Origin of the sequence: Listeria farberi (assembly GCF_014229245.1) — a bacterium.
Classification (GTDB): Bacteria; Bacillota; Bacilli; order Lactobacillales; family Listeriaceae; genus Listeria; species Listeria farberi.
The window spans coordinates 57,672-115,342 of the sequence record NZ_JAARZJ010000001.1 but is presented as its reverse complement, the minus strand read 5'-3'; the positions used below and the strand labels follow the sequence as shown (position 1 = coordinate 115,342).

The 57,671-nt window shown below is 37.3% G+C and carries 59 protein-coding genes, 1 pseudogene and 1 other annotated feature (2 of these 61 cut by a window edge); of the genes and pseudogenes, 14 read left to right on the top strand and 46 right to left on the bottom strand.

Annotated elements, in window-relative coordinates; genetic code table 11:
* The 6 genes from HCB45_RS00585 to HCB45_RS00560 all read right to left on the bottom strand — a co-directional run.
* Positions 1 to 19, bottom strand: the 5' end (the start) of a protein-coding gene (locus HCB45_RS00585) for a phosphatase PAP2 family protein (RefSeq protein WP_185319205.1). The gene continues 677 nt to the left of window position 1, outside the view; the window shows 19 of its 696 coding nt (coding positions 1–19); the start codon lies at positions 17 to 19; the stop codon falls past the left edge of the window.
* Positions 20 to 32: 13 nt separating this feature from the next.
* Positions 33 to 1,022: a diaminopimelate epimerase gene (dapF, locus tag HCB45_RS00580; protein ID WP_185618291.1), complete on the bottom strand. Its 990-nt coding sequence runs from the start codon at positions 1,020 to 1,022 to the stop codon at positions 33 to 35.
* Positions 1,023 to 1,133: 111 nt separating this feature from the next.
* Positions 1,134 to 3,899, bottom strand: a complete 2,766-nt coding sequence (gene ileS, locus HCB45_RS00575) for an isoleucine--tRNA ligase (protein ID WP_185618289.1) — start codon at positions 3,897 to 3,899, stop codon at positions 1,134 to 1,136.
* A 52-nt stretch (positions 3,900 to 3,951) separates the two neighbouring features.
* Positions 3,952 to 4,185, bottom strand: a binding site (T-box leader).
* Entirely contained in the window at positions 4,182 to 4,709 is a 528-nt protein-coding gene (gene divIVA / locus HCB45_RS00570; protein ID WP_003725769.1) for a septum site-determining protein DivIVA, read from the bottom strand. Its footprint overlaps the feature before it by 4 nt.
* A gap of 95 nt (positions 4,710 to 4,804) precedes the next feature.
* Positions 4,805 to 5,326, bottom strand: a complete 522-nt coding sequence (locus HCB45_RS00565) for a transcription repressor NadR (protein WP_185319208.1) — start codon at positions 5,324 to 5,326, stop codon at positions 4,805 to 4,807.
* Between the two features lie 4 nt (positions 5,327 to 5,330).
* A complete protein-coding gene (locus HCB45_RS00560; protein WP_185618287.1) occupies positions 5,331 to 6,437 on the bottom strand; it encodes an IscS subfamily cysteine desulfurase in 1,107 nt (368 codons plus the stop codon).
* 131 nt (positions 6,438 to 6,568) lie between these two features.
* Here HCB45_RS00560 and nadB point away from each other — a divergent pair, with 131 nt between their 5' ends.
* From nadB to nadA, 3 genes are read left to right on the top strand one after another with little or no spacing between them, the layout of a single operon-like run.
* Positions 6,569 to 8,023 carry an L-aspartate oxidase gene (gene nadB / locus HCB45_RS00555; protein ID WP_185618285.1) on the top strand — a complete coding sequence of 485 codons (1,455 nt, stop codon included), beginning with the start codon at positions 6,569 to 6,571 and terminating at the stop codon, positions 8,021 to 8,023.
* Positions 8,020 to 8,865, top strand: a complete 846-nt coding sequence (gene nadC / locus HCB45_RS00550) for a carboxylating nicotinate-nucleotide diphosphorylase (protein ID WP_185618283.1) — start codon at positions 8,020 to 8,022, stop codon at positions 8,863 to 8,865. The genes nadB and nadC overlap by 4 nt, the downstream gene beginning before the upstream one ends.
* Positions 8,862 to 9,962, top strand: coding sequence for a quinolinate synthase NadA (gene nadA / locus HCB45_RS00545; protein ID WP_185319212.1), 1,101 nt, complete (start codon positions 8,862 to 8,864; stop codon positions 9,960 to 9,962). The genes nadC and nadA overlap by 4 nt, the downstream gene beginning before the upstream one ends.
* A gap of 33 nt (positions 9,963 to 9,995) precedes the next feature.
* On the opposite strand, the gene HCB45_RS00540 is transcribed toward nadA, so the two are convergent.
* The 16 genes from HCB45_RS00540 to HCB45_RS00465 form a co-directional block, all read right to left on the bottom strand.
* Positions 9,996 to 10,772, bottom strand: a complete 777-nt coding sequence (locus tag HCB45_RS00540) for a YlmH family RNA-binding protein (RefSeq protein WP_185618280.1) — start codon at positions 10,770 to 10,772, stop codon at positions 9,996 to 9,998.
* A gap of 123 nt (positions 10,773 to 10,895) precedes the next feature.
* Complete coding sequence (locus tag HCB45_RS00535; protein ID WP_003728826.1) at positions 10,896 to 11,186, bottom strand: YggT family protein; 291 nt, start codon at positions 11,184 to 11,186, stop codon at positions 10,896 to 10,898.
* A gap of 22 nt (positions 11,187 to 11,208) precedes the next feature.
* The gene (locus tag HCB45_RS00530; RefSeq protein WP_185319214.1) at positions 11,209 to 11,667 is read right to left on the bottom strand and encodes a cell division protein SepF; all 459 of its coding nucleotides are present in this window, start codon (positions 11,665 to 11,667) and stop codon (positions 11,209 to 11,211) included.
* Positions 11,668 to 11,670: 3 nt separating this feature from the next.
* Complete coding sequence (locus HCB45_RS00525) at positions 11,671 to 12,360, bottom strand: YggS family pyridoxal phosphate-dependent enzyme (RefSeq protein ID WP_185319215.1); 690 nt, start codon at positions 12,358 to 12,360, stop codon at positions 11,671 to 11,673.
* 120 nt (positions 12,361 to 12,480) lie between these two features.
* Positions 12,481 to 13,656, bottom strand: a complete 1,176-nt coding sequence (gene ftsZ, locus HCB45_RS00520) for a cell division protein FtsZ (protein WP_185618278.1) — start codon at positions 13,654 to 13,656, stop codon at positions 12,481 to 12,483.
* Between the two features lie 66 nt (positions 13,657 to 13,722).
* Positions 13,723 to 15,003 (bottom strand): cell division protein FtsA, encoded by a 1,281-nt coding sequence (gene ftsA, locus HCB45_RS00515; RefSeq protein WP_185319216.1) that lies wholly within the window; start codon positions 15,001 to 15,003, stop codon positions 13,723 to 13,725.
* A 363-nt stretch (positions 15,004 to 15,366) separates the two neighbouring features.
* A complete protein-coding gene (locus tag HCB45_RS00510; RefSeq protein ID WP_185618276.1) occupies positions 15,367 to 16,179 on the bottom strand; it encodes a cell division protein FtsQ/DivIB in 813 nt (270 codons plus the stop codon).
* A gap of 22 nt (positions 16,180 to 16,201) precedes the next feature.
* Entirely contained in the window at positions 16,202 to 17,293 is a 1,092-nt protein-coding gene (gene murG, locus HCB45_RS00505; protein ID WP_185319218.1) for an undecaprenyldiphospho-muramoylpentapeptide beta-N-acetylglucosaminyltransferase, read from the bottom strand.
* The gene (gene murD, locus HCB45_RS00500; RefSeq protein ID WP_185319219.1) at positions 17,290 to 18,657 is read right to left on the bottom strand and encodes a UDP-N-acetylmuramoyl-L-alanine--D-glutamate ligase; all 1,368 of its coding nucleotides are present in this window, start codon (positions 18,655 to 18,657) and stop codon (positions 17,290 to 17,292) included. The genes murG and murD overlap by 4 nt, the downstream gene beginning before the upstream one ends.
* A 140-nt stretch (positions 18,658 to 18,797) precedes the next feature.
* Complete coding sequence (gene mraY / locus HCB45_RS00495; protein ID WP_185618274.1) at positions 18,798 to 19,772, bottom strand: phospho-N-acetylmuramoyl-pentapeptide-transferase; 975 nt, start codon at positions 19,770 to 19,772, stop codon at positions 18,798 to 18,800.
* A 46-nt stretch (positions 19,773 to 19,818) separates the two neighbouring features.
* On the bottom strand, positions 19,819 to 21,294 hold the full coding sequence (locus tag HCB45_RS00490; protein ID WP_185319221.1) for a UDP-N-acetylmuramoyl-L-alanyl-D-glutamate--2,6-diaminopimelate ligase: 1,476 nt from the start codon (positions 21,292 to 21,294) through the stop codon (positions 19,819 to 19,821).
* Positions 21,295 to 21,465: 171 nt separating this feature from the next.
* Entirely contained in the window at positions 21,466 to 23,724 is a 2,259-nt protein-coding gene (locus tag HCB45_RS00485) for a penicillin-binding protein (RefSeq protein WP_185618272.1), read from the bottom strand.
* A complete protein-coding gene (gene ftsL, locus HCB45_RS00480) occupies positions 23,721 to 24,083 on the bottom strand; it encodes a cell division protein FtsL (protein ID WP_185319223.1) in 363 nt (120 codons plus the stop codon). The genes HCB45_RS00485 and ftsL overlap by 4 nt, the downstream gene beginning before the upstream one ends.
* Before the next feature lie 16 nt (positions 24,084 to 24,099).
* Positions 24,100 to 25,038 (bottom strand): 16S rRNA (cytosine(1402)-N(4))-methyltransferase RsmH, encoded by a 939-nt coding sequence (gene rsmH / locus HCB45_RS00475; protein ID WP_185319224.1) that lies wholly within the window; start codon positions 25,036 to 25,038, stop codon positions 24,100 to 24,102.
* 12 nt (positions 25,039 to 25,050) lie between these two features.
* A complete protein-coding gene (gene mraZ, locus HCB45_RS00470; RefSeq protein WP_003763280.1) occupies positions 25,051 to 25,482 on the bottom strand; it encodes a division/cell wall cluster transcriptional repressor MraZ in 432 nt (143 codons plus the stop codon).
* A 203-nt stretch (positions 25,483 to 25,685) separates the two neighbouring features.
* Entirely contained in the window at positions 25,686 to 26,933 is a 1,248-nt protein-coding gene (locus tag HCB45_RS00465; protein WP_185319225.1) for an MDR family MFS transporter, read from the bottom strand.
* Between the two features lie 114 nt (positions 26,934 to 27,047).
* On the opposite strand from HCB45_RS00465, the gene HCB45_RS00460 reads away from it, so the two are divergent.
* Positions 27,048 to 28,796, top strand: a complete 1,749-nt coding sequence (locus HCB45_RS00460) for an SgrR family transcriptional regulator (RefSeq protein ID WP_185607859.1) — start codon at positions 27,048 to 27,050, stop codon at positions 28,794 to 28,796.
* Here HCB45_RS00460 and HCB45_RS00455 read toward each other — a convergent pair.
* The 4 genes from HCB45_RS00455 to HCB45_RS00440 all read right to left on the bottom strand — a co-directional run bounded on the left by HCB45_RS00455 (position 28,793) and on the right by HCB45_RS00440 (position 31,019).
* On the bottom strand, positions 28,793 to 29,179 hold the full coding sequence (locus tag HCB45_RS00455) for a DUF3397 domain-containing protein (protein ID WP_185319227.1): 387 nt from the start codon (positions 29,177 to 29,179) through the stop codon (positions 28,793 to 28,795). The two genes, HCB45_RS00460 and HCB45_RS00455, sit on opposite strands and share 4 nt — an antisense overlap.
* Positions 29,172 to 30,077, bottom strand: coding sequence for a 2-dehydropantoate 2-reductase (locus HCB45_RS00450; protein WP_185607858.1), 906 nt, complete (start codon positions 30,075 to 30,077; stop codon positions 29,172 to 29,174). The genes HCB45_RS00455 and HCB45_RS00450 overlap by 8 nt, the downstream gene beginning before the upstream one ends.
* A gap of 149 nt (positions 30,078 to 30,226) precedes the next feature.
* A complete protein-coding gene (rpmF, locus tag HCB45_RS00445; protein ID WP_003726143.1) occupies positions 30,227 to 30,400 on the bottom strand; it encodes a 50S ribosomal protein L32 in 174 nt (57 codons plus the stop codon).
* 82 nt (positions 30,401 to 30,482) lie between these two features.
* The gene (locus HCB45_RS00440; RefSeq protein WP_185607857.1) at positions 30,483 to 31,019 is read right to left on the bottom strand and encodes a YceD family protein; all 537 of its coding nucleotides are present in this window, start codon (positions 31,017 to 31,019) and stop codon (positions 30,483 to 30,485) included.
* A 129-nt stretch (positions 31,020 to 31,148) separates the two neighbouring features.
* Between HCB45_RS00440 and HCB45_RS00435 the strand changes: the two genes are divergently transcribed.
* Both HCB45_RS00435 and HCB45_RS00430 read left to right on the top strand, forming a co-directional pair.
* Positions 31,149 to 32,324, top strand: a complete 1,176-nt coding sequence (locus HCB45_RS00435) for a nucleotidyltransferase (RefSeq protein ID WP_185618270.1) — start codon at positions 31,149 to 31,151, stop codon at positions 32,322 to 32,324.
* Positions 32,325 to 32,407: 83 nt separating this feature from the next.
* The gene (locus tag HCB45_RS00430; RefSeq protein WP_185618268.1) at positions 32,408 to 34,648 is read left to right on the top strand and encodes an ATP-binding cassette domain-containing protein; all 2,241 of its coding nucleotides are present in this window, start codon (positions 32,408 to 32,410) and stop codon (positions 34,646 to 34,648) included.
* Positions 34,649 to 34,689: 41 nt separating this feature from the next.
* Here HCB45_RS00430 and HCB45_RS00425 read toward each other — a convergent pair whose 3' ends face one another.
* The 7 genes from HCB45_RS00425 to cyoE all read right to left on the bottom strand — a co-directional run bounded on the left by HCB45_RS00425 (position 34,690) and on the right by cyoE (position 39,806).
* Complete coding sequence (locus HCB45_RS00425) at positions 34,690 to 35,730, bottom strand: SepM family pheromone-processing serine protease (protein ID WP_185618266.1); 1,041 nt, start codon at positions 35,728 to 35,730, stop codon at positions 34,690 to 34,692.
* A 19-nt stretch (positions 35,731 to 35,749) separates the two neighbouring features.
* Complete coding sequence (coaD, locus tag HCB45_RS00420; protein ID WP_185618264.1) at positions 35,750 to 36,232, bottom strand: pantetheine-phosphate adenylyltransferase; 483 nt, start codon at positions 36,230 to 36,232, stop codon at positions 35,750 to 35,752.
* Between the two features lie 2 nt (positions 36,233 to 36,234).
* Positions 36,235 to 36,792 carry a 16S rRNA (guanine(966)-N(2))-methyltransferase RsmD gene (rsmD, locus tag HCB45_RS00415; RefSeq protein ID WP_185319234.1) on the bottom strand — a complete coding sequence of 186 codons (558 nt, stop codon included), beginning with the start codon at positions 36,790 to 36,792 and terminating at the stop codon, positions 36,235 to 36,237.
* A 97-nt stretch (positions 36,793 to 36,889) separates the two neighbouring features.
* On the bottom strand, positions 36,890 to 37,171 hold the full coding sequence (locus HCB45_RS00410; RefSeq protein WP_003726138.1) for a YlbG family protein: 282 nt from the start codon (positions 37,169 to 37,171) through the stop codon (positions 36,890 to 36,892).
* A gap of 30 nt (positions 37,172 to 37,201) precedes the next feature.
* Positions 37,202 to 37,651 carry a YlbF/YmcA family competence regulator gene (locus HCB45_RS00405; protein ID WP_185618262.1) on the bottom strand — a complete coding sequence of 150 codons (450 nt, stop codon included), beginning with the start codon at positions 37,649 to 37,651 and terminating at the stop codon, positions 37,202 to 37,204.
* Positions 37,652 to 37,698: 47 nt separating this feature from the next.
* A complete protein-coding gene (locus HCB45_RS00400; protein WP_185319236.1) occupies positions 37,699 to 38,754 on the bottom strand; it encodes a CAP domain-containing protein in 1,056 nt (351 codons plus the stop codon).
* 146 nt (positions 38,755 to 38,900) lie between these two features.
* Positions 38,901 to 39,806 (bottom strand): heme o synthase, encoded by a 906-nt coding sequence (gene cyoE / locus HCB45_RS00395; protein WP_185319237.1) that lies wholly within the window; start codon positions 39,804 to 39,806, stop codon positions 38,901 to 38,903.
* A 235-nt stretch (positions 39,807 to 40,041) separates the two neighbouring features.
* On the opposite strand from cyoE, the gene HCB45_RS00390 reads away from it, so the two are divergent.
* Complete coding sequence (locus HCB45_RS00390) at positions 40,042 to 40,959, top strand: COX15/CtaA family protein (RefSeq protein ID WP_003723941.1); 918 nt, start codon at positions 40,042 to 40,044, stop codon at positions 40,957 to 40,959.
* 108 nt (positions 40,960 to 41,067) lie between these two features.
* Positions 41,068 to 41,811 carry a potassium channel family protein gene (locus HCB45_RS00385; protein ID WP_185618259.1) on the top strand — a complete coding sequence of 248 codons (744 nt, stop codon included), beginning with the start codon at positions 41,068 to 41,070 and terminating at the stop codon, positions 41,809 to 41,811.
* 5 nt (positions 41,812 to 41,816) lie between these two features.
* Here the strand turns inward: HCB45_RS00385 and HCB45_RS00380 are convergent, their stop codons facing one another.
* From HCB45_RS00380 to HCB45_RS00370, 3 genes are read right to left on the bottom strand one after another with little or no spacing between them, the layout of a single operon-like run.
* Positions 41,817 to 42,458, bottom strand: coding sequence for an MOSC domain-containing protein (locus tag HCB45_RS00380; protein ID WP_185607851.1), 642 nt, complete (start codon positions 42,456 to 42,458; stop codon positions 41,817 to 41,819).
* A gap of 18 nt (positions 42,459 to 42,476) precedes the next feature.
* Complete coding sequence (locus HCB45_RS00375; RefSeq protein WP_185319240.1) at positions 42,477 to 43,094, bottom strand: YcnI family copper-binding membrane protein; 618 nt, start codon at positions 43,092 to 43,094, stop codon at positions 42,477 to 42,479.
* Between the two features lie 12 nt (positions 43,095 to 43,106).
* Positions 43,107 to 44,732 carry a copper resistance CopC/CopD family protein gene (locus HCB45_RS00370; protein WP_185618257.1) on the bottom strand — a complete coding sequence of 542 codons (1,626 nt, stop codon included), beginning with the start codon at positions 44,730 to 44,732 and terminating at the stop codon, positions 43,107 to 43,109.
* A 147-nt stretch (positions 44,733 to 44,879) separates the two neighbouring features.
* On the opposite strand from HCB45_RS00370, the gene HCB45_RS00365 reads away from it, so the two are divergent.
* Positions 44,880 to 45,071, top strand: a complete 192-nt coding sequence (locus tag HCB45_RS00365; protein WP_185607850.1) for a hypothetical protein — start codon at positions 44,880 to 44,882, stop codon at positions 45,069 to 45,071.
* Between the two features lie 60 nt (positions 45,072 to 45,131).
* Positions 45,132 to 45,524, top strand: a complete 393-nt coding sequence (gene mscL, locus HCB45_RS00360; protein ID WP_185319243.1) for a large conductance mechanosensitive channel protein MscL — start codon at positions 45,132 to 45,134, stop codon at positions 45,522 to 45,524.
* A gap of 53 nt (positions 45,525 to 45,577) precedes the next feature.
* On the opposite strand, the gene HCB45_RS00355 is transcribed toward mscL, so the two are convergent.
* The 4 genes from HCB45_RS00355 to groES all read right to left on the bottom strand — a co-directional run bounded on the left by HCB45_RS00355 (position 45,578) and on the right by groES (position 48,844).
* Positions 45,578 to 45,970, bottom strand: coding sequence for a hypothetical protein (locus HCB45_RS00355; protein WP_185319244.1), 393 nt, complete (start codon positions 45,968 to 45,970; stop codon positions 45,578 to 45,580).
* 44 nt (positions 45,971 to 46,014) lie between these two features.
* Positions 46,015 to 46,224: a hypothetical protein gene (locus HCB45_RS00350; RefSeq protein ID WP_003763314.1), complete on the bottom strand. Its 210-nt coding sequence runs from the start codon at positions 46,222 to 46,224 to the stop codon at positions 46,015 to 46,017.
* Between the two features lie 672 nt (positions 46,225 to 46,896).
* Positions 46,897 to 48,525, bottom strand: coding sequence for a chaperonin GroEL (gene groL, locus HCB45_RS00345; RefSeq protein WP_185319245.1), 1,629 nt, complete (start codon positions 48,523 to 48,525; stop codon positions 46,897 to 46,899).
* Positions 48,526 to 48,559: 34 nt separating this feature from the next.
* Positions 48,560 to 48,844, bottom strand: a complete 285-nt coding sequence (gene groES, locus HCB45_RS00340) for a co-chaperone GroES (RefSeq protein WP_185319246.1) — start codon at positions 48,842 to 48,844, stop codon at positions 48,560 to 48,562.
* 234 nt (positions 48,845 to 49,078) lie between these two features.
* Between groES and HCB45_RS00335 the strand changes: the two genes are divergently transcribed.
* Entirely contained in the window at positions 49,079 to 49,765 is a 687-nt protein-coding gene (locus HCB45_RS00335) for a CPBP family intramembrane glutamic endopeptidase (RefSeq protein WP_185319247.1), read from the top strand.
* A 1-nt stretch (position 49,766) separates the two neighbouring features.
* Positions 49,767 to 49,971, top strand: a pseudogene (locus HCB45_RS00330) (DUF4305 domain-containing protein).
* Positions 49,972 to 49,997: 26 nt separating this feature from the next.
* Here the strand turns inward: HCB45_RS00330 and HCB45_RS00325 are convergent.
* Complete coding sequence (locus HCB45_RS00325) at positions 49,998 to 50,645, bottom strand: redox-sensing transcriptional repressor Rex (protein WP_003722329.1); 648 nt, start codon at positions 50,643 to 50,645, stop codon at positions 49,998 to 50,000.
* 310 nt (positions 50,646 to 50,955) lie between these two features.
* Between HCB45_RS00325 and HCB45_RS00320 the strand changes: the two genes are divergently transcribed.
* Both HCB45_RS00320 and HCB45_RS00315 read left to right on the top strand, forming a co-directional pair.
* Positions 50,956 to 52,908, top strand: a complete 1,953-nt coding sequence (locus HCB45_RS00320; protein ID WP_185618255.1) for an ABC-F family ATP-binding cassette domain-containing protein — start codon at positions 50,956 to 50,958, stop codon at positions 52,906 to 52,908.
* A gap of 23 nt (positions 52,909 to 52,931) precedes the next feature.
* The gene (locus HCB45_RS00315; protein ID WP_185618253.1) at positions 52,932 to 53,891 is read left to right on the top strand and encodes an alpha/beta hydrolase; all 960 of its coding nucleotides are present in this window, start codon (positions 52,932 to 52,934) and stop codon (positions 53,889 to 53,891) included.
* A 73-nt stretch (positions 53,892 to 53,964) separates the two neighbouring features.
* Here HCB45_RS00315 and tsaD read toward each other — a convergent pair whose 3' ends face one another.
* The 5 genes from tsaD to HCB45_RS00290 all read right to left on the bottom strand — a co-directional run.
* Complete coding sequence (gene tsaD, locus HCB45_RS00310; RefSeq protein ID WP_185319250.1) at positions 53,965 to 54,987, bottom strand: tRNA (adenosine(37)-N6)-threonylcarbamoyltransferase complex transferase subunit TsaD; 1,023 nt, start codon at positions 54,985 to 54,987, stop codon at positions 53,965 to 53,967.
* A complete protein-coding gene (rimI, locus tag HCB45_RS00305; RefSeq protein ID WP_185319251.1) occupies positions 54,984 to 55,439 on the bottom strand; it encodes a ribosomal protein S18-alanine N-acetyltransferase in 456 nt (151 codons plus the stop codon). The genes tsaD and rimI overlap by 4 nt, the downstream gene beginning before the upstream one ends.
* On the bottom strand, positions 55,436 to 56,128 hold the full coding sequence (tsaB, locus tag HCB45_RS00300; RefSeq protein ID WP_185618251.1) for a tRNA (adenosine(37)-N6)-threonylcarbamoyltransferase complex dimerization subunit type 1 TsaB: 693 nt from the start codon (positions 56,126 to 56,128) through the stop codon (positions 55,436 to 55,438). The genes rimI and tsaB overlap by 4 nt, the downstream gene beginning before the upstream one ends.
* Positions 56,125 to 56,586 carry a tRNA (adenosine(37)-N6)-threonylcarbamoyltransferase complex ATPase subunit type 1 TsaE gene (gene tsaE, locus HCB45_RS00295; RefSeq protein ID WP_185618249.1) on the bottom strand — a complete coding sequence of 154 codons (462 nt, stop codon included), beginning with the start codon at positions 56,584 to 56,586 and terminating at the stop codon, positions 56,125 to 56,127. Before tsaE ends, tsaB begins: the two co-directional genes overlap by 4 nt.
* A 106-nt stretch (positions 56,587 to 56,692) precedes the next feature.
* On the bottom strand, positions 56,693 to 57,671 hold the 3' portion of the coding sequence (locus tag HCB45_RS00290) for an Lmo2079 family surface lipoprotein (RefSeq protein ID WP_185319254.1). 164 nt of this gene lie beyond the right edge of the window; only the last 979 of its 1,143 coding nucleotides appear in the window; its start codon lies beyond the right edge, outside the window; it ends in the stop codon at positions 56,693 to 56,695.

The following is a 57,671-nucleotide window of genomic DNA, read 5'->3' as shown; positions in this document are numbered from 1 at the left end:
TTTTTCGATTTGTATTCATGGTTAACTCCTTTTCATTCGGTTGTTTTTAAAAATTGCTTTACTTCTTTTACAAGTTCTTGATACTGCGCTTGTTCCGGTGTCGCTTCATTTGTAAGTTCAGTTACAGTGTCTCTTTCGTAGCTAACTGATCCCGTACTAACAAATGTTGCATTACCAATTAATTGTAGCGAAATTTCACCAGCTTCGTCTTTTTTGGCAGTCACTTGCACCCGCCCACCATCATTATAAACATTAAGTGGCGTTTCAAAAGTATCCTGGTCTAATATTTTTTTAATTAAACTACAAGCCGACATCGCTGTTCCGCAAGCATTCGTAAAACCAACGCCGCGTTCAAATGTCCGCACATAAATTGCATCATCGCTTAAACGTTTCACAAAACTAACATTGACGCCATCAGGAAAATAAGGATTTTCGCTGTTTAAATAACTCGCTAATGTTGCTTGTTTATCCGAGTCTAACACAGTTTGGTCCACAAAGGTAATCAAGTGTGGATTTGGCACCGACACAGCAGAAAAAGCTAATTCCGAATCTAGTTCAGGAACGACTTGATTAAATAATTTTTCCATACCGACATTCATTGGTAAACTTTCTGCATTAAATTTAACTGGAGAAATTTCGACTTGATACGTTGGTATATCAAAACCAAGTGAAGTTGCTTTTTTGACATCCAGTATCGCTTTCATTGTTTCGACTTTTGCTTCTGTTAATGCGTGCTTTTCAAGTAAATAGCGAGCTACTGTTCTTAAGCCATTGCCGCACATTGAAGCAATCGATCCATCCGAGTTAACGACACGCATTTGGCCAATTGGTCCAGCTTCATTACTTTTTGTGACATATAAAATACCATCTGCCCCACCAAGCGAATGCGCTCTATCACAAAGCTTTATTGCAAAATCAGCACGTTTCGTATCCGACCAATCCATAATTTGATTTTCTTCTTCATCAACTAAGAAAAAATCGTTTTGCGAACCATGTACTTTTGTAAAGTGAATTGTTGCCATTCCTTCAAGCAACCTCCTTTATTTGGAATTACGTCTATAATACCACATCTTAAATTAAAAAAGCTTGGGGAACCTCCTTTTTAAACTACTAGGATTTTCCCCAAGCGAGCATTAAGCTTCGTAGTGTTTTACAACAATATCAGCACAGCGGCCACAAAGTGTTGGATGTTTTGGATTTACGCCTACATCTTTTTTCACTACACGGCAACGTTCACAAGTTTCGCCTTCTGCTACAGTAATTTGAACAGCTACTTGATTTGATTTAAATGCAGATTCTGGCGCATTTTCTAAACCTTCCACTAGTTCAAAATCAGAAACGATGAATAGTTGTGCAAAATCGCCTTCTAAAGAATCAAATAGTGTTTTCGCTTCGCCGTCTAAATATAAAGTTACTTTAGCAAGCATTGATTTACCGATTAATTTTTCGTTACGAGCGAATTCTAAAGCTTTTTGAACGTTATCTCGGATTTGCATGAACGCGTCCCATTTCGCAGTAATTTCTTCACTATCAGCTAATACTTTTACATCTGGTAAGTCTTGTAAATGAATACTTTCCGCGCCCTCACCAATCAAGCTATTCCAAACTTCTTCTGTCGTATGCGGTAAAATTGGAGCAAGTAGTTTGGTTAAAGTAACAACTGCTTCATAAAAGACTGTTTGCATAGCACGACGATCATGACTATCCGCTGCTTCAATGTAAACAACATCTTTGGCAAAGTCCATATAAAATTGGCTTAATTCTACTGTACAGAAATTATTGATTTGGTGGTAAATAGTAGAGAATTCAAACGCTTCATAGCTATCCTTCACATTTTTCACTAAATCATTTAATTTAATCAGCATGTATTTATCTACTTCACGTAAGTTTTCATAAGAAACACTGTTAGTAGTTGGATTAAAGTCATTGATATTTCCTAGTAAGAAACGCATTGTGTTACGGATTTTACGGTACACTTCGGATACTTGTTTTAAGATTTCATCACTAACACGAACATCAGCTTGATAATCCACAGAAGCCACCCAAAGGCGAACAATATCCGCACCAAGTTGTTTAATTACTTTGCCTGGAAGAAGAGTATTTCCAAGTGATTTACTCATTTTACGGCCTTCCCCATCAAGTGCAAAACCATGACTCAGCACGTTACGGTAAGGCGCTTCGCCAGTAATTGCTACAGCTGTTGTTAGGGATGAGTTAAACCAACCACGATATTGGTCAGAGCCTTCCATATATAAATCAGCTGGACGACTTAATTCTGGACGAGCGTTTAATACGGCTTGATGACTTGAACCAGAATCAAACCAAACATCCATAATATCCGTTTCTTTTGTAAATTCTCCATTTGGGCTACCTGGATGCGTAAACCCAGCTGGTAATAAATCTTTCACATCGCGTTCAAACCAAACGTTCGAACCATGCTCACGGAATAGTTCTGAAATATGGTTGATTGTTTCGTCAGTGATAATCGCTTCCCCGTTTTCCGCATAGAAAATAGGTAGCGGAACGCCCCACGCCCGTTGACGAGAAATAACCCAGTCGCCGCGGTCGCGAACCATATTGAATAGACGTGTTTCGCCCCAAGCAGGAGTCCAGTTGACACCTTTAACAGCTGCGAGTAAATCATCACGGAATGCATCAATCGAAGCAAACCACTGCGCTGTAGCACGGAAAATAACTGGTTTTTTTGTACGCCAATCATGTGGATAAGAGTGAGTGATAAATTCCATTTTTAGTAATGCGCCCACTTCTTCTAGTTTTTCTGTCACCATTTTATTCGCTGTATCGTAAAATACGCCTTCAAATCCTGGAGCTTCTTCTGTAAATACGCCACGATCATCTAGTGGAGCAAGAATTTCCAAATCGTATTTTTTCCCGATTAAAAAGTCATCTTCCCCGTGTCCAGGAGCCGTATGAACCGCACCCGTTCCGGCTTCAGCAGTGGCATGTTCGCCGTTCATTACTAAGGAATCACGGTCATAGAATGGGTGTTTAGTTACAACGCGGTCAAGCTCAGAACCACGAACTGTTTTAACAACTGTCGCATCTTCAAAGCCTAGTTTTTCACGTAAACTTGGTAAAAGTGCTTCTGCTACAACATATTTTTCACCCGCAGATTCAATTACTACATAGTCCAAATCAGGGTTAACAGTAATACCCATGTTTGCAGGGATTGTCCAAGGAGTTGTTGTCCAGATAACGATATTCGTTCCTTCATCTAGTACACCTTTTCCGTCTGTTACTTTGAAAGCCACGAAAATCGAAGCAGATTTTTTATCTTGATATTCGATTTCTGCTTCTGCAAGTGCAGATTCACTAGAAGGAGACCAATAAACAGGTTTTTTACCTTTATAAATGTAACCTTTTTTCGCCATTTCACCGAAGACTTTGATTTGCTCTGCTTCGTATTCTGGTAAAAGTGTAATGTAAGGATTTTCCCAGTCGCCGTTAATTCCAAGACGTTTGAATCCTGTACGTTGACCGTCTACTTGCGTCATTGCATATTCAGCACATAGTTTACGGAATTCAGCGATAGACATTTCTTTCCGTTTAACACCTTTTTTGGCGATAGCTGTTTCGATTGGCAGTCCATGTGTGTCCCAACCAGGAACATACGGAGAGCTGAAGCCAGCCATTGATTTATAACGAACAATAATATCTTTGATTGTTTTGTTTAGAGCATGACCCATATGAAGCTCACCGTTTGCATAAGGAGGCCCATCATGCAAAATATACGCCTTGCGTCCAGCATTTTTTTCTTGGATTTTCTCATATAGTTTTTCTTCTTCCCATTTTGCTTGCCATTCAGGTTCTTTGTTTGGCAAATTTCCACGCATTGGAAAATCTGTTTTTGGCATTAATAACGTATCTTTATATTCCATGTTTTATTCTCCTTTAAATCTTTATTTTTAAACACAAAAAAATCTCTCCCAAAAAAGGGACGAGATTCGCGGTACCACCCTTGTTGACATGCATGTTAATTGCTTGCCCACTTCATTAAAGCCATAACGCCGGCTCGCGCTAACACTTACTCAAGCAGTTGCTTTTTCGGGTTAGAACTAAAGAGTGATTTCGATTTTTTAGAGGATAGCTGGTCTCGCACCTTGCACCAACTCGCTTTGTATCCTATATCTAAAAAATTTACTTGTCTCTTATAATCGTTTTTAACGTTCTTCTGATTCAGCAGCTTCGACTTCTTTAATAGACGCTAGTTCTGTTGCATCTACATCATAAGCCATCATTTGCTGCCAATCTTCACTTTTAATTAAATCCATTTGCGCTTCTACTAACATACGCAGACGCTCACGGAATACTTTAGATTGGCGTTTTAGGTCTTCAATTTCAATCGCGATTTTGCGCGCTTTAGAAAGTGAGTCGCTTAAAATTCGATCTGCATTTTTTTCAGCTTCACGGATAATAAGTTTTGCTTCTTTTTCAGCGGAAGCTTTCACTTCTTCGGCAGCTGTTTGTGCCACGATTAATGATTTGTTTAATGTTTCTTCAATGTTTGTAAAATGACCTAAACGTTCTTCACTATTATTTAAAGTGTCCTCAATACGCTTTTTCTCTTTAATAACTTGTTCATAATCTTTAATGATTTGATCGAGGAAGTCATTTACTTCGTCTTCGTCATAACCTCTAAAACCACGGGTAAACTCTTTGTTATGTATATCCAGCGGCGATAATGGCATATCTAGCACCTCCATACGACTATTTGTTTATAAATACCTAACATACATTCTATCATAGTTACTAGCTTTTTCCTAGAATTTATATTGAAAAATGGTTAGATTAAAAATCCTGCTTTATCTAGCGCTTTAATCGCTTGCTCTAATTGTTCTTTCGTATCTGCTTCAATCGTATGTAAATGTGTTCCATCCGTTAAACCAGAAAGCATGACCGCTCCTGTTGTTTGCAATTTCCGCACAAATTTTTCTACATCAAAACGGCTTTTTAAATGCAGTGAAGCAGTGATTTCGCCGTATATTGGATGGTCCACAATCACATCAATAATGGAAACACCGTGATCCACCAAAATATTTAGTTCCTCGGCAGCTTGCTCTTTCGTGTGTTTTACAGCAATAACGCGCCTTTCACCTGTATAACTCGTCTCGTTCGCATAAATATAACCTTGTGGAGTAGCCATAATTGGTTCATTGCCAGCTTTTAACAAAGAAATATCTTGAACAATCACTTGGCGGCTAACATTTGTTTTCTGCGCTAATTGATTTCCAGAAATTGGTACCTCGGCTTCTTTCAGCCATTTTAAAATCATTTGCCTACGCGTATCACCTAATATTTTTTTCATCTTATCACCTTTTTCGTAGTAATTTATCGATTTCTTCCTTAAAAATAGCACTATCGTTTAATTCATTTTCTTTTCCAAAAGATAGCCGGATAAAACGGTTTGCTTCTTCTGTTGTTTTTCCAGTAGCAATTAATGTTCTGGACGGAGCTAAATCACGTAAACTACATGCACTCGTCGTCGAGATTTGAATATCTGCTTCGTTTAAAGCAAGTAACGCTTCCTGACCTTGCATATTTGGCAAAGTAAGTCCTAAAATATACGGCGATGTATTGGGTCCACCTTCCACTTCTACTCGCGCTTCTAATGTGTCGCAAATCGCAGCTTTTAGTTTCATAGCTCTAATCGCTTCTTGTTCTCTATTTTCTATTATATCATAGGCGGCAGTTGTAAAGGCAGCAATAGCTGGAACATTTACCGTCCCCGGTCTAAAGCCAAATTCATGATGTACATCTGGCAAAACTACCTGCAAGGGAGAATCTGGTTTCATAAAAAGGATTCCAGCCCCTTTTGGTCCATAAATTTTATGCGATGAAATACTAAAACTAGTGACATCGCTTAATTCTAAATCAAGTTTTCCAAAGGATTGAACAATGTCGGTATGAAAAAAGACACCTGCTTTTTTAGCAATGTGAGCTAGTTCCGCGATTGGTTGGATGGTTCCGATTTCCGAATTAACATGTTGAATAATAATAAGCCCAGTCTCAGCAGAAATCATTTTTTCTAAAGTAGCTGGATTTACTTGCCCAAACGAATCAACTGGTAATGCTTTAATGCGACACTTTCCCGCTTGTTCGAGTGCCATTAGTTGCTGCCAAACAGAAGCGTGTTCCAGCGGACTTACAAGCACTTCTTTCTTATCAGTTGTATGGATTAGCGTTTGGATGGCGATTTGGTTACTTTCTGTTCCACCACTCGTAAATAAAATCCCGCGGTTTGGAACTTGTAATAACTCAGCAAAATTTTCCCGGCATTTTTCTAAAAGGGCTGCCGATTTCGTCCCAGCATCATGTAAACTCTCCGAATTAGCAAAGAATTCTCGCGAGGCATCCATAAAAACTTGTAAGGAAGCTTCACTCATTTTCGTAGTTGCTGCATGGTCAAAGTAAATCATCTCTTTATCTCTCCCTTAAAATTTTATACTTGAATTTAGTTTGATTTTATGTGATTATAGATGACAAGACAACTGTATATTCACTAAGAAGTATACAATTAATCGACCCTACTATGCAAGAGGTGGAAACAATGACAAAAGAACGAGTGATTATCATTGGGAGCGGTATCGCAGGTTGCACTGCTGCCCTCAGATTAATGCAGGACTATGATGTGACAATAATCACAAAAGGTCATAAAGAAGAAAGTAACTCTATGCTCGCTCAAGGTGGTGTCGCCGCGGCTATATCAAAAAGCGATACACCAAAAAAACATTTTAGCGATACCTTTCAAGCTGGCTGTTTTCATAATAAAGTTCGCGCTGTAAACCAACTTGTGACTTGTGGACCGATTGTGATCCAAAAATTAATAAAAGAAGGAATGACTTTTGACGAAAAAGATGGCGAACTTTCACTTGGATTAGAAGGCGCGCACCAACTGCCTCGTATTTTGCATTCTGGAGGGGATCAAACCGGCAAATTTCTTACTACATTTTTACAAGAAAAATTGACAAAGGTTAACTGGCAAGAGCAAAAAATGGCTATAGAGATTATTAAACATGACGGTAAAGCGATTGGTGTTCATTGTTTAGATAAAGAAAACCAACTACATACTTATTACGGCGAACATATTATTTTAGCGAGTGGCGGACTCGGACAACTTTTTCCTGTAACCACTAATGCTGCAACTATTTCTGGAGACGGCTTGGCTCTTGCTTACCGAGCTGGTGCGACACTATCCGACATGGAATTTATTCAGTTTCATCCAACCTTGCTTTTTCTAAACGGACGTTGTCATGGTTTAATTTCTGAGGCAGTTCGTGGCGAAGGAGCTACACTTATTCGCGCAGATGGTTCGGCTATTATGGAAACCGTGCATCCACTAGCAGATCTTGCTCCACGTGATATCGTTGCAGCCACACTTTTTGAAGAAATTGAACGGGGTGACCAAGTGTTTCTTGATATAACCAAAGTGGCTCATTTTGAAAAGCGATTTCCTGCAATTACAACCAGTTTAGACGAACACCAAGTGCCATTTCGCGAAACTAAACGAATTCCCGTTCATCCAGGTGCGCATTTTTTAATGGGTGGTGTTCGAACTGATTTGAACGGCAAGACGAATATCCCTCATCTTTATGCCATTGGAGAAGTGGCAAATGCAGGTGTACACGGCGCCAATCGTCTCGCCAGCAACTCCCTTCTTGAAACACTTGTTTTTGGTGAAAAAGTTGCTGAATATATTCGCACGCAAAAAACCAACCGAATAATAGTTCCAGAGAATCCCCCCACTTATCAAACAACAACGCCCCATTTACCTGAAAAACAACAACTCCAAGAAAAAATCTGGGAAACATTAGGAATTACACGAAAACCTGAGAAAATCACGGAATTTCTCCATTGGTTAGAAACATTTGATTACGCTAACCATACGAGAGAAACAGCTGAAATAAGTCATATGATTATTACCTCAAAATTAATTGCCGAAAGCGCCCTAAAACGAACTGAAAGCCTTGGCGCACATAGAATTTTAAAAGGAGTAACGAAATGAACTCAATACTTATGAATCAAGCAATTCAAGCATTTTTATTAGAAGATATTGGTCAGCATGATTTAAGTTCAGATAGTATTTTCTCCAGTGAAACGATGGGAGAAGGTGTTTTTATAGCGAAGGAAACAGGTATTCTTTGTGGCATCGCTATCCCGCCATTAGTATATGAAATTCTTGGTGGAAACGTGCATTTTGAAGCTGTAAAAAAAGATGGTGACACAATTAAAAAAGGAGACATTATCGCGACTGTCTCGGCCCCAGTTCGCACTTTACTTTCCGGCGAGCGTGTTATTTTAAATTTAATGCAGCGAATGAGCGGTATTGCCACCCAAACCCATATTGCCATAAAACAGTTAGACGATTCGACGATCCGAATTTGCGATACAAGAAAAACAGCACCCGGTCTCCGTACCTTCGATAAATACGCCGTACAGAGCGGTGGTGGCTTTAACCATCGAAATGGTCTGTACGACGGGGTCATGCTAAAAGATAACCATATCGCCTTCTCTGGTGGTATAACCGAAGCTGTTTCTATCGCTCGTGAAAAACTGGGACATATGGTAAAAATCGAAGTCGAAACAGAAACTGCCTCACAAGTAAAAGAAGCCGTTCAAGCTGGTGCAGACATCATTATGTTTGATAACCGCACACCAGAAGAAATCAAACAACTTGTTAAACTAGTGCCAGACCACATTACTACGGAGATTTCCGGTAATATCACTTTAGATAATATTAATCATTATAAAGGTTCTGGTGCGAATTATATTTCTTTAGGGTCATTAACACATTCTGTTTCTGCCCTTGATATTAGTTTTAATAGCAAAGGAGGTATAAAAGCATGAATTTACTAGAGACTGTAGAACAAGATACGATGCCGGCTCGTTATAAACATATGACCCCACAAGAAATGATAACTCGTGTCACAGAAATCAAAGCGCAACTTGGCGAAGACCTTTTTATTCCTTGCCACCATTATCAAAAAGATGAAGTCGTTCCTTTTGCAGATGCAATTGGTGACTCTTTACAGTTAGCACAAATAGCTGCAAATAATAAAAAAGCAAAACATATCGTTTTTTGTGGCGTTCATTTTATGGCTGAAACAGCAGATATGCTCACGACAAATGAGCAGATTGTGACGTTACCGGATATGCGAGCTGGTTGTTCGATGGCGGATATGGCAGATATTCACCAATTAACCAACGCTTGGCCCAAACTACAACATCTGTTTGGTGATACTATTTTGCCAGTCACTTATATTAATTCCACGGCTGCAATTAAATCCTTCGTTGGCGAGCATGGTGGTACAACAGTTACATCCAGTAATGCAACTAAGATTGTCTCATGGGCGCTTCAGCAAAAAGAGCGGATTTTCTTTCTTCCAGACCAGCATCTAGGTCGGAATACAGCTTTTGAACTAGGCATTCCGTTAGAACATATGGCCATTTGGAATCCGATAAAAAACGAACTGGAATATGACGGTAATCTAGCTGATTGTAAAGTAATTTTATGGAAAGGCTACTGCTCCGTCCACCAACATTTTACAGTTAAAAATATCGAAAACATTCGTAAAAATCATCCTAACATGCGAATTATTGTTCATCCTGAATGTACCCATGAAGTCGTTTCACTAGCAGATGACGCTGGTTCAACGAAAAAAATTGTAACAGAAATAAGCAATGCAGCACCTGGCACCGAATGGGCTGTCGGCACAGAAGCCAATCTGGTCGGTCGCATTATTCAAGAAAATCCAGATAAAAAAATCGTCTCGCTCAACCCTTTTATGTGTCCGTGTATGACAATGAATCGAATCGACTTACCTCATTTACTTTGGACACTCGAAGCTATTCAAAACGGCGAACAAAGAAATCAAATCAAAGTGGATGAACATACAACCAAATTTGCGTTAAAAGCCTTAGAAAGAATGCTCCAATTAAGCTAGCCAAAAAAACGAAAGCAGCAACTGCTTTCGTTTTTATTTTAAATACCCAATTTCTATCCGAATTTTATCTTTTTTCGTTCTACCGCCAGTTGATAATACTTTCACTCGTCCATATCCACGAGCCGATAATACGTCTTCTTCCTCACATTCGAAATCAGGATTTTCTACTGTTTTCCAGTTCACTTTAACAAGTCCCGCGGTGACTAGTTGTTTCGCCTTCTGCCTAGAGATATGATGCGCACTACTAATAATCACATCAAGTCGCATACTAGAAACGGTTAGGCCCATTTCTTCCCAAACAACTGGCGCATACACAGCATTCGCCAAATCAGTTTCTTCTAACATCACATTTACTTTACCGATTTTTTCAAGTTGTAATGTTAAATAATCCTTCATCGTACTTTCTACTAACAGCTGCCATTCAGTGCCATTATTTAAAATATCTCCAAAAATATCGCGTTTCATTCCAAGCGACATCAATGTTCCGAGGATTTTTTGATGTGTGAGCGTCGTAAATTTCACCGGATAGCGAATATGGAATAAAGCAATCTCAAAGTCAGCTTCTGTTGGTGTATAATAATCTGGATAAATCAGTGCACGGCGGCGTTCCGCGTGCGGCACCCCACCAAAAAACTGGACGCCAATATGCTCATAACCTCCAATAACTGTCTCGGTAATATAACGTTGCCTCGGGTCCAAAAAATCCGTTAGTTGCGGTGTATATTCATTTTCAACTTGCATCGTAACTCCTAAAATTTTATCAATAAATGCGTATTCTTCCGCGCGAAAATGCTGATAAATTCCATCCATTATAATTTCTCCCTTTCAATCCGTTCCGATTCTTTAGCCCAATTATACCATGAAACCAGCTGCTACTAAGCTAATCTTGCTTCTTGATAAAAAAAGCCACCCATATCAAAACGGGTGCGCTTTTTAAAATAACATTGGAATGACATACACTTGAATTAAACCTGTTAAAACTCTCATCGCATATTGGAAAATGAAATAAGCCACAAGGGACGAAATATCAAACATACCAATCGGCGGAATAATTCTTCTAAAAGGCTCTAAAATCGGTTCAAAAATACGAGCTAAAAATTGGCCGATTTTTGACTCTCTTGCACCTGGAAACCAGCTCATCAAGAAATAAATAAACATTAGTGTTGGCAACCATCTAATAATAAATAAAATGACTTCCACCACTTGATATAAAATACTTTGCAATCTAGTTTACACCTCTAATTCATCACATAAAGTTTTGTTCATCAAGCATTTCGGAAATCGAGCCATTTACCTCCACATTATCTGGAGTACATAAGAAAATATTATTTCCAACACGTTGAATATCTCCACCCAATGCATAAACTGTACCGCTTAAGAAATCAACAATACGTGTTGCTTGGTCGTGGCTAATGCGTTGTAAGTTTACAACTACTGTTTTATAATCTTTTAAATAGTCCGCAAGTTCTTGGGCTTCTGCATATACTCGCGGTTCTGCGAGTACCATACGACTAGAATACTGAGCTCCCTGCATACTGACCACCTTCGCATCTTCTTCTTCAACCGCATAAAAACGATTTTTATTTGGTTTTTCTTTCTTCGTTTTCTTTTGCATAGGTTCAGGTTCCCTCGCTACTTCCTCTTCATAATATTCCTCTTCTTCATCTAAGAAAAAGAATGACTTAAATTTATTCGATAGTCCCATTTGTTACACCTCCATATTATCGTCACTCACCAAAGCTCTTCCTACTCGTATAAATGTTGCACCTTCTGTAATCGCAATCCCATAGTCGTTCGTCATCCCCATAGACAACTCAGTGCACGGAATGTTTTTTAACTGAAGCGCATGAATTTCTTGCTGCAATTGCTTTAACTCATGAAATACGTGATGCAGCTCTATGTCACTATTTGTAATAGGTGCCATTGTCATTAATCCAACAACTTCAATAAAGTTGAAATCTGATTCTTGTAAAAAAGCTAGCGCCTCTTTTTTAGAAAAGCCATGTTTGCTCTCCTCACCAGAAATATTCACTTGAAGAAAACATTTCACTGGTTTATTAGCACGCTTTTCAATTTCTTTTGCAAGTGATGCTCTGTCAAGCGAATGCAAATAATCAATTTTTGGTAAAACATCTTTGACTTTACGCGTTTGTAAAGATCCAATGTAATGCCAACTAATGTCACCTTTATCTGCAAGTTCTACTGTTTTTTCTAGGAAAACATCTGCACGATTTTCACCAAAATGGCGGATACCTAAATCATACAGTTCTGTAATTCCAGTTACATCAATTGTTTTTGTAACAGCTACTAATGTTACGTCTTCCGGGGCACGATTACTTTCTTCACAGACACGCTCAATTTGTGCGGTTACTTTTTCTAAATTAGCTTGTTTTGTCATTTATTTAATCACCTTATATAATTCCCGAAGCGCTTAAATTAAAACGCTTCTTGTTATAATCAGATACCCGGTCACTTGGCAATGCTTCCAAAGTGGCCGGGTGAAATTATGTTATAAGTATTATCCGCGACGGTTACGGTTACGGATAAATGCAGGTACATCAACGTCTGAACTATTTTGTTGTGGTTCAGCTTGTTGTTCATGAACTGGTGCATTTGCTTGCTGTGGTGCATTTTGCGCGTAATCATTTTGTGGTTCATCTTGCACAGCATAGCTTGGACGATTTACTTGAATAGATTGATTTGGACGGCGATTTGCTTGCGCTTGTTGTTGCGCTTGCTTTTCTTCATCAAAACCTGTTGCAATAACAGTTACAATCAGTTCATCTTTTAATTCGTCGTTAATAACAGAACCGAAAATCATGTTTACATCTTCATCTGATGCACTTGATACGATTTCTGCTGCTTCTTGTACTTCATAAAGACTAAGGTTAGATCCACCAGTAATATTCATTAGGACGCCTTTAGCTCCATCAACAGAAGTTTCAAGAAGTGGCGAAGAAATAGCTTTTTTGGCAGCTTCAGCGGCACGGTTTTCACCAGTTGCAATCCCGATACCCATAAGTGCAGAACCACGGTTAGTCATAATTGTTTTTACATCGGCAAAGTCTAAGTTAATTAAACCAGGAACGGCAATCAAATCAGAAATACCTTGTACACCTTGACGTAAAACATTATCTGCTTCACGGAAAGCTTCCAGCATTGGCGTATTTTTATCCACAATTTGAAGTAAACGGTCGTTGGGGATAACAATTAAAGTATCCACCGCTTCTTTCATTGCTTCTGTTCCAGTTAGGGCTTGTTTCGTACGTTTCGGTCCTTCAAAACCAAATGGTCGTGTAACAACACCTACAGTTAGAGCGCCCATTTCTTTAGCGATTTGAGCGATAACAGGTGCAGCACCAGTTCCAGTTCCGCCGCCCATTCCAGCAGTTACGAATACCATATCAGAGCCTTTTAATGCTTCTTCAATTTGTTCGCGACTCTCTTCTGCTGCTTTTTTACCAATTTCAGGTACAGCTCCCGCGCCTAAACCACGCGTTAATTTTGTACCGATTTGTAATTTTGTTTCTGCTTTTGCTAAATTAAGTGCTTGAGCGTCTGTATTAACGGAGATAAATTCTACTCCTTGAACACCATGCTCAATCATACGGTTTACAGCGTTGTTACCGCCGCCGCCAACACCGATTACTTTAATTGTTGCCAAACTTTCTGAACTAGTGTCAAATTCTAACATATTATTGCCTCCTATTTGCCGATTTATACGATTCGTTTTTCTTGCTGACTTACCAGCTATTCGCTTTTATTCAAAAAATGCGCCGAAAAAATTCTTCATTTTCGTTGATACTTTTTCGTCATCTGATTTTTTTGGTTTTTGTTTAGGTTGTTTTGGTTTTGGTGCTTCGTCATCATAACGCGGCTCACTAGCAGTACTACTTACATCACGACCTTCTAATTCAGCCATTTGATAAGCATATTTAATTAAGCCTACTGCAGTTGTGAAGGATGGTTCGCGAACACCGATATAATCAGGAATCGCCAGTCTAACATGTGCTGCCAACGTTTTTCCAGCTAAATCAATAGCTCCTGGAATCGCCATTGAGCCACCAGTTAATACATAGCCTCCTGGAAGATGCGTTTTACCTACTCGATTCAGTTCTTCCACAACTAATTGGAAAATTTCTTCCATACGCGCTTCAATAATATCTGCTACTTCTACTTGTGTGAAATGTTGTTTTTGGTCACTACCGATAACATCAATTGCAAAAACTTCATCAGGAGAAGCATCATCATAAAATGCATAACCGTGTTCTAATTTAACACGATCTGCATTGGCAGTAGATGTGTTTAGTCCGAGAGATAAGTCTTTTGTGATATTATCTCCACCTACTGGAATAACACCAGTGTATGTTAACCTACCTTGCTCAAACACACTAATAGTTGTCGTTCCTGCACCAATATTCACAAGAGCAGTACCAAATTCTTTATCATCTTCTGATAAAGAAATAGAAGCCTCAGCAAGCGGTTGTAAAGCAATATCAGAAATCTCGAGACCAGCACGTTCTACACAACGTAACGTATTATGTAAAATTGTTTTTGAACCTGTAATTAGTGTGCCTTCCATTTCTAGACGAACACCAATCATTCCACGTGGATCTGTAATTCCTGTTAAACCATCCACAACAAATTGATCTGGAATAGTATTAATAATTTCTCGTTCAGGAGATAGAGGAACGACTTGAGCAGCATCCATCACATTCCAGACATCATCATCTGTGATTTCACGATTTTCGCTACCTACTGCCACAATTCCTCTGCAAGCTTCTAAATGCACTTGACTCGATACTACCCCAACAATCACTTGAGAAATTTCAACGCCAACCATTCTCTCTGCTTGTTCAATTGCCTTTTTAATGGATTCTACAGTCTTGTCTATGTCGATAATAATCCCTTTTTTTATTCCGGATGACTCGACATTCCCAACACCGATAATATTGAGTCTATCGTCAGCCATTTCCGCGATGATTACTTTTACAGAAGCTGTTCCAATGTCTAAACTTACATAAATTTCGCTATCACCCATTTATCGGCACCTCCTTTTATTCTAGTCATTTAAAGTATCATATTTCATTTTTATACCGAGCAAAGCCGGTTTTTTAACTTGCTTAAAAAAACCATGTTACTTCTTTATTTATATGGTGTTAGTGTAGAATGATTCCCCATTCTGCCTAACATACAAAATCACTTATTTACAGTCTACACTAAGAAAGAAGGTAATAAAAGCACAAAGAACAATTTTTGGCAAATTCTTAAGATATTTTTTTCATTTTATTCAAAAAGCGAACAAGTGTTGGCGTCACACGCTTGTAGGTTATCATTTTGTCATCTTTTTGACATATCTGTTAATCTATTGTTTCCTCAAAATACGAGAGAAGAAACAAAGAGTTTATTCGTTTTCTTTTTTCTTCTCTGCATCTTTTTCTTCGGTAGCTTTTTTTTCGGCATTTTGTTGATAGTAACTTTGGAAATATGAACCTACTTCAATATCAATTACGCCTTTTTGTCCCTTCGCTAGTTGAGCGACAATTGCTGGATAATGCTGCATCTTTTCTGCAAAACTACTTATATCTGCTGAGACTTGATTTCCATCATTCATATATAATTTAATATGACTTTTATCCGTTTTTGTCGGACTATAAATCACTTCGGAAATGGAATTTACTACATCTTTTGGAAGTTTATTAATTTGTTCTACCATTTTTCCGAGTGTTTTTCCATTTTTAAAATTTTGGAACAGTAAATCGTTTCCTATTGGAAATTGTCTCGGTTGGTCTTTTAGCATAATACCATTTTCAAGCACATCATAGTATTTACCATTATTTTGTTGGTAGCCAATAGTTTTATATTCTGTAATATTAATTTTCACATCATTTAAGCCCACTTTGGAAACTGTTGCATTTTTAATTAATGTATTTTTTTCGAGCGTTTCTTCTGTTTTTCCATTTCTTATTCCAAGGATAAATTCACCGATAGTAAGCCCACTTTCTTTACGCACTTCATTTTCAGTTAATTGTTTATTCCCACTTACTGCAATTTTATCTAGCTTGCTCAGTGGGGAAAGGAAATAAAGTGTAATTAAGATTAAAATCGCAAAAATTCCGATTAAAATGGCTAAATGTCTTATTAACTTTTTTTTGCGGTATTTTTTTAATTCAGGTATACGGTTTTCGATGGAAATTACTCGTTTGTTTTCAGCCATTTTATTCGCTCCTTTCTGCAATTTATTTCATAATACTTAGGACTGCTTCTACCAGTTTTATAGCTGCATCTGGGCGTCCCATTTGTTTAGCACTTAATTTCATACTATTTAGTTTTGCTTCGTCTGTTAAAATAGAATCTACTGTCGCCATTAAATCCGTATCTTTTAACTCAGGTTCGGTAATAACTACAGCCGCATTATTTTTTTCTAATGCACGTGCATTATATTCTTGATGATTCGCTGTTACATAAGGGCTCGGTATTAAAATACTAGGTACCCCAAGCGCTGTAAGTTCAGCTAATGTGGTCGCTCCTGCTCTAGAAATAACAAGAGTCACGGCATTTAAAATCTTAGGCATATCATAAATAAATGGTTGAACACTAATATGACTTCCTAAGTTCATTTCCGCTAAAGCACCTTTCATTTTTTCGAAATGGACATCTCCCGTCACATACAATAACTGAAAATCTCGTTTGTTCCATTCCGGCAAGATCGCTTCCACTGCCTCGTTCACACCTCGAGCACCTCTGCTACCTCCAAAAACAAGTACAGTAGGCTTCCCAGAAACAAGCCCGTATGCTTCTAGCGCGCCAAGACCATCCACGCCGACTACTTCCGAAGCACGAGGATTTCCAGTGAAAACAATTTTCTCAGAAGCAAACGAATCACTTACCTCTTCAAAACAAATGGCAACTTTATCTGTATAGCGGCTTAAAAATTTATTGGTTAAACCAGCGACACTATTTTGTTCGTGTATTAAAGTGGGAATTTTTAATTTTGCTGCTGCATAAACCACAGGACCGCAAACATATCCTCCTGTTCCAATTACAACATCAGGTTTAAATTCACGTAAAATTTGCTTGCTTTTTTTAGCGCCACTTAGAAAGCGCATGACAGTTTTGATATTTTCAAGCGATAATGAACGCTTAAATCCAGTAATTTCTATTGATTCAAAAGGAATACCCTCTCGTTTTACGATTCCTGCTTCTAAACCTTTTTCTGTTCCAATATATAAAAATTCAGCTTCTGGATGTATTTTTTTTAATTCTCTGATGAAAGCAAGTGCTGGATAAACGTGCCCTCCAGTGCCACCACCGCTTATTGCTACTTTCATTTTTCCACCTCTTCTATTAGTTCACTGATTGCGTTCATGTAGGCATTCCCGCGAACTTCAAATGTCCGGTATTGATCCCAACTTGCACAAGCCGGTGAAAGTAAGATTATATCTCCTGGTGCTGACTCGCGATATGCAACCGGAACAGCAGCTTCTACATTATCTACATAATGCACTTCAATTCCTGCAATTTTTCCAACACGTCCAATCTTGTCTGCCGTTTCACCAAAAACAATAAGTGATTTTACATTTTTGAAAAACGGTAGTAGTTCGTCAAAAGAGTTTCCACGATCTAATCCGCCAGCAAGTAATACAACTGGATTTTTAAATCCTTTTAACGCACTTTGAGTTGCAAGAATATTAGTTGCTTTAGAATCGTTGTAAAATTTACGATCTTGCCATTCCACTACAAACTGAGTCCGGTGCTCTACACCTTTAAATGTTTCTAAAACACGCATAATTTCCTCATTAGTTACACCTAAAGTTTTAGCTACCGCAACAGATGCTAGAACATTTTCTAAATTATGCTCTCCAGGAAGTAAAATGCTATCGCGTGAACCGATTACTTCATCATCAAACATAATATTGCCATTTTGGACATAACTTCCTTCCCCTAAGCGTTGCGTTGTTGAAAAAGGAATAACTTGTGCTTTTGTTTGTTTGGTTAAATTTTTCAATTCTTCTTGGTCCCAATTAATTACTAAGAAATCATCTGCTGTTTGTTTTTGTTGAATGTGCCACTTTGCTTGTACGTATTCACTTCGATCTGTATGGTAATCTAAATGCGCTTCATAGATATTTGTAATGACAGAAATATGCGGTTTAAATGTTTCAACCCCCATTAATTGGAAAGAAGATAATTCCATCGAAATGTATTGATCGCTTGTTGCGTTTTCTGCAACAGCCGATGCCGGAAAACCAATGTTTCCTGCAAGTAAAGAGCTATTTTCTTTATGCGCATTTAACATATGGTGAATAATCGTTGTTGTCGTTGTTTTCCCGTTAGTTCCAGTAATACCAACTATCGGCGCTTCAGAAATTTGGTAAGCTAATTCTACTTCAGTAATAACTGGAATTTTAAGTTTTAACGCTTTTTCAATCATAGGGTTGTTGTACGGAATCCCCGGGTTTTTAATTACGAGTTCGAATCCTTCATCAAGCAGCTCAATAGGATGCGATCCACAAATAACTTTAATCCCTTGCTCAAGTAGGCCTTGTGCTTCCGGATTTTCACTAAACGGCTTTTGATCATTTACTGTGACAAACGCTCCTAATTTATGCATAATTGTTGCCGCGCTAACACCACTTCTCGCAAGACCTAAAACAAGCACTTTTTTGTGATGGTACATTTCAATTTTTTTCATTTCCTTTGGTTCCCCCATTTATATCAAAATTGGCGATCGATTCTATGAAAATCATAAAAACGACGGAAAGCGCCAACCAGATTCTGTAAAAAAAACAGCCAACTAGAGACGCTTTTGCCGCAAAAATTACGGCGCTTTATTTAAAAAATAACGATACAGACTGAAATAATTGCGCCAATTAATCCGATTCCCCAGAACGTTAAAACAACACGCCACTCGGACCAACCACCAAGCTCAAAATGATGATGAATTGGCGTCATACGGAAAATTCGTTTTCCTCCTGTTGCCTTAAAGTAAAAAACTTGTAAAATAACAGACGCAGTTTCGATTACGAAAATAATTCCGATTAAAAGTAATAGCCATTCTTGATGTACTAAGATGGAAACTGCTGCAATACTTCCACCAAGCGCAAGTGATCCAGTATCTCCCATAAAAATCTTCGCTGGATTTTTATTAAATAGGAGAAACGCAAGCATTCCGCCTACAATCGCGAAACAGAAAATCGCTACATCCATCTGCTCTTGGTAAAAAGCAATCACACCAAAAGCAGAGAACGCAATCACAGATAAACCAGAAACAAGTCCGTCTAAACCGTCTGTTAAATTAACTGCATTGGAGAAACCAACTAACCAGAACAAAATAAAGATAACAAAGAACCACCCAAGATTCACTTCTATATTCGTAAATGGAATATTAAGTGTTTCGGCAAAATCACTAAAATGATACACCAGATAAAATAAAATCGAAATCGCAACTTGACCTAAGAATTTTTGTTTCGAAGTGAGGCCTAGATTCCGTTTTTGAACTACTTTGATATAGTCGTCCAGAAAACCTAATGCGCCAAATAATGCCAGCGCGATAAATAGCAGCCAAGTAGCCGCACTAGCTTCACCACTGATGAATGAAAAAATCAAAAAGCTAATGAGCATAGCAGTAATAAAAACAACTGCACCCATAGTTGGCGTTCCTGATTTCTTTTCGTGCATCTTCGGTCCTTCATCCCTGATACTTTGACCGAATTTCAATTTCACTAAAAATGGTATAAATAGTGGGACACCTATCACCGTGATGATAAAAGCCACTGCAAAAGTTGATACTAACATGTATAAAGACACAATAAATTCTCCCCAATCTGTTTGTCAAAGCACTTCACTTCATATTTTATGCGAGTCCGAGTTTTTTTTCAATAGCTATTCGAGCTTCTACGCGATCATCGAAATCAATAACCTCGTCACCAATTACTTGATAATCTTCATGCCCTTTACCAGCAATCAGAATAACATCCCCTGCTTCTGCCATATTTACAGCATAACGAATGGCATCGCGACGATTCTCATGAACAACATATGAATCGCTATCCAGAACACCTTGAATCATATCTTCAATAATCGCATGTGGGTCTTCACTACGCGGATTATCTGATGTGAAGACTGGATTTGTCGCATAGTCAACAGCAATTTTTGCCATTTGTGGTCGTTTTCCTTTATCACGGTCACCACCACATCCTACAACAACAAAAACACGTTTTTGGGCAAATTCAGCAATCGTTTGTAGAACATTTAACAAGCTGTCAGGCGTATGAGAATAATCCACTATTACTGGAAAATCTTGCCCTGCATTCACCAGTTCAAAACGTCCTTTCACGCCTGGAATACGTTCAACAGTGGCAATTGCTTTTTCTACAGGAATCTGAAGCGCAAAGCTTGTTGCAATTGCTGCTAATACATTATATATGCTGAAATTCCCAATCATTTTTATTTTTAATGAGAAATTTCCCACAGGTGTTTTTAAATCAAAAGTGGATCCGTGGCTTGTAATTTGGATGTTGGATGCGGCAAAGTCAGCTGGTTCTTTTATTCCAAAAGTAATAATATGTGCGGCAGTCGCTGTTTGCATCCGCACGCTTTCCGCATCGTCTGCATTTAAAACAGCGATTTTAGGCTTACTCGTGTTATAACTGTTACCGAGCTGCGCGAACAATAAGCTTTTAGCGTAAGCATATTCTTCCATTGTATGATGATAATCTAAATGATCTTGAGATAGATTCATAAATACTGCTACGTCATAATCCGAACCATATACTCTACCCTGAACTAAGGCGTGAGAGGAGACTTCCATTACAGCTGTACTAACACCACTTAAAAGCATATCTCGAAAAGTTTCTTGCAATGTTAAGCTGTCTGGCGTCGTATTTTTTGTTTCTAAAATTTCATCGCCAATTTTACGATACATCGTACCAATTAAGCCAGTTTGCTCGCCGTTTTCGCGAACAATTTGTTCCACTAAATGGCTAACCGTTGTTTTACCATTTGTCCCTGTAATCCCAACAAGTTTTAATGCCTGGGTTGGAGAACCGTAAAAATAATCTGCTAGCATTGCCATTGCTCGTTTAGAATCTCTAACATAAAGAACTGGCACGGAAACATCTAGTTGTTTTTCAGCGATAATCGCTACTGCGCCGAGCTCTACAGCACGTTGAGCAAACTGATGTCCATCTACTATTTCACCATCTATACAAATAAATAAGCTACCTGATTGTACTTTACGACTATCTTGTGCAATGTGGCTAACTTCAATTGCTGCACTTGCGTTTCCAGTAAAAACCGGGATAGCTTGCATTAGTTCATTTAACTTCATTCTTGCCATCTCCTCAAACTTATTCTTTCTGTTAATTTTGCTAAAATCAAAAAGAATTCTTTTCTATCTTAGCAAAAACAACAAAGTATATCTACCACGACTAAAGACACAGTTTGCTTTTAAAGTTAGAAGTATGCCACTTTACTCAGCTGACATACTTCTATCTTCCTATTATTCATTCAGTAAATCACCAATTCCTGCATTTTCTCGGATGTCTGTCGCTTTTTTATTTTCATTCGCGGTATCTTGATCATGATTTTGATTAAATTCGCTAATTTGTTCTGGTAAGGCGAGCGTTATTTTCATTTTCGTTTCACTATTAATTACACTACCTGCTGAAACACTTTGACTCTTCACATAGCCACTTCCACTAAACTCAAATGGGATACCAGTGATTTCTGATACTTTTAGCGCGTCATCTTTTGACCAAGTCACCATATTTGGAGCAGTCATATCTCCGTCAGTCATTAGTATTACTTTTTGCCCTTGCATTATTTCACTGTTCGCCAGCGGAAGTTGTTGAACAATTTTTTTACCATTACCAACAATTACTGGTTCCAGCCCTTTTGCCTGTACAGCTTTTTTTGCTTCATCTACTGTTTTTTCAGCTACTACAGGAACTTTTTCGCTCGCTAGTTTTTCAACATCACCTGGTTTAATGTTCATATATTGCAAACTGTTTTTCATTACTGGATTAAATACTTCTGAAACTGCTTCTCCACCTGTTTGACTACCAGATAATTGCGGTTGTTGCATTGTCACATATATCACTAGCTCAGGGTTATCTGCTGGGGCCATTCCTAAGAAAGAAAAAATATAATTTTCTGCCCCAGTCATATATTTACCTGTTTTTGAATCTGGAATTTGTGACGTTCCTGTCTTACCAGCAACATCATAACCAGGAATCGCATATAGTTTACCTGTTCCATTTCGTCCGCTAATAACATTTTTTAATTCATTTCGAGTCTTCTTAGCTGTTTCGGCACTAATCGGTTTTCCAGCGATTTTGGTTTTTGTTTCTGTCTCTTCTCCAGTATTAGTATCTTTGACGCTCGAAACTACATATGGCTCTTTCATTGTACCATCGCTTGCAATTGCTGATGCAGCTTGGATCATTTGCATCATTGAAACTGTTGTTCCCTGACCGAAGACAGTCGTTACTTTTTCAATCGGGTAGTTATAAAGAATCTTTCCTTTAGTTTCATTTGGCAAAGCAATACCTGTTTTCTTACCAAAACCAAATTTATCTAAATAGGTTTTAAATGTATCAGTACCCATTTTGTTTAAAAGTTTAGCGAATGCAACGTTACTGGAACGTTCTACGCCTTCGCGGTATGGGATTGAACCCCAACCATTCCCATTATTATGGTCATGAATTGCTATATCCCCAACTTTGTAAGATCCTGATTGGTAATATTCGTTTGGATTATATACGTTTGTATCAATGGCAGATGCTAAGGAGATGATTTTCATTACTGAACCTGGTTCATAAGCATATTCTACTGGTAAATCTTGCCAAATACTCGAACTATTCCCAGTAATTGTCGACCTATCAGCTGGATTAAATGAAGGACGTTGACTAATGGCCAAAATTTCTCCTGTTTTCGGATCTGCAACTACGGCCATCATATTTTTCGGTTTATATTTTGCATCGACAGTTGTCATTGTATCTTCTAAGAAGGTTTGGATTTTTTTGTCCAATGTTAATGTAATATCCTTACCGTCTTTTGCTTCTGTTACTTTGTTTTTTGAATTAGGCAAAATATAGCCCATTCGGTCGGTACTATAATCGATTTCCCCATTTTTACCTGTTAGTATATCGTTATAGCTGGATTCGATGCCCATTTTACCTTCTAATTTAGTAGTGTTTTTTTCTTCTTCTTGTTGCGCAAAGCCGATTAATTGCGTTGCGAAAGTACCATTAGGATAGAAACGCTCTGATTGACGAGTAAATTCAATACCTGGTAAATTTTCTTTGTCGATTTTAGCTTTTGTTTCTGTAGAAATGTTTTTTCCTGCAGAACCAAATTCCACTTGATATTTTCCTTTTTCATTGAGTTTATCTAGAATATCAGATTCGTCCATAGGAATATATTTTGCAAGAATACGAGCTGTTTTTTCTTCATCAACTACTCGCATCGGATTTTTCGTTGTTTTGGATAATTTATCACTAACTACCGCTGCAATCGTGTAAGAAGCCGTATCCTCTGCTAGCACTTCTCCTTTTCGATCTAAAATGGAGCCGCGTTTTGCTTCGAGAACACTGCTTTTTAAATGTTGTTTAGATGCTTTAGCTGCTAGCGGAACCCCATTTGCTTCTCCCGTAATTTGCAAATAAAGAAAACGGCCAGAAACTAAGAGAAAGAGAATAGTGAAAAAGATAAAAAGCACTAAAGCTCCCCTTCTCATGTTACCTATACGCCGTTTCATTGACCATCTACCACTTTCACATTATCGCCATCAAGTTTTAACCCTTTTTCTTTAGCGATTTTTAAAATACGTTCATATCTCCCTAAATCTTTTACTTCTACTTTTAAATCTTCATTTGATTTTTGTTGTTCAAGGATTTTTGTTTCTTTTGTTTGGATTTCTTGATTCACTGTATAAATTTGTGCCTGTACACTGATGATACGGAAAGCAACAACTAAAACAATCGCAAGCGCTATCGTGATGATTACTTTTTCGCCGAGTGTCATTTGTCCTCGTCTTAGGATTTGTTTTTTAGGTTGTTCCGCTTCTCTATGTACTCTATTTGGTTCGAGATTCGATTTATAGGCGACATTGCTCACATTTTTTCAACTCCTGCTATTTAATAATTTTTTCGATCACACGTAGTTTTGCAGAACGCGCTCGATTATTTTGTTCCAGTTCCTCTTCACTTGGTACGATTGGTTTCCTTGTCGCAAGTTTGAAATCTGGTTTATATTCATCTGGAATGACAGGAAGACCTGGTGGTAAATCTGGTCCTTTTGTCGCTTCTTGGAATAAGTGTTTTGTAATGCGGTCTTCTAAAGAATGAAACGTAATTACGCTAATTCTGCCGCCTGGTTTTAATAAAGTTAAGGCTTTTTCAAGCGAATCTTCTACTGCACCTAATTCGTCATTAACAGCGATTCGGATAGCTTGAAAAGTGCGTTTCCCTGGGTGTCCGCCTTTTCTTCTTGCTGGCGCCGGGATAGCTGTTTTGATAATATCTACTAGTTCGCCAGTGGTTTCAATTGGTTTCACTTCACGACGACGTTCGATTTCTCTAGCAATTTGTTTCGAGAATTTCTCTTCACCATACTGGAAAAATATACGGATTAAGTCTTGATAAGACCACTCATTGACCACTATTTTAGCTGTCAATTCTTGTTCTTGATCCATTCGCATATCAAGTTCAGCATCTTGATGATAACTAAAACCGCGTTCTCTCTCATCCAACTGAGGGGAAGAAACACCTAAATCATACAAAATCCCATCAACTGCTTCGATACCACGCTCATTTAATGCTTTTTTCATATCGCGAAAATTGGCTTTAATAAAAGTTACTTTATCGCTATAATCTGCTAATTTAATTTTTGCATTGTCAATTGCTGTTTGATCTTGGTCAAAAGCAAATAAGTGCCCTTGTTCATTAAGCTTATTTAGTAAATACTCTGAGTGACCTGCGCCGCCAAGTGTTGCATCGACATAGATTCCGTCTGGTTTTACTTCAAGCATATCGACTGTTTCATGTAGTAATACGGTTTCGTGCTTAAACATGCAAATTCCCCCTTAAATATCAAAGCCAATCATATTTTCAGCTAAATCAGCAAAGGATTCTTCTGCCTCATTAAAGACATTATCCCACTCTGATTTACTCCAAATTTCAATACGACTTGAAACCCCGATAATTACTGTTTCTTTTTCCAAATCCGCATACTGTAGCAAGTTGGATGGAATGTTTATCCGTCCTTGTTTGTCTAGTTCACATTCAGACGCACCGGAAAAGAAGAAACGTGTAAAGGAACGAGCATCTTTTTTAGTAAGTGGTAAGGTTTGGAGCTTTTCTTCAAGCTTTTTCCATTCCTCTTGTGGATAAGCAAATAGACACTTATCAAGTCCTCGGGTTATAACAAAATTATCCCCCAAAAGCTCACGGAATTTAGCTGGCACAATTAATCTGCCCTTTATATCGATGTTATGTTGATATTCTCCCATGAACATTAGACTTCACCCACTTTCCTACATACCACTTTACCACATCTCCCCACTTCGTACCACCAAAAACTTAAAAAAGAGTAAAAAAAAATCATTCTACTATTTAAGTAGAATGATTAAACCTTTATTTAAAGCCATTTTAACTAAAATTTCTTTTTAAAATGATTGTGGGACCAGGTGGAGGGATTCCCCACTTCTTACCCAAAAAGCTATTTCGCTAATACTTTTTCCCAACCAGCTTTTAATGCAGCAGCAGAAAATACAATACTTAAAATCCCAAGTAAAATCGTAAAAGCCCCCATGCCATATTTACCAATAAAAGGTGCAAATACAAGACTCACCGAACCTATCATTTTACCAATTTGGAAAATAATACCGTTAAACGCCATGTATGCTCCACGTCTGTCATCATCAACAATTGCTGCTAAAATTGTTTGGCGCGTTGGTACGTAAAGCAACTCCCCGATAGAAAGAACTGCAGTCGCTAGTAATAACACCGCAAGATTATTTGCAAAAGCACAAACAGCAAAACCTATTGCAAATAAAGTAAAACCAACGTACATAATAGGTTGTTGGGCTCGTTTTGTGACAAACTTTGCAACTGGTACTGTAAAAAGAACGATAAACAGTGTATTCACAGCTGTTAAAACACTAACTATTTGCACACCATTTAATGTAATATTCCCAAGGGGGCCAAAATGAACGAGTAACGCTTGAAAATCTTCTGCTAAACGCACGGAGATATAATTGGTTCGTTGAAATTCAATCGACATAACTGCAATTCCACCGATAGTATATAGAAGAAAACGATAATCATGTAACACTTGCCCATAATTTTTAAACATACCTACTAAACCATAAGTCCCTTTTTGTAATACTGCTTTTTGCTTTAAAGTTTCTGAAATCAAGCTTATAGTAAGCCATGCAGTAACGAATGACATAACAAAAAGCACAATCAGCAAGGGAAATAAGTAATCCACGAAAAACCAACCACCAACAATAATCCCTATCATCATAGATAAATTATTTGCCCAGTAACTAACTGAATACATAAAGGAACGATTTTCCGGCGTACTTACATCAATCAGCATTGCTTCTCCCGCAGGATTTATGAGTCCTTGTGCCACACCAATAAGAAGTAACATCACAAAAGTTATCCATGGTGAATGAAAAATCGGCGAATTGCAAAGCACCATTCCTAGAAATGCAAACACTTTTAGCACTTCTCCAGATACCATTAATTTTTTACGACCAATAATATCCGCCAAATGTCCGCCGTACATTCCAGCAAGAAACTGTACCAATACATTAATCATCAAGAGAATTCCCGCAACCCCGCTGTTAATCTCCATTGAAAAATAAATTGCCATAAAAGGAAAAATCATTGACCCGATTACTTTACTTAAAAATTGAATCAAAATCCGTGCACGAATATTTGGGTGTAACTCTTTAAACATGAAATCCCCTCCATTGCAAATTTCTTAACTTCTCTGTTAGTATAAAGGGGGAATAGAAAGATAAAAAGGGTATTTAGAAACATATATTGTCCCCTTTTAGATTGGAGTTGACTTATGGACAAAGATTATTTCACTATGCGTGCGTATTTATATACGCAAACAACAGATTTAGATGTGCCTTTTAAACTAAGTAATTTAGCAGAGATTTGGTTTTGTACTACTAAAAATGCCAAGCGAAAATTACAACAATATCAAACAAAGAAAATACTCACTTATTTGCCCGGACTTGGTCGAGGAAATATTTCACGACTTATTTTTCCTAAACAATTAGAAGAAGAAGTGCTTGAAGTTTTGGAGCAAAGTTTAGCAAACGATGCATTTAGTGATATATTATTTCTGCTACAATTACCTATTCCTAAAAGTTGGTTTTCTAACATATCTACTGAAATTCAGCATATGTTTGGTTTACAAGTAACAGAAAATCAACAAGAAATACTCCGCTCTATTGTTCGACGTAAGCTCACTACCTTAGATCCCCTGCAAACTTCTGTATCTATGGAAGCTTTTTTGATTACGCAAATCAGTGATACTCTCGTAAAATATGATGAAATAAAAAAGACTATTACTCCACATATTGCGCATAATTGGAAAGTATCCGATGATTATACAGAATGGACTTTTTATTTACGAAAAAGTGTTTTATTTCATCATGGTCGCATGCTTGATAGCGAAGACGTCAAATACACCTTACTCCGTTCGATGGAAAAAAATTCTGTCAGCTCCTGGCAATTAAAATCCATTAAATCAATTCAATGTTTAAATAAATTTACGATTACGATTTATTTAAACAAACCGGATCCTTTTTTTATTCGCTATTTATGTACAGCCAATATGGCTATTTTACCTCGGGATGTTATTTTTGATGAATATAAATGGATTTCAACCGGTCCCTTTCGCATAGTAGAGCGAAATGACGAACGGCTTGTTTTAGAAGCATTTGACGCTTACTTTTTAGAACGTCCACTTCTTGACCGGGTAGAATTTTGGACAGCTCAAACAGGAGATGCTTTAACAAACATTCCTATGCAATTTACTTCCGTTGATTACGAGGAAAATAAAGCTTATATCGAGCGCCGTAAACCAGGTGTTGGTGTTAACTTTATTTGTTTCAATACCCATAGGCATGGTTCAGCACAACATCCTGCATTTCGCGAAGCACTTTATCAGTTAATAGATTGCCAAATAGCGAGTGAGCTAGATTTTGAAAATTACGGCACAATAGCTTCCAATTACTTTCCAGAAAAATCGATTACGCCTATTAAAAATCCTGAAAAAATTGCTAGCTTATTAAAAGAAGCAAATTATCAAGGCGAAAAAGTCATATTTGCGACAACTCAGCATCCTACCGCTTTAAAAGAAGCAAAATGGATCCGCGACCGGGCAGCTCAATTCGGTATTAATCTTGAGCAAAAAATCATCTCTCATCAAGAAGCTTCTTATACAAATGTGCCAAAAGAGGAAACAGATTTGATGATGATGGGAGAAATTCCAGCTTCTGATAACGAAATGGCTTATTTGGATTTCTTAAATAACCCTTATCTTTTACCACAACAACTATTTAATGCTAGTATTCTTCTTGAACTTTCAAAAAAATTAGATGAAATGAAATTGGAAAAAAACGCCTCCAAAAGAGACGTTTTGCAAACGAACATTGATCGTTATCTAACCGAAAATAATTATTTAATTTATTTACATCATCCAGAAAAAAGCCAATCGCTCCATTCCATGATAAAAGGCATTGCTGAAAATCCATATGGTTACTTCGATTTAAGCAAAGTATGGATTGAAACAAAAACTCCTTAAAAAAGTAATATTAAGCTATAAATAATTCCGTATAAATAAAGAACAACATATAGTAGGGCGAAAATAAAGAAACAAAGTCTCCAGTAACCACGAAAGATTTTGCGAAACTTAATTTCGCCTTCTTTTTTGGCTGCTAAAACAACAATAATGATTCCTAAGACAAATAAAAACAACAATATATACAATAAAAACGAATGATTAAAGATGACAATCATAAAAAAGTGAACAGCGATAATTAAGAAAATTGTTGATAAATCTGCTGCCAACATAATTCTACGTTGTGGTTTCCGAAATTTAAAACGTGCTAGAAATAATGTAAGAACAAATACCACTACAGGTAAAATAATAATAATAGCTGTTGAATTAGTTAACCAATCAAACATGATGTTCTCCTTCCATCCCTTTAATAATCTGGTAAAGCGTTTGAAGTGTAGGAAGGGAAATTTCTCTTTGACTCCCTTTTTCTAAAATCGGTAGCACAATCCCATCAATTTCTGTCATCCGTCTATTCATGCAGTCAAGCGCCATTGAGGAAAAATTAAGTGCAGTTGTACGGCAAATCGTTTCGACTTTCTTTTGTGCATCTTCTATAGGTAAAACAGCTCCAACTTCTTTTACGACTCTTATTAACAAATTATGCCATTCTTGATTTTCTAAAAGTTTCCCATTTTGAACACCAAGAACTGCTGTTAATGGATTAATAACTGCATTAATAAATAATTTTTCTTGAATAATTTCTAGATAATTTGCATGCTTTTCAATTGGAAAAACTGGTCTAGACGTTAGTAATTCTTCTAGGTCGTCATTCAGTTCTCCTTGGTAAATGCTATATTTTGTTCGGCCGTGTCCACGCCAAATAACGGTCGTATCGTCTTCACGACCTGCCCCGTGCTCACTAACACCTAATAAAATGGTACGGGTTTGTCCAAGCTGACTTAAATACCCTAAGTGACCAGCTCCATTTTGAATAAATAAAATTGGAATATTTGACGGTAACTTTTGAAGAATTGGTAGTATTTCATTTAAAGAATACTGCTTTACGGCAATAATTAATAACTTCTGATTAGTTAATTGTTCTTCTTCAGCAAGAGATACTGCATGTATATGTATATTTTTCGTTGTTACATTATCTATTAATGAAATTCCTTTTTGATTTAATAAAGTAGCTTGTTCTTCACGATGTGTAAAAAGTGTTAGTTTAGATTTATCAGCAAAATTAGCCGCGTATAACAGTCCCATTGCTCCGGCGCCAATGATTCCAACGTTTATTTGGTTTTCCATTGATTTCAGCTCCATATTGATTGATGCTTTTATTTTATCAGAAGTGATGAGTCTTTGCACTTTTGTATGCAAACAAAAACCTCGAAAGACCCATGGCGTCTTTCGAGGTTCGTCTTCAACAAGTGAAACGTCACCTGTTTTTAACTGTATTAGCTGTTTGCTACATCTTTGCCATCATATTGTCCACACTCTGGGCATACGTGATGGGAAAGTCTATATTCGCCGCAATTCGAGCATTCGTTCATGCCCGGAAGTTGAAGTTTAACGTGTGTACGACGCTTACGCTTTTTGGCTTTTGAAGTTCTTCTAAAAGGTACTGCCATTTCCTTACACCTCCTTGACGATAACTAATCGTTAATCTAAGAAAAATAAATTCCTTAATATATTCCAGCTTCACGGGGAAGTTTAGTCTTCTTTTTTCTCATCGAAAAAATTGGCTAATCCCGCAAGACGAGGATCCACTTTTGGTTCTTTTGCTATTTGTTCTAGTAGATTACTTTCTTCTGTTTTCATTTCCCATTCTTTGCCTCGTGGAAGGTTACTCATTTCGAGTGCGTCTTCACTGAAAACTTGCATCGGAATTTCAACAAGTAAAAGTTCTTCTACTACAGGGGTTAAGTCCACCATATCTTGCTCCATCACATGCCAAGATTCATCTAGAACTTGTTCTTTGGATTTCACAAAGGTTTCCGTCGCATGCACTTCATAAGGATAAATAACATCCTCAAGTGTACGAGCACATGGAAGTGTCCACTCGCCTTTCATAGTTAGGTTAGCGGTAACTTCTTCTGGGTGTACAATAAGTTCCCCAGTTACTTGTACGGGGCTTGCATCACGAACGTCTATATTGTTCTCTTGAAAGAACTTTTTTAGGTCAGCTTTTTCATTAATCGTGAAGTTGCTGTCACGATATTTTTTCAATTGACTGATAGACCATTTCATCCTACATCACTCCAAGCGCAACACAAAATATTATAGCTTTTTTCAAGGCTTTTGTCAATGGTTTTTCAGGGACCGAAACTGCCGGCTGATTTTTATGCTAAAATAGATTATCTAAAGGAGGGAATCGAAATGAAAGCAACTGGAATTGTGGTCGAATATAACCCTTTTCATAATGGTCACCAGTTACATTTAAATAAGGCACGCGAACTTACAAAAAGCGATGTGGTAATTGCGGTAATGAGTGGTTCTTTTGTACAGCGCGGCGAGCCAGCAATTATACCTAAATGGGAACGAACAAAAATGGCCCTTGCAGCTGGCGTCGATATGGTTATTGAGCTCCCTGTTTCGTTTGCGACACAACATGCGACAATTTTTGCAGACGAGTCTATTCGACTATTAGATGCACTTCATATAGATACACTTTTTTTCGGAAGTGAGCACGGGGTTAGTGAAGATTTTTCTGCCGCTGCTAAAACAGTTGTTGAGAACGAAGCTGCTTTTAATGAAGCCATTCAGCTTGCTTTAGGTGATAAGAAAACATCGTATGCGAGAGCTTATACAAAAGCTTTTACACACTTATTTGGAAAAGAATTACTGGATGTTACTAAGCCTAATAACATTCTCGGTTTCCACTACGCACTCGCTATTCAAAAACAAAATCCTTCGATTGCACTTCAAACGATGTCGCGTGAACATTCGGGTTATCACGATGCGGAAGCAAGCCACGATTATATTGCTAGTGCAACTGCGATTAGAAAGTTACTCCTTACTGGGAATTTAGAAGAAGCTAGTCGCTACCTTCCCGATTACTCTATAGAAGTTTTAAATAATTATAGCGGACCATTTTTATCGTTTGAAGATTATTGGCCGCTTCTAAAGTTTCGTTTAATCCAAGCTAGTTCGGATGAGCTTGATGGGGTTCGCGGTGTTAGTGAAGGAATTCAAAATCGAATGCAACTTGCGGCAAAAAAAGCGCACAGTTTTTCAGATTTTATTGAAATAATGAAAACAAAACGATACAGCAACGCGCGCTTACAACGAACCGCTTTACAAATTTTATTAAATGCCCAAAATACGCCTCCTGCAGAGCCCTATATCCGAGTGCTTGGAATGAGTAAAGCTGGTCAAAAATACTTATCACTTCATAAGAAAAATATTTCGCTTCCAATTGTTACGACTGTTTCTAAAGCAGATCCAAGTCTTTTAAAAGAAGATCTACGAGCAACAGACATTTATACACTAATAAATGGATTAGAAAATTATCAAGCGGGCGACTTTCATACTCCACCTATTCTAACCTTGTAAACATTTACAAGGTTTTTGGTTGACTTTCATAGTTCTATTTTGCTAAGATATTTGTCCGACTCAAAAAAACAGGAGGTATGTGTATGGTACAAGAATATATTCGATTAAGAGGAGCTCGTGAAAACAATCTCCAAAATATTTCCCTGGATATACCAAAACGAAAAATCACTATTTTTACTGGTGTATCTGGTTCTGGAAAATCTTCTATTGTATTTGAAACTATTGCCACGGAATCGCAAAGACAGTTAAACGAAACATACAGCGCCTATCTTCGTAATTTCCTTCCGAAGTATACGCAACCGGATGCAGATTCAATTGAAAACCTCTCCACCTCTGTTATTATTGATCAAAAACGACTTGGCGGTAATTCCCGCTCCACCCTTGGTACCATCACGGATATTAATTCGATTTTGCGATTGCTTTTCTCACGTGTCGGTAAACCTAGTATCGGCACCGCAAATTTGTTTTCTTTTAATGATCCTGCTGGTATGTGTCCTGATTGCCACGGTGTTGGTCAAAAAGTTTCGGTCGATTTAGTAAAATTACTTGATCCAAATAAATCACTTAAAGAAGGCGCCATTTTATTTCCGACGTTTTCGGTAGATTCATGGTACTGGAATTCCTATGCTTATTCCGGCTTTTTTGATGTGAATAAAAAAATTAAAGATTACACTGACGAAGAATACGATATGCTTTTAAATGGAAAGGATATTAAAGTCTTTCTAGAGACTCCCATGGGTAGTATGAACGCAACCTATGAAGGATTAATTCCAAAATTCAATCGTTTGTACATTCAAAAAGAAGGTGAAATGTCCGCTTCTACAAAAAAACGTGTCGATAAATTCACCCATATTGCGCCTTGTACGACTTGCGAAGGCACGAGACTCTCCGCGCAAGCATTATCTTGTACAATAAATGGCGCAAATATCGCCGACTTCACAGCAATGCAATTAGACGAACTAAAAGAAAGGATTGCGAGTATTGATAATCCCATCGCTGCTCCAATGGTCAAAAGCATCACTGAACGAGTGCAACATTTGATTGATATTGGCCTTGGTTATATGACATTAGATCGTCAAACTGCTTCTCTTTCTGGCGGGGAATCACAACGCGTCAAGATGATTCGTCATTTGAATAGTAGTTTGACGGATTTACTTTATATTTTCGATGAACCTAGTATTGGCCTTCATCCACGGGATGTTCATCGCCTGAATGAATTACTTGTGAAATTACGCGATAAAGGGAATACTATTCTCGTTGTAGAGCACGATCCAGATGTCATCAAAATTGCTGACCATATTGTTGATGTAGGCCCACATGCTGGGAAACATGGGGGTGAGATTCAGTTCGTCGGAAGTTATACAGATTTGTTGAAGTCGGACACATTGACTGGTCAGTTCCTCAATCGCCATTTACCAATTAATAGCAAACCGCGACAATCAAAAGGCTTTTTAACAACAGAAAAAAGTAGTCGCTTTAACCTAAAGGATATTCAGGCCAACATTCCAAAAGAAGTCCTTACCGTAGTAACTGGTGTGGCTGGATCGGGTAAAAGTACTTTGATTCATTCTGTCTTCCTAAAAGAATATCCAGATGCAATTGTGATAGACCAATCAGCCGCACATGCCAATATCCGCTCCAATCCCGCCACCTATACTGGCATAATGGACCCGATTCGAAAAGCATTTGGAAAAGAAAATGATGTCAGTCCATCACTCTTTAGTTACAATTCCAAAGGCGCCTGCGAAAACTGTAAAGGACTTGGTTTCACGACAATGGATTTGGCTTTTATGGATTCGATTCGCACACCTTGCGAAGTATGTCACGGCAAGCGATTCCAGGATTCTGTTTTACAATATAAGCTGAATGGTAAATCGATTAGTGACGTCTTAGAACTAACTGTCTCAGAAGCGCTTGATTTCTTTACGGATAAAAAAATCTTGAAAAAAATTGAAGCAATGGAAGAGGTTGGAATTGGTTATGTCACGCTTGGCCAAGCACTTAGCACCTTATCAGGCGGGGAATGTCAACGTTTAAAACTCGCCAATGAGCTTCATAAAAAAGGGTCGATTTATATTATGGATGAACCTACAACTGGTTTACACATGTCAGACATTGAACATATTTTGACGATTATTCACTCACTTGTAAACAAAGGAAATACGGTTATTGTGATAGAACATAATGTCGATATTATTCGAAATGCTGACTGGATTATTGACCTTGGTCCAGAAGGTGGAAGTTCAGGTGGACAAATTATTTTTGAAGGTGCCCCACTTGATTTACTTGAAAACAAACAATCATTGACTGCGAAATATCTCTAAATTAAAAAGTCGTTTTGTCTAAAGCAGACAAAACGACTTTTTTAGTTTAGTTTTTCTAAATAATCCACGGCATCTTGGAAGGTTTTAACTGGAACAATTTTCATTTTGGTATCAATGTCTTTCGCTGTTTCGACTGCTGTATCGTAATTACTTTCGATACTTGGATCGCTTTTTTTCATTTCTTCAGTGATTGGATCATTTGGAGCAAAGAAAATTTTTGCACCACTCTTATCTGCCGCAACGACCTTTTGATCAATACCGCCGATTCTTCCCACGGTTCCATCAGGATCAATTGTGCCAGTTCCAGCAATTTTTTTGCCATCTGTAAGATCATTTTTTTCGAAACGGCTGTATATTTCTAGACTGAACATCAAACCAGCAGAAGGTCCGCCGATTTTTTCAGAGTCGATTTTCACGGTTGGATCTGCGGTGATTTTTTCATCATCCACAAGCGTGATACCAATTCCTGGAGTACCTTTTTTATCAATGGCTGTTAGTTTGATGTTGGCTTGCTCGTTTTTATCACCATGCTTATAGCTGATTTTGACAGTGTCACCCACTTTTTTACTGTGGATGTAATCAATAAATTCTTGGCTTGATTTAAACGAGTGCCCGTCAATTTCTGTAATTAAATCACCAGCGTGAAGGATATCAGCTGCCGGAACATTGTCTTTTACACTTAATACGTATACGCCATCATAAGTAACTTTGACTTCTTGTCCGGCTGCTTTGTAAGCTACTTGAATGGCGTTGTTTTTGGATTCATTCATCATTTGCATTTGGCGAACGTTGTATTCTTCATCAGATTCATTATCGTATTTGATGTCGCTATCTTTTTCTAGTTCATGATATGGTAGAAATTTAGCTGTCACATATGTATAAATATTTGCTTTTCCCATCGCAATCGTCACTAGACTGAGTGATCCGTCTTTTTTATTTGGATGGTTATCAACCGTAACGAGTGGTGCAAGTTCTTCGGTTCCACCAGGTTTTGAAATATAATACGGAACTGGAATAAAAAAGCCCGCTATAATAATAATCAACAGCACTATTGCCGTTATTTTTTTCCACTCTTTACGCATTATCTTCTCCATCTCCTACTTACTTGAATTTTGCTTGTATTGCTTTATTCACGACTTCTGGCACAAGTTCGCAGATATCTCCTTGATACTGCGCGACTTCTTTAACCATACTCGAACTTAAAAAAGAGTATTTCGTGTTAGTCATGACGAAAAAAGTTTCGATTTCTGCATTAAGCGTTCGGTTCATTGAAGCAATTTGCATTTCGTATTCAAAGTCACTCACAGCACGAAGGCCTCTGACAATGGCTGTAGCTCCGCGCATAGCAGCATAATCAACGGTCAATCCGCTCGCACTTTCTACTTGAACATTTGATAAATGAGACGTCACTTCTTTAATCATTTCCATTCGCTCTTCTATAGTGAAAAGCGGTTTTTTGGATGAATTGTTTAATACAGCAACATAAAGCACATCGAAAATCTTTGCTGCACGTTCAATAATATCTAAGTGACCGTTTGTAATCGGATCAAATGTTCCGGGAATAACAGCAATTTTATCTTCCATTTCTACGCCTCCTGAAATTCAAATATGGATAAAACGGTAATTCCATAAGAAACAGACTTGATTTTCTCGAATTTACCAATTGTCTCTGGCATGACTGCTTCTTTATCATGTTCGCAAATAATTCTTCCGTTTTCGTTAACTAATTCTAATTTTTCTAAAGATCCCAGTAATTTTTCTAATTGTTGCTTTTTATATGGTGGATCTAAGAAAACAAGGTCGAATTTCCGCTCATTTTTATGGAGTAATTTGAGTGCTCTTTCGGCGTCATTTCGGTATACTTCTGCGCGCTCTGTAAAATGGCATCCTTCTATGTTTTGACGGATTGTTTTAATTGCGAGTGTTGCTTGGTCAATAAAAACAGCACGTTCGGCACCTCGACTTAGCGCTTCGATTCCAAGTCCACCACTTCCAGCAAATAAATCTAGAACTATATCACCATCAAAAAATGGACCGATTATTGAAAATAAGGATTCTTTTACTTTATCTGTAGTTGGTCTTGTATTATTTCCTGGAACAGCTTTTAAAGCATGCCCTTTTCGTTCTCCTGCAATGACTCTCATGTTTTTCGCACAACCTTTACTTCAATGTCTTTTTTACTTTATCATAAATAGATGCAAAAAAACAGCAAGACTAGTCGAAATAGCCTCGCCGTTTTGATTAAATACTGATTTGTACATCTTCGTTTTTATGTTCATACATCATTTCTTTTTTTGATTCGTATTCTGTTTTTAAGAACGGACGAAAAGACATTTCCACACGTTTCACATAATGAAAACGAGAAACTTTGTTAGAGATATCTTCTACTTCGGCCATATCACAATATAACACCGCATATTTTAACTTACGCGATACATAATGAACATTTCCAAATCGCTTCAAAGATCTAACTTGTTTGAGATGATTCATCCAAACGACGATAGCTTGTCTATCATTTTCCATTGTCTAAGCCCCTTCTTTTTAGGATAAGCTTTACGCTGAACAACCGCAGCCTCCCCCGCTGCCACAACCGCCTGTAGAACAAGCAGATTTCGTTTCAAAAAATGGATTACCAGTCGGTACTTTAATATTTTCTGAGACTGCACTTGCGAGAAGCAAACTAATTTCATCCAAGAGAGATTGTAAATCCATCTCTGCTCGGCGAAAAGCTGCCACATTTTGATCCATGTCGACTTCGCGTTTATACGCACGAGTCTTCCTGGTTACTTCTTTATAATCAGGATGATACCGGCCGAACCGTTGTACTTCCTCATATTGTTCTTTTATTCGTATAAACTGACGAATATTTTTTTGTGAATTGGCGTCATTTAGTAATACTTGTCTAGTATGCTTATAATTCTGTGCTTCTTCGGAGTCTAGAATCATGCTAGCAAGCTCATCTGATAAGTCAAGTAGCGCCATATTTTCCATTGTAGCGAGCAATCTAGCCACCTCCATCTTACTTACTTTTCTATTATACCATAGAACGATTATTTAATAATAAAATTTTGCGTATAATACTTCCGATAAGTTCCAGCACCCATGTAGGTATAAGAACCATCTAGTAAGTTTTCTCTGTGCCCTTTCGAATTTAACCAGCCTTCTACAGCAGCTGCACTATCTACATAATTATAAGCAATATTTTCTCCTGCTTTAGTATATTTTATATTACCCGCGCTTAACCGCTTGCTCAGATCGCCTTGTGTTGGTGAATTGTGATCAAAATAATCATTTTTCTTCATATCAAAACTATGACCATATGCTACTCTTGCTACGCCAACATCCCACGCCACTTCTTCTATACCGTAACGGTCGCGAATGACGTTTGTAATTTCTAATACCTGTTTACTGGAAGCTTGGTCAATCGCATTCCAATCTTCTTGAGATAATTTCTCTTCATAAATTTCACCTTGATAAGATAATTCATAAGGTCGCATTTTTATGAAAGCTAATTTATTCAAGTAGCGGACACTAACTAGTTTTGACTTAAATTTATCAAAATTCAGTTGCGCATACACGCCACTTCCGATATTGACAATTGGTCGAGCATTTAAATCTTCTTCGGAAAGTTCAAATTTATAATAACTATCTTTATAATTAAAAGATATTTCTGATTGTAAATTCGCATCAGTAAATACTTTTTCTGTCGACATTCCGATAGTATAAGGCATAACATTTAAGTCTTGACCGAGCGCATAAATCGTTTGTATAACATTATTGGTTACTCCAACTAACATGTAGCTAGTTCCTGGTTGGCTATAAACGTAATTATCATAACCGTATGCTGTTTTGTCCACACGTACCGGGTCACCAAATTCTTTGTTTAACTCACTTACGTTCTTATTAATAAACCTTGCCAAGCTAGAACTATCTTGTACTTGTTTCGGATTTTCATTTGTTGTTTTTTTATCATCAGGAAAATTAGATTTTGTAGCAGTATCTTCGGCCGTATTTTTTTCAACTGATTTACTAAAAAAAAGATCTGTGTTATATCCAATGAACAGGCAAATGATTAATAGCACAGCTACTCGTATAATAAACTTCACATTTTGCCCTCCTCGGCGGTATTTTGTTTTTCTTGATGTAAGTTTCATTTTACCAATTCTCATATCATTTGAAAAGCTTTAAAAATCATAAAAAAACAATTACGAAAATCCGCGCCAAAATGCGGTTCTCGTAATTGTAGTTGTCTTTATAAGAAAATCGAAATAACGACCATCGCAACAAATAAAATTGTCATGTAATTTAGCGAGTAAATAAACATCCATTTTGCCCATTTGATGCTATCTTCCATTTTAAATCCATAAATACTTAGTGCCAGCCAACCGATATTGAGTAAGGTTGCTAAAATAACATATACAAGCCCTAAATCAAACATAAAGAATGGTAAAACAGTTAATAAAATCACCCAGAAAAACATACTTTTCTTTGTGCGTTCAATGCCTTTTACTACTGGCAACATTGGAATTCCAGCGGCTGCGTATTCCTCTTTCCGTTTAATCGCGATTGCATAAAAATGAGGTGGTTGCCAACAAAACATGACAAGAAATAGCATAATTGGCACAATGCTAAATGATGGCTCAACTGCAAACCAACCGATAAGCGGTGGAACAGCTCCTGAAAAACTACCAATGACAGTATTACTAACTAGTTTTCTTTTCGCATAAAGGGAATAAACGACTACATACAAAAAGACACCGATAACACCAAGAACTCCTGCTTGCCAAGTCGTCATAAATAACATAATTGTCCCGACAACACCTAACACAAGTGCGACCATCAGTGCACGTTTACCAGAAATTTTCCCGGTCATCGTTGGTCGGTTTTTCGTTCTTTCCATAATTCCGTCAATATCACGATCAATGACATTGTTAAAAGCGCCCGAAGCAGCGACAATAAGTGCCGAACCGACGATAGTAAAAAATATTACATCTACATTTTGAATAAAAGAAATTCCATTTAACTGAAAGGCTAGCCACATACCTGTAAAAGCAGTAATCGTATTAGAATTAACGATTCCGATTTTCACAAGCTCGGTAAAATCACGGACAGTAAATCTACTCGAAGTTAACTCCCCAGTCTTCTCTATCTGATTCAATTTTTCTCCCCCTAACACTTGCTGATATAAACCAGTGATTGCGAACTGATACATATCCTATACCCTTATTATGTGAAAAATACGCCCCTTTTGTCAATAAATCGGCTTTAGTCTTGTACGCTTTACTTCTTTAAATAAACACGCTACAATTAGTTTGATGTGTACTCATGAACATATACATATAAACAAATTTTAGTAAAATCTCACACGCATCTAAAGGAGAGATTGGTAGATAATGAAAAAATTCTTAAAAGTTTGGTCTGTACTAACGATTATTTGTATGACGGTCGTTGTTTTTGGCGGGGCACTGGTGACGAAAACTGGTTCGGCAGATGGTTGTGGTAATAGTTGGCCACTTTGTAATGGACAATTAGTTCGTTTAACAGATGTTACCCCAGAAAAACTCATTGAATTTATGCACCGAATGACAACAGGAATCAGTTCGATTTTTGTTATTGTATTAGCAATTTGTGCTTGGATTTATATGAAAAATCGCCGCGAAACAAAACCACTTGCAATTATCGCTGTGTTGTTTCTAATTATTCAAGCGTTAATGGGAATGGCAGCAGTAGTTTGGGGTCAAAATCCGTACATTATGGCACTTCACTTTGGTATTTCCATTATATGTTATGCCTCGATTGTGTTACTTGCCCTAATGATTTTCGAAGTAGACAGGAAATTTGATGCTAGAAACCTTGTGATGGGGACAAAATTACGAATTAATATATACGCGCTAACGATTTATACTTATTTAGCCGTTTATACTGGCGCACTTGTACGTCATGAAAAAGCAAGTATGGCCGTTCCGGTTTGGCCGTTTGAAAATGGGCACTTTATTATGCCTACTTCTGTACAAGATTATGTGCAGTATTTCCACAGGTTAGCCGCATTTATTTTAATTGTTTGGTTACTTTATGTAACTTGGCTTGTGTTCCGTGATTATAGAAGATACCGCGTGTTAACTTTTAGTATGGTATTGTCACTTGTGTTTATCGCTCTTCAAGCGGTTACTGGTGCGCTTTCTGTTTATACAGGAGTGAACTTATATATCGCACTGGCACACAGCTTAATTATTACAATGCTCTTCGCCTTACTTTGCTACCTATGCTTGCTCGCATCTAGAAGTAAAAGTAATCGGCTACGAATTAAATAAAGAAAACAGCTGATGACATATATCATCAGCTGTTTTTGATTTATCTACAGTTTTCAGCCGGTTTTATGCTAAAATAAATAAGAATACACGTTAAACGAGGTGAATAACTTGGATAAAACAAAGAGAAAAATGATTTATGAGATTTTTATGCTTAGTCTCATAGTACTTTCCCTTGCCCTATTGCCATACAGAAACAACTTTACTTTTATTTTAAATTGGATTATTTGGGTGATATTTACATTAGATTATTTTGTTAGGTTTCACCGAGCAGATGATAAGTGGCATTATGTAAAAACGCATCCTTTCCAATTGATTGCAATCATTCCTTTTTACGGCGGATTTAGAGCGGCTCGGATTGTAAGTTTTATCCATCTTCTAAGTATTACTGCGATGGGAAGACGTTATATTGTACCGATTTATAGCTTTTTCCGTTCCAATGGATTAAGTCGCTTTTTAATGATTTTTGTATTACTTGTGATTATTATTCCGGTTCCAATGGTTTTTATTGAACCTGAAATAAACAACTATCCTGATGCACTGTGGTGGGCAATCGTTACGTCGACAACAGTAGGCTACGGAGATATCGTTCCAGTTACACCAATCGGACGAATTTTAGCATCGATAATGATGCTATTTGGAATAGCGTTTATTGGGATGATTACTAGTACATTAACCAACTTTTTTCGTGCTAAGAAAACTTCTACCTCTAGCACACAACGCGCAAGTAAAATCACCCAATTAATTGCCGACACACCTGATTTAACGAAAGAAGAAATTGCCGTAGTTGAACAATTTTTAACACTGAGAAAGAATGAATTAATAAACGAAACCAAAAAAAGTGATAGCGAATGACGCTATCACTTTTTTATTAGCTTTTCTACTTGATTCCGGTAACGTTCGGATAAAGCTTGAACAGCTAAAATTCGCTCAAAGTCTTCTTTTGTACCTTTTTTATGCAATACTTTTTCATGACAAAAAGCAACTGTTACCCCGTGCGACTCTTGGTGTATTTGTCTAATCTTATCCGTTTCACTGATTTCTCCTGAGGTAATTGTTCGGCATAGATAACCTGTCAAGCCTGTTTCGCGAATTGCTTTATAGAGATTTGGTATTCCATTAAATTTCTCAATCGTGCTACACGGGTTTCGCGCCTCTGTTACTTGTATTACAGTTTCACCAATTTGAAATTTATCACCGATATGGACCGTGCTCTCTAACATATTAGTGACTATTAGATTCTCCCCAAACGCGGTTACTTGTAGTTCTTCTCCAAACATTTCAGCCCATTTGGCATAATGCTCATATGGATAAATGCATACAGTTCGATCCGCTCCTCCATGATATTTCAAATTATGAGGTGCATCGTTTTCAAAGCCATTCATAGTTAATTGCGCTTTTTTAACGAGCTTTTTTTCAATTCCAGTCATCATTCGTTTATTACTTGGAAGGGTTAAATTTTTTGGTTTTCCAACTGCTAAATGGATGATTTTCCTCTCCATCTATTTACTCCTTTGATGTTATTTTTTTCGGCTTAAGATAGCAAGAATACTTGTAATTAATGCGAGCACACCAATGGCAAGCGCCGTCCATAATAAAATCGTATTGTCATTAGACTCGCTTGTATTCGCAGCAGTATTCTCGGCTCCTGCAACCATTTCTCCGTGTGACCCTGTGGTAGTTTTTGAAGATTCTTTCAAAATTTTCGTAGTCGCATGGGGTGTTTCGGAATCTTCTGCGCCAACCCATTCAACTATGGAGCCATCTTCATAATATTGGTAGGCATTCCAAGCTACTTCTCCTTCTTCACTTGGGTTTTTAGCGATAAAACTAAAACGTTGGAATTGACCTTTTTCAATCCCGCTTCCTTCAGTTTGCCATGTTACTGTACTGTTTTTCTTATCTACCGTAGTTGTCCATCCTGACACTGGTTCGTATGATTCGAATGAAACACCTTTTGCTACTTTTAATACGATTTTCTTTGATGCAGCGTCTTTTTCAGAAGGTACTTTCATCGTATAAGTTTCCCAAGAGTCAACAGTGGACTCACTTGGTAAAACAGAGACGTGGGCACTCGCCTGCAAGGGTATCATAAAAGTAGCTAATAAAACGACAATGGAGCTAATAATTTTTTTCATTGTTTTTCCCCTTTACTGTGTAATATTGGTTGTAAAAGTTTGATTAATATCGGTAAAATCTTTCGTTAGACCATGGACCGTAATTTCCCATTTTCCAGTTTGGTTAATATAAAGTCCTTCTGCAAAATATTGATTCTCATTTGCGAGTTTCGCTTGGAAAGTAGATTTTTCCACGTTTTTAGTAGATTTTGTTGTGATAGTCACTTGTTCGAAATCTGTTTTGGTGGCTCCATCTGCGGAAGTAAAGGTGATAATAAATTGGTTTTGACCGACTGTTGCTGGCTCTACTCGTAAATTAATTTTTGCATTTTCGCCTTCTGCTGCAATTGTTTCGTCAAATGCTTTTGGGGCAGGTGGTGGCGGGGTTTGTACGTTTGTTAAAACACTTGCAACGATAAGAATGATTGTCCCAATGATAAGTTCAATTAATATCGTTTTAAATGGCAACTTTTTGTTTTTGAGTTTGAGATAGATGTAATGACCTAAACCTAATAATGCCATTAGTAAAAATAAACCTATTTTGAATAGCAGAATTTTGCCGTAGTTGGTTGTAAATAAGTTTGCCATTTGACCAATGTTCATCACTGCCATAAGTAAGCCACTAATGAGTATTGAAGCTACCGCGATGATTGCTACAATGGCAAATCTGCTCCAAACTTCACGCGCTTTCCCAGTTTTCGGTAATACGAATAATAGTACTAAAATGCCGCCAACCCAAACACTTGCTGCAATCATATGAAGCATATCTGCTGTAATACTTACTATTTTATCGGCACTCGCTGCAGCATGTCCATTCTGAGCCTTCGCAAAAATCAAATAACCAATTAATGCACTCTCTGTCAGAAGCGCGAACCAGCTCCATTGTTTATTTTTACGAAGCATGATAGCAGTAAAAATAACAAGAACGAGCCATGAGATAATCTCACTAAGCCAAATATAGCCGGTTTTCGTCGTTAAGAAAGCCGCTAATTTATCGGGCTGGAAACTTTCGCTAATAGAAACACCCGTTGTAATGCTCGTTTGTACAAAAAGTTGCATTAGTAGCGCCGTGCCAAGAAAGGCGAGCGCAAACCAGATTATTTTCTTTAAACGTGTAGTAATTTTTTCTGGTAGTTGCTCTTGTCGCGGATAAAGTCCTAGCCCAAAAACAAGCATCCCGATAAATAATGAAAAGCCTATGTAAAGTATTGCTTTTTGAACGGAACTAATTTGCAGATCGAAAGCATTTGTTGGTACTTCTGTGCTTTGGAATGTCGCTTTTGTATCGCCTAATTTAAATGATAAGACGCCACTTACCGCGTGACCATCAGCAGAAACAACTCGCCACGATATGGAATAGACGTCTGCTTTTAATTTAGCTGGCAAAGAAGCTTCCACCATATGATTATTCTTCTTTGAAACAGCAGTCTTTCCAGTCTCAACCCGCTTCCCATTTGAATCTTTTACTTCTATCAAAGGAAAATCTGCTTCAATTTCTTCATTAAAAACGAGCGTTACTTGTTTTGGCGCTGTTTTAATATGCGATTGATCAGCTGGATTTGAATTTTCCAAATAAGCATGGGCTGAAACATGTTGAACTGGAACAATTAATATGTATAATAAGATAAGAATAAAACTGACCTTTTTTAATAATTTCATTTACTACTCCTTTTTCAAACACACGGTTTTACTCTTTTTAAACTTATCACGTGCAACAATTGAATGGAAATAATTGGCTCACTCGCTATTGCAAATGATGCACAGATTATGGCATAGTAAAAGAAAAGGAAAAGGAGATTTTTATCTATGCTTCGTTATATCGAATTATTTTTTATGTTTGCCTTTGTTACACTCATCACGATGTGGCTTCAAGCACTTTTAGCTAAATGGAAACCAAGTATTTTAAGCTCTTTTTGGCTCCGAGCACTTACCTTTATTATAATTGGCTATGCTTTAATGGCCCCGACTCTTTACATAGGCAGTTTATTACTAAAATAAGTTCAGTTGCTTTCACATCACAGTTAGATGTTTTATACTGGGAAGCGGGAGGTGAATTTTATGAAAAAAATGTTGCTTGAGTTTAGAGATTTCGCATTAAAAGGGAACGTACTGGATCTTGCGGTAGCGGTTGTTATTGGAGCTGCATTCGGAAAAATTGTTTCTTCTTTAGTAGATAATATCATTATGCCAGTTGTTGGTGTACTTCTTGGTGGACTTGATTTCACAAAATTAAGTGTGACAGTGGGTAAATCTGTTATTCAGTACGGTGCTTTTATTCAATCTATTGTTGACTTTATCATCATCGCTTTTGCTATTTTTATATTTGTCAAAATACTTACTAGTTTTATGAAGAAAAAAGAACAACCTACAGAAGAAACACCAGTGCCACCAACAGAAGAATACTTAAAAGAAATTCGCGATTTATTGAAAGAACAACAAAAAGAAATTTAAAAGGAAAGACAGAAACTTTAGTCAGCTATTTTTGACTAAAAGTTCCTGTCTTTTTATTGTTGTTGTTTCTTTAATTGTAGCGCTAAGAACATTTCAACCACAGCGACTACTAAAAAGATAATTTGTAAAATAAATACATAACCAATAATTAGTAATTGTACAACCATCCACACACCCAAAACAGCGGCTGCTGCAAACATGACTTCTTTAGTTCGTGGCAGTTTTTTCAGTAAATAAATAAGTGCGGCAAAATGGAATAGCCCAACAAAGACGAATAAAAATATGCCTGGGACTAAATAATCGACAAATGGTGAACCATCAAGCAACCCTGTCGAAAGAGATAGTAAACTACCGCTTGGCTTAAATACCATGGATAAGCCACCATAAATTGCTCCAATTGCTGTAAAACCAACTATTAAAATACTACTTATACGTGTCCAGTTCATGGCGTTCTCCTAGTCGTTTTTCTAGTAGTATACCACGAAAATTATCATTCTGCCGCTTTTCTTCGTTTTATTTTTTTGATTAAATCAATCAGTACGAAAACTGCAATCCCGCATGCGACAACTGTTGTAAGATACCAAGCCGGCCCAGATTCTGCGCGAACTCCAAGCCAATAAGTTACCGTTTTCGGATTAAAAAATGCAAAGCAAATCGCACAAAATGCAATAATTCGACCAATAATGGAATTTTCTCTCATAATAAGCGCATCTCCTTTTCTTTTATTATAACAATGGTTTAGAGGTAAATTCTTACTTTTTTGGTCCCAAAATTGTTCGCTTCATAACAAGTTTTGGTTTATCGCATAAAAAAACTATGACAAGCAGATACCCTGTCATAGCTATCTTAATTATTGGTCATATTTACGAGCGGTCCTCCTTACTTTCTAAAGCCTCTCACTAGAATGGACACCTATAATTTGACTGTTGTTGATGAATCTTTTTACAAGTTGGTAAGTTTTAAAATCCAGTCTAAAAATTGGTTCTAGTATTTCCACAGTAACTAATTCAACCACTCTCTTGTCCTTACTAATCGCCATTTCTTCCATAAAAGTGAGCATTCTATCTCTTAATGTATTATTAAAATCTTTTTCTGTTAACCTGAGATTCAATAACATCCAAAGTGCTGGAAAATAAAAATATGGAGAGTCTCCTAACTCCTCAGACCATTTTTTTGCTCACTACTTTTTGTATATTTGTTAATTTCTGGAAATAATTCGTCTACCGTTAGATTTATTGTTTCATAATGTAATTCCACTTTTGTTTTTCACCTCTATCCTTGAAAATAAAAGCGGTTTTTATTATTAATTTAAGATAAAAAAGGCCTCTGAATAAAATCCAGAGACCTTTTTGAAATGTCAGCTGATGCTTTCTTACATCATGCCGCCCATGCCACCCATTCCCATGTCAGGAACTGCTGCTGGGCCGTTTTCATCTGGTTGATCTGCTACAACAGCTTCCGTAGTTAACAGAAGTGCTGCAACGGATGAAGCATTTTGCAATGCGGAGCGAGTTACTTTTGTTGGATCAACAATACCCGCATCAATCATGTTTACCCATTCGCCGTTTGCTGCGTTGAAACCAACTCCGACAGCTTCGTGTTTCAAACGTTCTACAATAACAGAACCTTCAAGTCCAGCGTTATGCGCGATTTGGCGAACTGGTTCTTCTAGGGAACGAAGCACAATGTTAATACCAGTTTCTACATCACCTTCAGCTTCTAGTGCTGCTACTTTATTGTAAATACTTACAAGCGCCGTACCACCACCAGCAACGATACCTTCTTCTACTGCTGCACGAGTAGAGTTAAGCGCATCTTCAATACGTAATTTACGTTCTTTTAGCTCTGTTTCAGTTGCAGCGCCGACTTTGACAACAGCTACTCCACCTGCAAGTTTTGCTAAACGTTCTTGTAATTTTTCTCTATCAAATTCAGAAGTAGTTTCTTCCATTTGCGCGCGAATTTGGTTTACACGAGCGCTGATTTGTGTGGAATCGCCTGCTCCTTCTACGATGGTTGTATCATCTTTTGTTACAACTACTTTGTTAGCTGTTCCAAGTTGGTCAACGGTAGCTGTTTTCAGTTCTAAACCTAGGTCTTCTGTGATTACTTGTCCACCAGTTAAAACAGCAATATCTTCTAACATTGCTTTACGGCGGTCACCGAAACCAGGAGCTTTCACTGCTACTACGTTAAATGTTCCGCGAAGTTTGTTTAGTACTAGAGTTGCTTGAGCTTCCCCTTCAACATCTTCCGCGATAATTAACATTGGACGACCTTGTTGAACCACTTGTTCTAAAACTGGTAAGATTTCTTGAATATTGTTGATTTTTTTATCTGTAATTAAAATGTATGGTTTTTCAAGGACTGCTTCCATTTTGTCAGAATCAGTTACCATATAAGGGCTAGTGTAGCCACGATCAAATTGCATACCTTCTACTACGTCTAATTCTGTTGCAAAACCTTTGGATTCTTCAATAGTAATAACGCCGTCGTTACCAACACGTTCCATTGCTTCTGCGATTAATTTACCAACTTCTTCATCACCAGAAGAAATGGCAGCAACTTGAGCGATAGACTCTTTGCTTTCAATCGGTTTAGAAATAGCTTTTAATTCTTCAATAGCTGTTGCTACGGCTTTTTCGATACCACGACGTACGCCTACTGGATTTGCTCCAGCTGTTACGTTTTTCAAGCCTTCTTGAATCATTGCTTGCGCTAAAACGGTAGCGGTTGTAGTTCCGTCCCCAGCAACATCATTGGTTTTAGAAGCAACTTCAGATACAAGTTTTGCTCCCATGTTTTCAAATGGGTCTTCTAATTCAATTTCTTTTGCAATCGTTACGCCATCATTTGTAATTAACGGAGAACCGAATTTCTTCTCTAAAACAACATTACGACCTTTTGGGCCAAGCGTTACTTTTACTGCGTTTGCTAATTGGTCGACACCACGTAACATGGCACGACGAGCATCTTCACTAAATTTAATATCTTTTGCCATTTTATATTTCCCTCCGATTATTTCTTTTTTTAAATTATTTAGTAATTGCTAAAATATCACTTTCACGTAAAATCAGATAGTCAGTTCCTTCGTATGTCACTTCTGTTCCAGAGTATTTTGCAAAGATAACTGTGTCACCTTCTGCAACTTCAAGCGGTTCTTTTGCTCCATTTTCTAGAACACGACCTGAACCAACTGCAATAATTTTTCCTGATTGCGGTTTTTCTTTGGCAGAGTCTGGTAATACAATTCCACTTGCTGTTTTTTCCTCTGCTTCAAGTACTTCAATTACAACACGATCTCCTAATGGTTTTAACAATGTAAATGACCTCCTCTGATATAATTAAATTTTTCATTTTAGCACTCGACACATTAGAGTGCTAATACAGTTATTATGATACCAAACTGAATAAAAATTGCAAGCAAAAACGTTTAAAAAACAGAAGAATTCTTATTTGCGGTAAAGCTAGATAACGAGTACAATAAGGAGAGCTATTTCCGCTTGCTTAAAGGAATTTAGCCGAAGTTTGTTTTTAGAAAGGATGCGTATTTTTTGGCTAAACGTTATATTACAATTGTATTAGTTTATTTATTATTATTATTTTCTGCGTCTGTTGGGATTCCAGTTGTTCAACATCTTTTACTTAGTACGACATCCCTTTCTCAAGAAGATGCTGCATCGTATGGAATGGTTATTTGGTCGATATTCTCTAATCTATTATCACTTGCGATTATTATTCCGATGCTCTACAGGAAACCGAAAGAAAATAAAATAGAACTTGGTGAAAAAACGAAACCGCTTCTGAGTATTGTTTGGATTATTGGAGGTGTCATTGGATTATACGTGGCACAAATTATTTGTAGTATTATTATTACAATGATTTCTGGGGATTTAAGTAATTCTGCAAATACGGAATTACTAGTTGATTTAACTAGATCAGCACCTATCTTCTTGATTTTCATTTCTGTTCTTGGGCCAATTTTAGAAGAGCTTATCTTTAGAAAAGTAGTTTTTGGTGGACTAAGTAATGTGATGAATATTCATGTAGCTGCGGTTATTAGTTCGCTTTTCTTTGGATTACTTCATGGAGATATCTCCTTTTTACTTACTTATTTTGTTATCGGGCTAATTCTTTGTTTTCTTTATACGAAAACGAAACGAATTGCCGTTTCGATGGGTGCACATATTTTAATGAATACCATTGTTTTGCTCGTGAGTCTTGGAATCATTGGAGGATAATATGAAAAATTCATTGATAAAGCAAAGTTTTCTTTATTTTGCGCTTGGTCTTGTATTTGTCTATTTCGTTATTGTTCGAGTGGCTGAGTATGGTTATGACCTTGTTGCCTATATACTCATACTGATGATGTTGATTGATTTTGGTATTGGTATTGGCCTTATTATCACTGGGCTTAAAAGACGTAAAAAAAACCTGTAGAAAGTAAGTGTTGCTTACCTTCTACAGGTTTTTTTATTCTGTTTTCGCTGGATAGTTTTCTAGGAAATAGATTAAAGTTTGTAATTCTGTTGTAAGATCGATATGGTGCACACGAACTTGTTTTGGAACGCTAATACGAGCTGGTGTAAAGTTTAGAATACCTTTCACATCTGCTTCGATTAAACGATCTACTGTTACTTGAGCTTCATCAGCTGGAACTGTCAAAATAACTACTTCCACACCATTTTCACGAACAATTTCTTCCATATCATTTAAGTGATAAATTGGAATGTCTTGTTGAACACTACCTACTTTCGCTGGATCCACATCAAATGCAGCAACGATTTTGATATTATTATTTTTCATGAAATTATAATGTAATAATGCTGTACCAAGGTTACCTACCCCAATTAGTGCAACATTTGTCTGTTTGTCTTGACTAAGTGTTTTACTGAAAAAGTCGAGTATGTAAGAAACGTTATACCCGTATCCTTTCTTACCTAAAGCGCCAAAGTACGAAAAATCACGTCGTATAGTCGCTGAATCAACTTTCACCGCTTCACTTAATTCCGCAGATGATACTCGTTCCTTACCTGATTCATCTAGGTATTTCAAGTAACGATGATATAATGGTAAGCGTTTTGCTGTCGCTTGTGGAATTTTTGTTGTTTCCTCCATCATGCCTTCTGTCCCTTCTTCTTTTAAATTTTTTCTGAAGTTGAAGCTATTGTGAACTGTACTTCCTTTCACATGCTTGCTTATATACTATAAACATTTCACAAGGAATGCACAAACTTTTTGCTCATGATTTTCAAGCAATAGTTTGTCCTGCAAAATATCTAGTGTTTTCCTTCTTTTCCATTCTACGCTAAAATCACAAATAATGCGAGTGTTTTCACAATCTATCTTCTACGTGAAGCTTTTCTTCTCTCATTGCGATTACTTGGCTTTTAAGATAAACTAGTAAGGAGAACGTTCGAGGAGAGAGATTATGATATTATTACAAGTTCAGCAAATTTCTAAATTCTTCGGTGCAGAAGTTATTTTAGATAATATTAAATTAGAAGTAAAAACAGGCGACCGCATTGCCCTAGTTGGTCGAAATGGTGCAGGTAAATCTACCTTACTTAAAATTATCGCTGGAAAAATGAGTTATGATAGCGGAACTATTTCTAAACCTAAAAGTGTCGAAATCGGCTATTTGGCTCAAAATACCGGCCTTGAATCCACGAAAACCATTTGGAATGAAATATTAAGTGTTTTTGATTCACTTAGAAAAATGGAAGCAGATTTACGCAAAATGGAGCTCCGTCTCGGGGAACCTGAGCTTTATAATAATCCGGAAAAATATCAAGCATTGATGACCGATTATGATACCTTACAACATACTTTTAAAGAAGTTGGCGGGTATACGTATGAAGCAGAAATACGCTCCGTTTTAAACGGTTTGCGCTTTTATCCAGAAGATTATGAAGTAGAAATTGCCTCACTCAGTGGTGGGCAAAAAACAAGGCTTGCACTGGCTAAGTTATTACTCGCGAAACAGGATATTCTTGTTCTCGATGAACCGACAAACCATTTAGATATTGAAACATTAGCTTGGCTAGAAACCTATTTACAAAACTATCATGGTTCTTTACTTATCGTTTCTCATGACCGCTATTTCTTAGATAAAGTCGTTAACCAAGTATACGAAATTAGTCGTACAAAAATTGATCACTATAAAGGAAATTACAGTTCATTTGTTAGCCAAAAACAAGCCAAACTAGAACAGATGTGGAAAGAATTCGATAAACAACAAAAACAAATTTCTAAGCTAGAAGATTTTGTCGCAAGAAATATCGTTCGTGCTTCTACAACGAAACGAGCTCAAAGTAGAAGAAAACAATTGGAAAAAATGGATGTACTCGCTCGACCTCAAGGCGATGAAAAAGCGGCTCATTTTGGCTTCCAATTTGAAAAGCAAACTGGTAAAGATGTTTTAATGGTAGATGAATTAAGTATTGGTTACACAAAAGACAAGCGCATTGCTTCCAATCTAACGTTCGAAATGAAACGTCAAGATAGTCTAGCGCTCGTTGGTCCAAACGGAATCGGTAAATCTACCCTTCTTAAAACACTCATTCGCGATATTCCAGCTCTTAGCGGTAAATTCCATTTTGGAGCAGGTGTCAAAATCGGTTACTATGACCAAGAACAAGCCAAACTAACATCAAATAAAACCGTTCTAATGGAGCTATGGGATGATTATCCAGAATTAAATGAAGTGAACGTTCGAACAACACTGGGTAATTTCTTATTTTCAGATGATGACGTGCTAAAAAATGTCCAATCCCTTAGTGGTGGCGAAAAAGCTAGACTTGCTCTTGCCAAACTTACTTTACTTGAAGCTAATGTACTTATTCTGGATGAACCGACCAACCATTTAGATATTGAAAGTAAAGAAGTTTTAGAAGCTGCTTTAATCGATTTTGAAGGGACAATTCTCTTTGTTTCTCATGACCGTTACTTTATTAACCGAATCGCTTCTAAAGTGGTCGAACTAGCTCCAGAGAAAGCGACTGTTTTCCTTGGTGATTACGATTATTACCAAGAAAAAATCGCCGAAGCAAAAGAACTAGCGCGCCTTGATAGAGAAGAACGTCGAAAAAAAGGAGAAGAGGTCGAAGCAACCGCATCTGTTAGAAAATTGAACTATCAAGAAGAAAAAGAACAACAAAAACTACTTCGTCAAAGAAAACGCAAACTAGAAGAAGTAGAAAAATCTATGGAAGAAACGGATGAAAAAATCGCCGAATTAGAGCTCCAATTAACCAAACCGGAAATTTTTCAAGACCATGAGAAAGCTTTTGAAATTACGCAAGAACTTGATGTGGTAAAAGCACGTGGTGAAAAACTGATGGAGGAGTGGGAGAAAGTAAGCGAAGAACTAGAATCTATGTAATCTACATAAAAAAGGAGCAAACTATGAAAAAGATTTTAATTATTTCTGGTTCAATTACCGTCGGGTTACTTGTAATTATTACTATTTGCGCGAGCTTTTATTTATATAGCTATGCACTATCTCGTGATAATTCAAGTATGAATGACAAACCAACTACAGATCAAACTACTGAAACAGCCAAACTTGCGAAAAAAAACCGAGAAGAAAATGTCGCTTGGATAAAAGAGCAACCACTCACAAAATGGACAGAAACCTCGGCAGATGGGTTGAAATTGGTCGCTAATTATTTAGAAGCTTCCACCCCTTCTAATACAACCATTATTTTAGCTCACGGTTATCGCGGAAAAAGCGGCAAAGTCGAAATGGCCGGTCTAGCAAGGATGTATCATCAAAAGTTCGGCTACAACGTATTAATGCCTGACGCGAGAGCTCACGGCGAAAGTGAAGGGGAAAATATAGGCTTTGGTTGGCCAGAACGTAAAGATTATGTTCAGTGGACGAAGCAAGTACTTGATAAAAATGGTGATGATACAGAAATTGTCCTTCATGGAGTTTCTATGGGTAGTTCCACCGTCTTGATGACAAGTGGCGAGAAACTCCCAAAACAAGTTAAAAGTATTATCGCGGATTGTGGTTATACTTCCATGGATGCCGAATTATCTTATCAATTAAAAGCAATGTTTCATTTACCAAAATTCCCCATTATTCCAACAGCGAGCCTCATAAATAAAGTAAAAGAAGGGTTCTTTTTCAGCGAAGCAAGTGCGGTTAATGCAGTAGCTAAAACTAATTTGCCTATTTTCTATATTCACGGTGATTCAGATGCATTTGTCCCTACCTCTATGATAGACGAACTATACGATGCAACAAAAAGTTACAAGGAGAAATGGATTGTAAAAGGCGCTGAACACGGTCAAGCGTTCACCGTTGATCCAAAAACATACGAAGAAAAAGTACGACAATTTTTAACTAAAACAATGTAAAAAACTGTAGGCAAAGTGATTTCTCGCTTTGCCTACAGTTTAAAGCATGTGGCATTTAATTCCGCATGTTTTTTTATATGTCCTCTAACAATAAACCTGGATTTGCATTCATATCATAATTGCTTCGTTTTCCTTGTAAGAAGCTAACTGTTCCTGCAGCAGCAATCATAGCTGCATTATCACCACATAATGATAACGGCGGGATAATCAGCTCGGTGTCAGGAAGTTCTAGTTTTACTTCTTGAATGAGCCGTTCTCTTAAACCTTGATTTGCCGCAACTCCTCCAGCAAGAAGCAATTGTTTCACTTTGTATTGTTTAGCTGCACGGATTGTCTTATTCACTAAAACATCGACTACACTTGCTTGAAAACTTGCTGCCATATCATGGGGATTTGGTTCATCACCGCGTTGCCTTAAATTATGCAGTGTATTAATAAAAGAAGATTTCAATCCACTAAAACTAAAGTCGAACGAACCATCATCCATCATCGCCCGCGGAAAATGAAACGTGTCTTCACCATCTTTAGCAAGTTTGTCTATTTGAACACCACCTGGGTAAGCTAAACCAAGTGTGCGCGCCACTTTATCATATGCCTCTCCAGCCGCGTCATCTCTTGTTTCCCCGATAACTTCAAATTCATTGTCTGCTTTCATTAAAACAAGTTCCGTATGCCCGCCACTAACAACTAATGATAACAGTGGAAAATTAAATGCTGTTTCAAAACGATTCGCATAAATATGTCCAGCAATATGATGGACACCAATGAGAGGCAAATTATGCATAAAAGCAAGTGTTTTTGCAGCATTGACACCAATTAAAAGCGCCCCAACTAAACCAGGCCCTTCCGTTACCGCCACCCCGTCCAAATCGTCCATCGTTACATTTGCTTGTTTTAAAGCTTCTTCAATCACAATAGTAATTTGTTCCACATGGTGTCGTGATGCAATTTCTGGAACCACTCCGCCAAATCGCTTATGACTTTCAATTTGTGAAGCCACCACGCTAGATACTATTTCACAGCCATTTTTTACGACAGAAGCGGCTGTTTCATCGCAGCTTGATTCTATCCCAAGAATTAATGTATTTTTTTTCATAAGTCCACCCACATCACTAGCGCATCTTCTTTCGTATCCGGATAATAGTTTTTCCGAATGGCGCCGTCTTGAAATCCTAATTTTTTGTAAAGCCCTTGTGCTACATTATTGGAAACACGAACTTCTAGTGTCATCCGAATGGTACCACGCTCTTTTGCTATACGAATCATTTCTCGTAAAAGCGCCTCACCATAATGGTTACCTTGAAAATCAGGATGAATCGCAATATTCGTAATATGTCCTTCATCCAGCACGAGCCAAACACCTGCATACCCCACTACTTGATTCTTGTATGTCGCAAGTAAATAATAAGCATATTGATTAATTATAAATTCATTCCGAAAAGCTGCTTCTGTCCAAGGTACCGTGAATGCAGCGTTTTCTACCTTCATAATACTCTTCAAGTCAGTCACGGTTGCTTCTCGAAATAACAAAGCCGCTTCCAAACTCACTCAGAACCCCTCGATTCTAACCATTTACTTTCCGCTTCTGCAAGTTTTAAATAATCTGGAACAAAATTATCTGCTGATTCACCGATCAAATTCTCTGCCAACTTTACAAGAGAACTAGCACGCGAGTAAGAATAATCTGCCTGAGCAAAAATCGCTCGTTCTCCAAGAACTTCCATTACAGTAAAGCAAATTTGTTCCGTTAATGTTCCTATAAATAAAATCGTATCCGTTCCATGTTTTAACTGTTCTAATAAATCAGTTAGCGCAGTATGGCTATCCGCTATCAGATTCTTCATTTCGCCATGATTCGCTTGATAAACACCTGCATAAACATTCAAACGACGGGCATCCATCAAAGCAACTACTTTTCCAGGGAAATATAAGCCATTTTCTGCTAAAAGTGCTAAAGAGGAAATACCAACAATCGGAATTCCCGCATCCCATGCCATTGTTTTAGCTACGGTTACGCCGATTCGAAGCCCTGTATAAGAACCTGGGCCTTTTGCAACAACAATTTTTTCTAAATCAGTAGGTTTTACGCCGCATTCTTCCATCAAAGCAGCAATTGCTGGAAGTAAGCGCACACTATGATTTTTTTTCAAATTTGTTGTATATTCTCCTAAAACGACACCCTTATTAAAGAGTGCTATCGTCATTGTATCTGAGGACGTATCCATCCCAAGTATCATTTGCCAAAAACCTCCATTGCAAGTTGCTTGTATCTTTCGCCAAGTGGTTTAACAACCATTTTGCGTGTATTCTCATCTATATGAAAAAGTTTAATTTCCAAATATTCTTCTGGTAAATCTTCACGAACAAATTGTGCCCATTCAACCACACTAACACCAGCTCCGTAAAAATACTCCTCCAAACCGAGTTCATCAGCTGACGTGTCTTCTAAGCGGTATACATCCATGTGGTAAAGAGGCAAACGCCCTTTCTTGTATTCACGGATAATGGTGAATGTTGGGCTTTTAATCATTTGCGGAATCAATAGACCTTCACCAATTCCTTTTGTAAAAGTCGTTTTCCCGGCCCCAAGATCACCTTCGAGTAAAATCACATCTCCAGCTACAAGTTTTTCACCAAGTTGTCTTGCAAGAAGTCTTGTCTTTGCTTCACTTGCCATTATTAATTCGAATTCCATTCCCTCACCCGTCCATCATTTTCTCTACATATCATACCACAAAGCTGTACCAAAATAAAAAGCAAAAAACGTAACGACTTATAAGCCGCTACGTTTTTAAAGTAGATTAATAATTAGATTCAGTTAAATCCATTCCACCATACATTTGAGTGGTAATTTCTGTAATAATTTTATTTAATTCTTCACTAGAAATAATTTGATCTTTTGTTGGGAAATCATCAATAGGTACAAATTTTTCTGCTTTAGTTTTCGTAGTAAAGCTAATTGATTCTGGAGAATTTCCATCTGATTTTTCTTCTATTTTTGTTTTCAAAGTTAGCGTATCTAATGTATTTTCTTTTCCAGATTTCAGCGATACTTTCATATCAATTGTGGTGTTTTTATTTTCTTTTAATTTTTTAGAAGCATCCTCTAGATTTGTTTGAAGTTCTGTGTAGGAAGCATCAAAATCTGTTACTGATTCAGAACCTTGACTCTCTACTAATACTTTGAAATCTGCTTTAACTTTTTCGTCGTCCATTAGTTTTGCAAAGTCTGTACACATCTTAGCAAAATCCGCGTTTTTAAGCGTGACACTCACTGTTCCATCTTTCGCTTCTTTAAAACGTTCTTGGTCTAAGCTACTAAAATAATTGTCCAATAGTTTTGTTGTTTTTTTATTTAAGTTTTTTGCTGCAGCTTCAAATTTCTTCGTATCAACAGCTGTTTCCGCTTTCCCTTCGCCAGTTAAAGAACTCGTTAATTCTTCTGAACTGATATATTTGTTTTTTAAATCTGGGTACTCAGTATTAATTTTTGACCACATTCCACCAGTAACTTGGTCTAAATAACTAAGTAACGATTCATCAGGCTGTACAATGGTTTTAAGTGGTATATATGTATTACCAGTTTTTGAATCCACTAAGAAATCTAAATCAACTGAAATCGGAAATAAGTTGTTAGTAGATGTGATATTTAATTTTGCTTCCGCCTTATCTGCCTTTTTATCCGTGGAAGATGTTATTGAAAATTTAATATCTTTCAAAATACCTAATGTTTGCGCACTAGAATCACTCTTTGCCATTTGAATATCTGTAACTGCAAAC

Coding starts and splice junctions, on each gene's coding strand:
- HCB45_RS00325 (WP_003722329.1), bottom strand. CDS start 50,645: ATGATGGAGGAAACAACAAAAATTCCACAAGCGACAGCAAAACGCTTA.
- nadB (WP_185618285.1), top strand. CDS start 6,569: ATGACAAAAGAACGAGTGATTATCATTGGGAGCGGTATCGCAGGTTGC.
- HCB45_RS00560 (WP_185618287.1), bottom strand. CDS start 6,437: ATGATTTACTTTGACCATGCAGCAACTACGAAAATGAGTGAAGCTTCC.
- HCB45_RS00510 (WP_185618276.1), bottom strand. CDS start 16,179: ATGGCTGAAAACAAACGAGTAATTTCCATCGAAAACCGTATACCTGAA.
- HCB45_RS00450 (WP_185607858.1), bottom strand. CDS start 30,077: ATGGAAAACCAAATAAACGTTGGAATCATTGGCGCCGGAGCAATGGGA.
- rsmD (WP_185319234.1), bottom strand. CDS start 36,792: ATGAGAGTCATTGCAGGAGAACGAAAAGGGCATGCTTTAAAAGCTGTT.
- murG (WP_185319218.1), bottom strand. CDS start 17,293: ATGAAAGTAGCAATAAGCGGTGGTGGCACTGGAGGGCACGTTTATCCA.
- HCB45_RS00375 (WP_185319240.1), bottom strand. CDS start 43,094: ATGAAAAAAATTATTAGCTCCATTGTCGTTTTATTAGCTACTTTTATG.
- HCB45_RS00355 (WP_185319244.1), bottom strand. CDS start 45,970: ATGAACTGGACACGTATAAGTAGTATTTTAATAGTTGGTTTTACAGCA.
- murD (WP_185319219.1), bottom strand. CDS start 18,657: ATGAAAAAAATTGAAATGTACCATCACAAAAAAGTGCTTGTTTTAGGT.
- tsaB (WP_185618251.1), bottom strand. CDS start 56,128: ATGATACTTGGGATGGATACGTCCTCAGATACAATGACGATAGCACTC.
- ftsA (WP_185319216.1), bottom strand. CDS start 15,003: ATGGGTGATAGCGAAATTTATGTAAGTTTAGACATTGGAACAGCTTCT.
- mscL (WP_185319243.1), top strand. CDS start 45,132: ATGAAAAAAATGTTGCTTGAGTTTAGAGATTTCGCATTAAAAGGGAAC.
- HCB45_RS00530 (WP_185319214.1), bottom strand. CDS start 11,667: ATGGGACTATCGAATAAATTTAAGTCATTCTTTTTCTTAGATGAAGAA.
- HCB45_RS00490 (WP_185319221.1), bottom strand. CDS start 21,294: ATGAAGTTAAATGAACTAATGCAAGCTATCCCGGTTTTTACTGGAAAC.
- HCB45_RS00440 (WP_185607857.1), bottom strand. CDS start 31,019: ATGAAATGGTCTATCAGTCAATTGAAAAAATATCGTGACAGCAACTTC.
- nadA (WP_185319212.1), top strand. CDS start 8,862: ATGAATTTACTAGAGACTGTAGAACAAGATACGATGCCGGCTCGTTAT.
- dapF (WP_185618291.1), bottom strand. CDS start 1,022: ATGGCAACAATTCACTTTACAAAAGTACATGGTTCGCAAAACGATTTT.
- HCB45_RS00410 (WP_003726138.1), bottom strand. CDS start 37,171: ATGGAAAATGATAGACAAGCTATCGTCGTTTGGATGAATCATCTCAAA.
- mraZ (WP_003763280.1), bottom strand. CDS start 25,482: ATGTTCATGGGAGAATATCAACATAACATCGATATAAAGGGCAGATTA.
- HCB45_RS00390 (WP_003723941.1), top strand. CDS start 40,042: ATGAAAAAATTCTTAAAAGTTTGGTCTGTACTAACGATTATTTGTATG.
- tsaE (WP_185618249.1), bottom strand. CDS start 56,586: ATGGAATTCGAATTAATAATGGCAAGTGAAGCAAAGACAAGACTTCTT.
- HCB45_RS00460 (WP_185607859.1), top strand. CDS start 27,048: ATGGACAAAGATTATTTCACTATGCGTGCGTATTTATATACGCAAACA.
- HCB45_RS00465 (WP_185319225.1), bottom strand. CDS start 26,933: ATGTTTAAAGAGTTACACCCAAATATTCGTGCACGGATTTTGATTCAA.
- HCB45_RS00435 (WP_185618270.1), top strand. CDS start 31,149: ATGAAAGCAACTGGAATTGTGGTCGAATATAACCCTTTTCATAATGGT.
- HCB45_RS00350 (WP_003763314.1), bottom strand. CDS start 46,224: ATGAGAGAAAATTCCATTATTGGTCGAATTATTGCATTTTGTGCGATT.
- HCB45_RS00365 (WP_185607850.1), top strand. CDS start 44,880: ATGCTTCGTTATATCGAATTATTTTTTATGTTTGCCTTTGTTACACTC.
- groL (WP_185319245.1), bottom strand. CDS start 48,525: ATGGCAAAAGATATTAAATTTAGTGAAGATGCTCGTCGTGCCATGTTA.
- ftsZ (WP_185618278.1), bottom strand. CDS start 13,656: ATGTTAGAATTTGACACTAGTTCAGAAAGTTTGGCAACAATTAAAGTA.
- nadC (WP_185618283.1), top strand. CDS start 8,020: ATGAACTCAATACTTATGAATCAAGCAATTCAAGCATTTTTATTAGAA.
- ileS (WP_185618289.1), bottom strand. CDS start 3,899: ATGGAATATAAAGATACGTTATTAATGCCAAAAACAGATTTTCCAATG.
- HCB45_RS00320 (WP_185618255.1), top strand. CDS start 50,956: ATGATATTATTACAAGTTCAGCAAATTTCTAAATTCTTCGGTGCAGAA.
- HCB45_RS00370 (WP_185618257.1), bottom strand. CDS start 44,732: ATGAAATTATTAAAAAAGGTCAGTTTTATTCTTATCTTATTATACATA.
- HCB45_RS00380 (WP_185607851.1), bottom strand. CDS start 42,458: ATGGAGAGGAAAATCATCCATTTAGCAGTTGGAAAACCAAAAAATTTA.
- rpmF (WP_003726143.1), bottom strand. CDS start 30,400: ATGGCAGTACCTTTTAGAAGAACTTCAAAAGCCAAAAAGCGTAAGCGT.
- HCB45_RS00430 (WP_185618268.1), top strand. CDS start 32,408: ATGGTACAAGAATATATTCGATTAAGAGGAGCTCGTGAAAACAATCTC.
- HCB45_RS00425 (WP_185618266.1), bottom strand. CDS start 35,730: ATGCGTAAAGAGTGGAAAAAAATAACGGCAATAGTGCTGTTGATTATT.
- HCB45_RS00565 (WP_185319208.1), bottom strand. CDS start 5,326: ATGAAAAAAATATTAGGTGATACGCGTAGGCAAATGATTTTAAAATGG.
- tsaD (WP_185319250.1), bottom strand. CDS start 54,987: ATGAAAAAAAATACATTAATTCTTGGGATAGAATCAAGCTGCGATGAA.
- coaD (WP_185618264.1), bottom strand. CDS start 36,232: ATGGAAGATAAAATTGCTGTTATTCCCGGAACATTTGATCCGATTACA.
- HCB45_RS00455 (WP_185319227.1), bottom strand. CDS start 29,179: ATGTTTGATTGGTTAACTAATTCAACAGCTATTATTATTATTTTACCT.
- HCB45_RS00315 (WP_185618253.1), top strand. CDS start 52,932: ATGAAAAAGATTTTAATTATTTCTGGTTCAATTACCGTCGGGTTACTT.
- HCB45_RS00525 (WP_185319215.1), bottom strand. CDS start 12,360: ATGACAAAACAAGCTAATTTAGAAAAAGTAACCGCACAAATTGAGCGT.
- rsmH (WP_185319224.1), bottom strand. CDS start 25,038: ATGTTTAAGCACGAAACCGTATTACTACATGAAACAGTCGATATGCTT.
- HCB45_RS00540 (WP_185618280.1), bottom strand. CDS start 10,772: ATGGATGGAATTTATCAGCATTTTCGCGCGGAAGAATACGCATTTATT.
- HCB45_RS00485 (WP_185618272.1), bottom strand. CDS start 23,724: ATGAAACGGCGTATAGGTAACATGAGAAGGGGAGCTTTAGTGCTTTTT.
- divIVA (WP_003725769.1), bottom strand. CDS start 4,709: ATGCCATTATCGCCGCTGGATATACATAACAAAGAGTTTACCCGTGGT.